This window comes from Zoogloea sp. JDB1 (assembly GCF_056724025.1).
Window position 1 is genome coordinate 1,012,501 of record NZ_CM161496.1, and the last position, 57,671, is coordinate 1,070,171.

Below are 57,671 nucleotides of genomic sequence, written 5' to 3' on the forward strand. Positions count from 1 at the left end.
AACTGAAACATCTAAGTACCCCGAGGAAAAGAAATCAACCGAGATTCCCCAAGTAGTGGCGAGCGAACGGGGATGAGCCTGCACGACTAAACCGGTTACTTAACAGAACAAGCTGGAAAGCTTGGCCATAGTGGGTGATAGCCCCGTATGTGAAAAGTAGCCGGCGGGTCTGAGCGTGCGACAAGTAGGGCGGGACACGTGAAATCCTGTCTGAAGATGGGGGGACCATCCTCCAAGGCTAAATACTCGTGATCGACCGATAGTGAACCAGTACCGTGAGGGAAAGGCGAAAAGAACCCCGGGAGGGGAGTGAAATAGATCCTGAAACCGCATGCATACAAACAGTGGGAGCCTCGCAAGGGGTGACTGCGTACCTTTTGTATAATGGGTCAGCGACTTACGTTCAGTAGCAAGCTTAACCGGATAGGGGAGGCGTAGCGAAAGCGAGTCTGATAAGGGCGATTCAGTTGCTGGGCGTAGACCCGAAACCAAGTGATCTATCCATGGCCAGGATGAAGGTGCGGTAACACGCACTGGAGGTCCGAACCCACTAATGTTGAAAAATTAGGGGATGAGCTGTGGATAGGGGTGAAAGGCTAAACAAACTTGGAAATAGCTGGTTCTCCCCGAAAACTATTTAGGTAGTGCCTCGTGCGGACACTTCCGGGGGTAGAGCACTGTAATCGTTGGGGGGGTCATTGCGATCTACCCCGCGATAGCAAACTCCGAATACCGGAAAGTGATACACGGGAGACAGACGGTGGGTGCTAACGTCCATCGTCAAGAGGGAAACAACCCAGACCGCCAGCTAAGGTCCCAAATACATGGCTAAGTGGAAAACGAGGTGGGAAGGCATAGACAGCTAGGAGGTTGGCTTAGAAGCAGCCACCCTTTAAAGAAAGCGTAATAGCTCACTAGTCGAGTCGTCCTGCGCGGAAGATGTAACGGGGCTCAAGCCATGAACCGAAGCTGCGGATCTCGTAAGAGATGGTAGGGGAGCGTTCTGTAAGTCTGTGAAGGTGTCTTGTAAAGGATGCTGGAGATATCAGAAGTGCGAATGCTGACATGAGTAGCGATAAAGGGTGTGAAAAGCACCCTCGCCGAAAGCCCAAGGTTTCCTGCGCAACGTTCATCGACGCAGGGTGAGTCGGCCCCTAAGGCGAGGCAGAAATGCGTAGTCGATGGGAAACAGGTCAATATTCCTGTACCGCTCTATGATGCGATGGGGGGACGGAGAAGGTTAGGTCAGCCGGGTGTTGGACGTCCCGGTTTAAGCGTGTAGGCGTGCTCTTTAGGCAAATCCGGAGAGCTTAGCTGAGGCGTGACGACGAGGTCTCTTTGAGACCGAAGTGATTGATACCCTGCTTCCAGGAAAAGCCTCTAAGCTTCAGTCATAGAGTGACCGTACCGCAAACCGACACAGGTGGGCAGGTAGAAGATACTAAGGCGCTTGAGAGAACTCAGGAGAAGGAACTCGGCAAATTGATACCGTAACTTCGGGAGAAGGTATGCCTCGGTAGCTTGTAGGAGTACATCCGAAGGGCGAAGAGGCCGCAGAGAATCGGTGGCTGCGACTGTTTATTAAAAACACAGCACTCTGCAAACACGAAAGTGGACGTATAGGGTGTGACGCCTGCCCGGTGCCGGAAGGTTAAGTGATGGGGTGCAAGCTCTTGATCGAAGCCCCGGTAAACGGCGGCCGTAACTATAACGGTCCTAAGGTAGCGAAATTCCTTGTCGGGTAAGTTCCGACCTGCACGAATGGCGTAACGATGGCCACACTGTCTCCTCCTGAGACTCAGCGAAGTTGAAGTGTTTGTGAAGATGCAATCTCCCCGCGGCTAGACGGAAAGACCCCATGAACCTTTACTGTAGCTTTGCATTGGACTTTGACGGGACTTGTGTAGGATAGGTGGGAGGCGATGAGACTGGGACGCTAGTTCCAGAGGAGCCGTCCTTGAAATACCACCCTGGTGTCGTTGAGGTTCTAACCTAGGTCTGTGAATCCAGATCGGGGACCGTGCATGGTAGGCAGTTTGACTGGGGCGGTCTCCTCCCAAAAGGTAACGGAGGAGTACGAAGGTCACCTAGGTACGGTCGGACATCGTACTGATAGTGCAATGGCAAAAGGTGGCTTGACTGCGAGACCGACAAGTCGAGCAGGTGCGAAAGCAGGTCATAGTGATCCGGTGGTTCTGTATGGAAGGGCCATCGCTCAACGGATAAAAGGTACTCTGGGGATAACAGGCTGATTCCGCCCAAGAGTTCACATCGACGGCGGAGTTTGGCACCTCGATGTCGGCTCATCACATCCTGGGGCTGTAGCCGGTCCCAAGGGTATGGCTGTTCGCCATTTAAAGTGGTACGTGAGCTGGGTTTAAAACGTCGTGAGACAGTTTGGTCCCTATCTGCCGTGGGCGCTGGATATTTGAGGGGGCCTGCTCCTAGTACGAGAGGACCGGAGTGGACGGATCTCTGGTGTACCGGTTGTGACGCCAGTCGCATCGCCGGGTAGCTAAATCCGGAAGAGATAACCGCTGAAAGCATCTAAGCGGGAAACTCGCCTCAAGATGAGATATCCCTGGGAACTCGATTCCCCTGAAGGGTCGTTGAAGACCACGACGTTGATAGGCTGGGTGTGGAAGCGCAGTAATGCGTTAAGCTAACCAGTACTAATTGCCCGTGAGGCTTGATCCTATAACCTTGCAAAATGCAAGGCGAACACCGCGCAAAGCGCAGTCACATACCCCAAAGAACACTTCTTCCCTTTGACGCTTCGACCGCGAAAACGCGGCAAGCGGTACAAGTTATAGTCTGACGACCATAGCGTCTTGGAACCACCCCTTCCCATCCCGAACAGGACCGTGAAACAAGACCGCGCCGATGATAGTGCACAACCGTGCGTGAAAGTAGGTCATCGTCAGACTTACCCATCAAAGCCCCCGCGCACTACTGCGCGGGGGCTTTATGTTTTTAAAGCTCCGAAACAAAGCACCCTCAAAGAAAAAACATCTCCTCCGTAAGCGTAAGCCCCCGGCCATCCCATCTTCCGCCAGACCCGTAGCTCGCTAAACACGTCATCAGCGGTTCACTTGCGTTCGTCTCCTTGAACCCTACCTGACGGAGTCTCGCTCCGCCGTTTCCAGCAACGCTCACCACGGGCGCTCTTAACGCCCGCAGCTTGTGGCGGTTTGAAGCCTGCTCCTGCAAGCCGACTTCGAGGGGCCTACCCTCATCTTTGGTAAAGCATCGCTTCCACCTCAACAACGGTGGTTGCGTTCGTAGCACACGATGATCCTGATACTTGGCCACCAGCACTTGGGCGAGCAGCCCGGTGGTGGGAATGCCTTTGTCGATCACATGGGCCGGCACCGGGGCCTGGATGAGTGTCTCGCAGTGGGTGCAGACCCACTTGCCACGGATGTGGCGGAGGGCGCTGAAGGTGCCGGGGGGTAGTCGAACTTCTCCGCCACGTCCTCGCCGATGCGTTTCACATCGGGCAGCCACAGGTGCAGAAGGTGGAGTCCGGTTCGTGATGGATCTCGGTGCGAGGCAGTTCGGGCGGCAGCGGCTTGCGCTTGGCCTGGCCCTTGGCCGCAGAGGGTTTGCCGGAGAGCTGCTCGAGCTCTTCGGTCATCGCGGTAAGGTCCCCTTCGACCGTCTCCTCGAACAGTTGGGCCTGCTCCGCTGACAGGCGCTCGGTCTTTACGCCGAAGCGCCAACGCTTGTGCAGCGCCAGTTCGTGCGTGAGCTGGTCGATCTTGCTCTGGCGCCAAGTGAGCTCCCGATCCTGCGCGATGAGCAGGCTGCGCAGGGCGTCGGCGTCCAGTTCGTGGAGATTGGTGGGGAGAGCCATGCGCAGATCATGCCGCCGGCGCAGCGCCACAGCCATCGGGGCAACTCCGGATGGTGGACCGTCAAATCATCCGAATTACGCCGTCATCCCCGAGCTGCTGCCAGGGCAGACCGAGCACCAGGGCGTCGAACTGGGCCTGGGATAGGGTTAGGGAACCTGATCCAGTCCGCACGCCTTAAGGAGACGCTGAAGAAATCCCCGCCCAGCCTCTCCCGAGCGAGTTTCCGGCCAAGTCCATTCAAACATGCTGACCGCCAGGCATCAAAAGACCGATTTTCGAGGAGCATGCCGCCGATTTCACCGCTCAGGACGCACCTCGGGCATGCATCGCCGGCATGCGCCTTTGGGCGAGCAGCAGATTGGCGAAGCCAAACAGCGAGAAGAGTTGCGCCTCGTTCTTCGCCAGCCCGCGGTAGCGGGTCTTGCGATGCCGGAAGAGGTTCTTGATCACGTGGAAGGGATGCTCCACCTTCGCCCGGATGCTCGCCTTGAGCTTCTCGAAGCGCTCCTGCAACCGACCCAACGCATCGGCGGGCAGGGCCTTGCGCACGCTGCACTTCATCGCCACCAGCCATTCAACGGTCTTGCCCTGGTTCTCGGGGCGTTTCTCGACGCCTTGGTAACCCGCATCGCCGAACACGGTGTGCTCCTTGCCGTGCAGCAGGGCATGGGCCTGGCTGATGTCGCTGGTGTTGGCGGCTGTCGTGACCAGCGTATGCACCAGTCCCGACTGTGCATCGACGCCGATGTGAGCCTTCATGCCGAAGTGCCAGTTGTTCCCCTTCTTTGTCTGGTGCATCTCCGGGTCGCGCGCCTTCGCTTTGTTCTTCGTCGATGGCGGGGCCGCGATCAGCGTGGCATCGACAATCGTTCCTTCACGCAGGATCAGGCCTTGTTCGGCCAGATGGGCATTGATGGCCTCGAATCCGCGCCAGGCCAATCGGAGGGCGCCCACGGCCTTCACCCTTCGGATAGAACGGCTCGATCTCGGCCTCCAGCGCCGCCCAAGGCGTCACCGTGTTAATCCCGGCAAGAAAGCGATCGCGCCGCGTCAGCTTCTTCTTCGCGGCGTACTCCAGGTCAGAAAAGCTCGATTGCATCGATCAAGGTCTCGTAAGGGAAGGCACTGCGGGATTATCTCGCGTGTGCTCGTGTGCCGGGGGGCGGGGAATAAATCAGTGGCTCCTTAATGGGTATGAGCCCTTCGCCTATCTGAAGGACGTCCTCACCCCACTGCCGACTCAGCCCCAAAGCCGGATTGGCGAGTTGTTGCCGCATCAGTGGAAGCGGGCTGACGCCGCTTCGATCTGAAGCTCACGAGAAGGATGAGTTTGCCGGGTGCTTACAGTCAAATTCTATCGTGCAGAGCGCTTGTGTCTGGCTTGCTCCTGGCCTTGCTTAACCAGTGCAATAGGCACTGGAATAAGGCGTCTGGATCTACGGGTTTGGGGATGAAATCGTCCATGCCGGCTTCCAGACAGTGGGCTCGATCTTCCGCGAAGGCATTGGCTGTCATGGCAATGATGGGAATGGAGTTGCCCTGAGGCTGGGCGCGGATGCGGCGAGTGGCTTCCAGACCATCCAGTTGTGGCATCTGCACGTCCATCAGAATCAGGTCATAGGACTGCTGTACAGCCATTTCGACGGCTTCCAGACCATTTGTCGCGACATCCACGGTCGGCCAGACGTCCTTCAGCAATTCCAGCGTTACTTCCCGATTGACCGGTTCGTCCTCTACCAGCAGGAGTCGCCGCTTTCCGTGTTCCTGCGCCAGCCTTGTTTCAGGCGCGTCGATGGCTTTTGTCTCTGGTATGGCGTCGCTTTCCTCGCGCCGTTTCTTGACGATGGCAGTGAACCAGAAGGTGGAGCCGTGCCCGGTTTGTGTAGACACGCCTGCATCACCTCCCATGAGTTGGGCCAGCCGGCGGGTGATGGCCAGCCCGAGCCCGGTGCCGCCATAGCTCCGGCGAATCGAGCTGTCGGCCTGTTCGAATGGGAAGAAAAGTTTGTTCACCTGCTCGGGGGAAATGCCAATTCCCGTATCTTCGACTTCGAAGCGTATCCGGATACGATCATCCCATTCTTCTTCGATTCGTGTGCGCAAGGTGACGGAACCGGTGGACGTGAATTTGATGGCATTGCTTCCATAGTTGAGCAGTGCCTGTTGCAGGCGTGCCGGATCGCCAAGCAGGGCCGCCGTTATCGGCGGCGAGTCGATGTTCAACTGAATATGTTTCTCTTGCGCGTTCTGGGCCAGTAGCGAGGCGACATTGGCAACGACCGCGCCTATGTGGAGCTTGCTTTCGTCGATGACGAACTTGCCTGCCTCGATCTTCGACAAGTCGAGGATGGTATTAATGATGTCGAGCAGGTGCTTGCTGGCCACATTGATCTTTTCCAGGCGGCTTACTTGTTCATGTGGCACGCCGGCGCGCTGGATCAGGTGCACCATTCCGGTGATGGCGTTGAGTGGCGTGCGTATTTCGTGGCTCATGTTGGCCAGGAAGCTGCTCTTGGCCTGGTTCGCCCGTTCGGCTTCTTCCTTGGCCTGCCGGAGTGCCGCATTGGCCTGGGTCAGGTCACGGGTGCGGTCGGCCAGCAACTCTTCAAGGTGATGCCGATGTTGCTCGAGTTCCCGGGCGGTTTGTTTCTTCTCGGTGATGTCGCGTGCCGAACAGTAGACATAGCGTTTCCCGTCGATCTCTATGCCTCCGCCGAAGATCTCCACGTCGCGCAGGCTACCGTCCTTGCGTCGGTGGCGCGTTTCAAAAGTGGCCGGTGCATGATGCATGTCATCGAGGAGTTGGTAGAGGGTCCCTTCGGGAAAGTTGGCATCCCAGTCCGAGACCTTCATCTGGCACAGCTCTTCGCGGGAATAGCCGAGGTGGGCCACGAAGGAATCGCTGAACTCCTGCAGTCGCCAGTCCTCGTTGAAGATATGCACGAGATCTGTCGCAGTGCGCAGGATCTGTTGGTAGCGCAGGCGCTCGTCGGCGAGTTCAGTGTTGCTTCGGGTCAGTTTTGCCGTCTGTTCTTCAACCCGCTGGGAGATGATCCGGTTGCGGCTATTCAGTGAGTGCAGGAGCATGCCCAGCATCAGGCTGACGGATAGTCCGCCGCCAAGTGTCATCCACCAGATGGCCGGCCTCGACGAGGGCGAAAAGCCTTCGGGTGCGGAGACTCCGATCTGCCAGACCTTGCCGTCCGGTAGCTGAATTTGTTCCCTGTAGCGGAAGTCTGCGTCCGCAGACGTTTCCTGGTGAAGGGTTTGAGCTGCGGGCCCGCTGATGTCCTCGATGCTGATGGCCAGTTCGTCGCTTTGTTTGCCCATGCGGTCACGGGCGGCCTGGACAAGATCCCCGATGCGGATGACCAGGGTCAGAAATCCGGTGATAGAGCGATGTGCCTGGTCGTGGATAGGAAAGAAGGCGATCACGCCCGTCGTCCCGCTGGTACGGGACAAGACCAGTTGGATCGGTCCGGTCGTGGCGGCCTCGCCGCTGGCAATAGCCCTGTGAACGGCTTCCGTCCGTTCGTTGGGTTGTGGACCGGGATGCTCGCCCGGGTTGGTCAGGCTGTCGAAGCCCCGTGCCGCGAGATTGTTCCCGAGGGGTTCGACACGGAGGAAGGGGTAATACTCGGCCCGCTCCCCGGCAGGGCCGAAGGTACCGATCCGGGTGGCTTCGTTGATCGTGAAGCCTGGAATCTCCTGCTGGATGCGGGCCTCGAAAGCGGCGCGCTCTTTCTGCACGACGCGGGGGTTGAGACCAATCGCCTGCAGGTAGGGATGGTTGCGCAGCAGAGGGGTGGTGATCCGGCGAAAGCCCAGTTCGCTGTCATCGCCGGTCATCTCGAAATGCTCGGTGAGCGTCTTGAGCAGGTCGTAGGTCACCAGCAATTCGCGGCGAATCGTGTTGATCTGCGTCGCGGCAAGTTGTTCGAAACGCAGTTGGGCAGCCGTGTGCTCTTCGCGTCCAACCAGGGACGCCAGATAGAAGGGCAGTGCTGCGAGCGTGGCATAGACGATGCCCGTGCGCAGCATGCCCAGCAGACCTTGCCGGCCTGCGGGCGCCGTTGCCATGAAATTCCCCCGGAGCTTGTAGTGGTGTTATCTCGTCCGGGCAATGGTAGCGCTGAATGCGCCGGTCCGTCGTCCATCCGCTATATATGACCGGCTACATCCCGCACTGGGGGATGGATCACGCGCCTTTCAGCATGGGTGCTTCCCATTCCTGAAAATCGTCGGCCTGGCGCATGCGCAGGGCGCGTTCGGCGGAGCGCAGGGTGTTCTCGATGAGCATGGTGACGGTCATCGGGCCGACGCCGCCGGGCACCGGGGTGATCCAGCTGGCCTTCTCCTTGACGCCGTCGAAATCCACGTCGCCGACGATCTTGCCGGCATTGGGCCCGTCCGTGAGGCGGTTGATGCCCACGTCGATGACGATGGCGCCCTGCTTGACCATCTGCGGGACGATCAGGCCCGGTTTGCCGGCAGCGACGATGAGGATGTCGGCGAGGATGGTGTGCTGGGCGAGGTCGCGGGTTTTCGCGTGGCAGATCGTCACGGTGGCCTCGCGCTGCAGGAGCATCAGGGCCATCGGCTTGCCGACGATGTTGCTGGCGCCGACGACGACGACGTTCTTGCCGGCCACGTCGGTGCCGGTGGTGTCGAGCAGGAGCTGTACGCCGTAGGGCGTGCAGGGCGGGAAGATGGTGTTGCCGACGACGAGTCCGCCGACGTTGTAGAGGTGGAAGCCGTCCACGTCCTTGTGCACCGAGATCGCTTCGAGCACGCTGCGCGGCTCGATGTGGGGCGGCAGCGGCAACTGGATCAGAATGCCATGCACGGCCGGATCGGCGTTGAGGCGGGCGATGGTGGCGAGCACCTCGGCCTGGGGCGTGTCGGCCGGCAGGGCGATGTGGAAGGAGCGTACGCCGCACTCCTCGCAGGCCTTGATCTTGTTGCCGACATAGACGCGGGAGGCCGGGTTGTCGCCGACGAGGATGACGGCCAGACCGGGCTGCACGCCCTGGTCGGCGAGGTGATCGACGCGCTCCCGGAAGCTCACGCGCAGCTGCTTCGAGAGGGCCTTGCCGTCGATGATCTGGGCGGTCATCGGAACACCACCGTCTTGTTGCCATGGACGAGGACGCGGTCCTCGAGGTGGTAGCGCAGTCCGCGTGCGAGTACGGCCTTCTCGATGTCCTTGCCGTAGCGGACGAGGTCGTCGGGTGCGTCGGAGTGATCGACGCGGATGACGTCCTGCTCGATGATGGGTCCCTGGTCGAGCTCGCTGGTGACGTAGTGGCAGGTTGCGCCGATGAGCTTGACGCCCTTGGCGTGGGCCTGGTGATAGGGCTTGGCGCCGACGAAGCTGGGCAGGAAGCTGTGGTGGATGTTGATGATCTGGCCGGGGTAGTTGGTGCACAGCTCCGGGGAGAGGATTTGCATGTAGCGGGCCAGCACCATCACGTCGCCGTCGGCTTCGCGGAAGAGTTCTTCGACCTTGGCGTAGGCGGCGGGCTTGTTGTCGGGGGTGACGGGGACGTGGTGGAAGGGGATGCCGTGCCACTCGACGAAGCCGCGGAAGGTTTCGTGGTTGGAGATGACGCAGGGGATGTCGATGTCCAGGTCGCCGGAGTGCCAGCGGGCGAAGAGGTCGTAGAGGCAGTGTTCTTGCTTGGAGACGAGGATGACGACGCGTTTCTTGCGTGCGCTGTCGGAGATGCGCCAGTCCATGCCGAACTCGGCGGCGATGGGGGCGAACTTGTCGCGCAGGGTGTCGATGCCGAAGGGCAGGGAGTCGGCGAGGATTTCCTGGCGCATGAAGAAGCGGCGGGCTTCGGGGTCGGCGTGGTGGTTTGCCTCGGTGATCCAGCCGTGGTTCTTGGCGAGGAAGGCGCTGACGGCGGCGACGATGCCGACCTTGTCGGGGCAGGACAGGGACAGGGTGTAACGTCGGGTGGGGGTGCTCATGGGCTGTTTCCTTTTGCTCGGCCTCTGGCGGGCCATTGGGGGTTGCGTGAGGCAACCCCGTGGGGGCGAATTTATTCGCCTGCGGACTTGATCAAGCGACGGAGGGCGAATGGCTTCGCCCCACGGATACCCGGGTGTTCAGCCCTTGGCGGTGCGCTTGGTCTTGTCCGGGTCGTCGAACGGCAGCGTGTGGGTCGTTGCGCCGCATTCGAGACTAGCGCCGCGCAGCTGCAGCTTGCGGCCGGCGACGGCGTAGGCCGGATCGAGGCGGGCGATGGCCATCGAACGCTCCACCAGTCGCGAATACATGCCACAGGTGACGAAGCCGACCTTGGTGTCGCCGTCGTAGAGGGCGTCGCCGGCCTGCGCGGCCTGCTTGCTGGCCAGCTCGACACCGAAGATCTTGAAGCGCTCCTTGCCCTGCAGACGGTAGTGCTCGGCGGCGCCGCGGAACTCTTTCTTGCCCGGCGACACGGTGAAGTCCAGGCCCAGTTCCCACAGGCTGTCGCCAATCGGCTCGCCCTCCATCGGGTACATGTCGGAGTTGTCGTAGGGGTAGAACAGCAGGTAGCTCTCCACGCGCAGCCAGTCGAGGGCCGTGAAGGAGCAGGGCATGATGCCCATTTCCTTGCCTTCGGCGACGATGGTGTCCCAGATCAGCGGGGCATCGGCGGCCTTGCAGAAGATCTCGTAGCCGCGTTCGCCGGTGTAGCCGGTGCGCGACAGCATCACCGGACGGCCGAAGAGGGTCGTCTGCATGTGGTGGAAGTAGGGCAGCTCACGGATGCCCGGCACGTGTCTGGCGAGGAAATCGACGGCCACCGGCCCTTGCAGGGACAGGTCGTGCAGGTCGTCGTCGAACAGCACCACGACATTGCGCCCGACCGCGGCGCGGGTCATGATCTCGTGGCCGGCGCCGGAACCATGCACCACCATGAAGGCGTTGGGGCCGTTACGGTAGATCACGCAGTCGTCGATGAACTTGCCGGCCTCGTTGAGCATGCAGGCATACACCGATTTGCCCGGGTAGAGCTTGCTGACGTTGCGGGTGGTGGCGAAGTTGATCAGCGCCTCGGCGTGGGGGCCGATGATGTGCATTTTCTTGAGGCCGGATACGTCCATCAGGCCGGCACGGGTGCGAATCGCCGCGTGCTCGTCGGCCAGATCGGTCCGGTAGGTCCAGGCGGTACCCATGCCGTTCCAGTCTTCCAGGCTGGAACCGAGGGCGCGGTGGCGGTCAGCGAGGACCGAGAGTCTCCATGAACTCATCTGCAACTCCTAGTCGAAAAGGGGATGAAGCTTGAGTTCATTAGGCCAGTCGGGCCGGCGCGGGAAAATACTACTCTGGTACTACTTCAAGGCGGAGGGCGGCGGGGGGCGTTGCAGGCAGTAGGCCGCGACTTGCGGGAGGCCACTCTTGGGGGCGAACTCATTCGCCCTCGGACCTCGCGGAATGGATCTGGCCGCTGGCCCAAGCGGTGAAGGGCGAATGAATTCGCCTCCACGATCAGGCTGATCGTTCCTCCTCCCGCAACTCCCGCAGCCACACGGCGGCTTCGAAGCGGTTGCGCAGGTTGAGTTTCTGCAACACGTGCTTCACGTGGACCTTCACGGTGCTCTCGGCGATGCCGAGCGAGCGGGCGACGATCTTGTTCGATGCACCCTTGGAGACCAGTTCGAGGGTCTCCTGCTCCCGTGCAGTGAGGGAGGCCCAGCCGGCGTCGATGCTCTCCCGGCTCGGCGGCTGGGGCTTGGCGAGGATGCCGCCGATCTCGGCCGACAGCACGGTGCCGCCCGCGGCCACCTGGCGCAGCTTCAGGCAGAACTCGTCGGGCTCCATGTCCTTCAGCAGATAGCCGCTGGCGCCTGCCTTGAGGGCCTCCATCACGTCGAAGCTTGAGTCGGACACCGTGAGCATTACCAGCCGGGTTGCGGAGCCGGCGGTCTTCAGTGCGCGGACCACCGAGATGCCGTCGAGGCCTTTCATGTGCAGGTCTACCAGGGCCACGTCGGGCTGGTGGGTCAGGACGGCCTCGATGCCTTCGGCGCCGGACGCAGCCTCGGCGACCACGTGGAGATCACCGTACATCGAGAGCAGCTGGCCGATGCCCTTGCGGAAGAGGGCGTGGTCGTCCACCACCACCAGGCGGATCGGTGGCGTGTCGTCAGTGGGGCTGTGCATGGGCATTGTCCCTGTCGGGTTCGAATGGGGGAGAGGATGGAGAAGGCCCGGCTCGAGGGCGGAAGCGCAGTTCCACGCGGGTGCCGCGCCCGCCGGGGCCGGGGTGCAGCTCCAGGTTGCCGGCCAGCTGCCGGGCCCGGTCGTGCATGATCGAGACGCCGTGATGGCCTTCACCGCCGTTGCCGGCCGCTATCCCACGGCCATCGTCGTCCACCTGCACGACCACCACGCCGGCTTCGCAGTCCAGGCGGATCAGCGCGTGCCCGGCGCGGGCATGGCGGATCACGTTGGTCAGCGCCTCGCGGACGATCTGCAGCAGGTGGAATTCTTCGTTGACCGACAGCGGCGTGTCGCCGAGCCGGTAGTCGAGGCCGATCTCGGTACCGGCGCGGGCGGACAGTTCTTCCACCACCTCGCGGATGGCCTGCTGCAGGCCGCCGGGCGGCATGCTGGTGCGGAAGGCCGACAGCAGCTCGCGCAGATGGCGGTAGGCGCTGTCGAGGCCGGTCTTGATGTCGCCGGAGATCTCCAGCACCTTGCCGCCGGGCGCGCAGGCGCCGCAGCTGCGCCCGATCTCCAGTTGCAGGCGGGCGATCTGCAACTTCATGTAGGACAGGGCCTGGGCCAGCGAGTCGTGCAGTTCGCCGGCGATCGCATTGCGCTCGTCCATCAGGGCCAGCCGGCGGCGGCGCTGGGTGCGCTGCAGGCTGCCTAGGGACAGCGCGAACAGGCTGGCCACCGCATCCACCAGCCGGCTATAGCGGCTTTCAAAGAGCGTGTCGCTGCGTGCCTCCACCACCAGGATGCCGTAGATGCCGTCGGCGTCGCGCACCGGCACCGCCAGCTCGACCCGTTCGCCATCCGCGTGGGTCGCCTGGCGGCGCAGTCCGCCTTTGCGGGCCAGCGTTTCCGTGTCGAACTCGTCGAGCAGGCTGGCCAGCCGCGGTGCACCCAGGCGGGTCGGCACCCCCAGGCTTTCGGCGAGGGGGGTCAGCAGGCCCAGCGAGCAGCTGCGGGCGCGCAGGCAGTCGGCCATGTCCTCCAGCAAGGCGGTCAACCATTGGGCGCTGGCATTGTTTTCGGCCAGGCAGGTACAGGCGCGGTAGATGAATTCCAGCGAGCGGGTGGCGAAGCGTTCCTGCTCGTGGGCGTGGCGGGACAGGCGTTCGCTGTCGGCCACGCGGCAGGCCAGCTGGGCCGACACACCGTCCAGCGCGCCTATCAGCCGGTCGATCTCGTCGTTGCCGCCGGCCGGCGCGTCCGCACCGCTGGTGTGCGCAGCCAGGCGGGCCAGCGCACAGTCGGTGCGTTGCGCCAGGGTCCGGTGGGCGATGCGCAGGGTGATCGCGCAGCCGATCGCAAAGGCCAACGCCAGCACGATCTCCATCAGTTCGATGCCTGCCAGCCTGCTCGCCGCCAGGCTGCCGGGGGCTGCCCGGGCCGCTTCTTCCAGGCGGCCGGCGGCCCCGGCGCTGACGAACAAGGCCGCGCACAGGCTGGCCAGGCAGCTCAGCATGAGGCTCAGGCGGGACAGGAGCGGGTAGCGTTTCAGCACGTAAGCGTCGTTGGCGATGAGGAAGGTCGGTCGATAGGCCGTTCTCTTGAAGCAACTTTTGCGCCTTGTGGGAAACGCTTGTTTCCGTCCCCGATCAGAGCCGTGCCATGGCGGATGGAGTGAATCCTGCTTGATGCGGACGCTGTGCCGCGAAGGTACGGCGCTCAAGCTCACGGATTCACGCCATGACTCTCTATCTATTTGCGACCCTGCTGGTTTCGGTGCTGGCCGTCATCGTCTGTGGCGATGCCGGGCGGCCGACGCCGCTTCTTACGCTCGTGCCGTTGATCCCCGGGCTGGCCTGGACGGCCCTGCGCTTCGGTGGCCGCCGCCTGGCCGTCGCACGTCCGAACGGTTCGGTAGTGGCGGATCCGTCCCTCCGCCAGTTCGCCCAGCACAGCGGCCAGCCGGCGGTGCTCGCCGAGAACGGGCGCATCGCTCACGCCAATCGGGCGCTGCTCAAGGCGCTCGGTCTGGAAGAGCGCGGCGACGAGCTGATCGGCATGCCCCTCGACAACATCGTGCATCCCAAGCATCAGGGACGGCTGGCCGAACTGCTGGCCGCCGACACCCCGGCCTGTGACGGCGTGATCACCCTGCTGCGGGCAGATGGGGTGTCCTGGCCGGCGCGGGTCAGCCTGTTCCGGGCCGACCGCTCACCGATGGCGCTGCTGCATTTTTCCCTGCCGGAAGACGATGGCGGCACGGCCGATCACCAGTGGGGCAACCGTTTTGCCCACGGTGCCGCGGAAATCCTGTTCACACTGGATAGCCAGCTGCATGTGGCCTATCTCAACTCCCGCTGGGAGCGGACCACCGGCCGGGCGGCGGCGGACAACCTCGGCACCCCCTTCCTGCAGCTCTTTCCGGTGGAAGACCGCGCCGCGCTGACCAAGGGCCTACGCCAGCTGCAGGCCGGTGAACGGGACGGGCTGACGCTGGAAGTCCGCCTGCTCGCTGCCCGTACGTCCGGACCGCGCTGGGTGGAACTGCGTGCCTGGCCGGTGGAACTGCCGCCCGGCGGTGAGGCCGGCATCGCCGGCATGCTCCTCGACATCGACCAGCGTCGGCGCAGCGAGGAAGCCTTGCGCGCCCAGCGACGCAGCCTGCACACCATGCTCGACAACCTGCCGGGGATGATCTATCGCGGCCAGAACGACCAGGAGTGGACGATGGAATTCGTCAGCGAGGGCTGTTTCGAGCTGACCGGCTACACGCCGCTGGAGCTGGTGGACAACCGCTCTGCCAGCTTCGCCGACCTGATCCACCCGGAGGACCGGGACTTCGTCTGGAACTACGTGCAGATGCGCCTGGCCCGGCGGGAGCGCTACGAGCTCAGCTACCGCATCATCGATCGGGACGGCCAGACCCGCTGGGTGTGGGAGCAGGGGCGCGGCATTCATTCGAGCCGCGGCGAGTTCCTCGGCCTGGAAGGTTTCATCACCGATGTCAGCAGCAGCCGCGAAGCCCAGGAGGAAGCCCGCCGCCGCCTGTTCTTCGACAACGCCACCGGCCTGCTCGGCTTCAGCCTGTTCCTCGACCGCCTGCAGCATGTCTTCGTCCACTCGGCCATCGCCGGCTATCCCTTCATGGTGGTGCATCTGGCCATCGTGTCCCTGGAGCGGACCGCCGCCGAGCATGGCGCGGCGATGGCCGAGCGGGTTCTGGTGGAAAGCGGCAAGCGCCTGCGCGTGCTGCACAGTGACTGCAACTGCGTGAGTCGCCACGGCAGTGGCTTCGCAGTGCTGATCTCAGACTTCCGCCCGGCGGCGCTGGCCTGGGCCGGGGTACTGCCCGACGAGCCTGCCTCGCCGCCGGGGCGGGCTCGCCTGACAGCCGCCCTCGTTGCGCTGCTGGGCCATCCGCTGCGCATCGACGGCCATGCCATCGGCCTCGACATCGCGGTCGGCGAGGCGTCCGGCCAGGCTAGCTGTGCCGACGCCCAGGCGCTGCTGATCGAGGCCGCACGGAGCGCACAAACGCCCGTCTGAAGGGGCTGTTTACGTATCCTTTATATGTTGACCACTTAAAAAGAGCCACAAAACAAGGCTTTGTCGTTTGTTGTCTTTATACGTGCGACAAACAGGGCCGTGTAGCGTCTCCTCCACAAAACGTACCTCTCCGTTCGCCCGCCAAACGCCCCAAAAGACTGTAAAACACTGCAATTCCGGGCCTTCCGGCGCATCCGCGAGTCATTGGCACAAGACCTGCTAAATCAGGGCAAACCCCCTCATTTTCGACAGATCATGAACGCCACGCACGATTCGCCGATTGCTTCGGTCGCCATCAAGCCGAAACCCTACATCCACGGGGTGATCCTGTTTGCCTTCTGTCTTGGCTTCGGTCTGGTGATGGCGCTGACCAACGATGTCACCCTCGACGACATCGCTGCCCGCGCCCTCGAGGACAAGCAGAACTCCCTCAGCCAGGTTCTGCCCGACAACATCCATGACAACAACCCGGTCCTGGATACCGTCACCGTCAAGAACGAGGAGGGCAAGGAGACCACCGTCTATCGCGCCCGCAAGGACAAGCAGGTGACCGGCGTGGCCTATGAGATCTTCGGTACCGGCTACGCCGGCGAGATCCGCCTGATGATGGGCATCGATGCCAGTGGCAAGTTGCTCGGCGTGCGTGTGCTGGCCCACAAGGAAACCCCGGGCCTGGGCGACAAGATCGAGGCCAAGAAGTCGCCGTGGATCGAGCGCTTTACCGGCCTCTCGCTGGGCAACCCGTCCGTCGAGCGCTGGAAGGTCAAGAAGGATGGTGGGGATTTCGACCAGTTCGCCGGCGCGACGATCACGCCGCGCGGTGTGGTGGCCGCCATACGGCGCGGGCAGGAGTTCTATGCCGCGAACAAGGACAAGCTGACCGGGAGCAATTGAAATGTCGAACGCCGAAAACTCGAACCAGTATTCCACCATCGTCAAGGATGGTCTGTGGGACAACAACGGGGTCTTCAGCATGCTGCTCGGCATGTGCCCGACGATGGCCATGACGACCAGCGCCACCAACGGCTTCGGCATGGGGCTCGCCACCGCCGTCGTGATGGGCGCCTCGAGCTACCTGGTGGCGGTGTTTCGCAACCAGATCTCCACCGAAGTGCGGATCCCGGTGTACATCCTGATCGTGGCCGCCATGGTGACCCTCGTCGATCTGGCGATGAACGCCTGGATGCATGAGCTCTACAAGGTGCTTGGCCTGTTCATTCCCCTGATCGTTTCCAACTGCCTGCCGCTGGCCCGGCTGGAGGCTTTTGCCGCCAAGCAGCCGTCCTTCCCGGCCCTGCTCGACGGCCTGTTCATGGGCCTCGGCTTCACCATTGCGCTGACCGCGATCGGCGCGGTGCGGGAAATCATCGGCTCCGGCACCCTGTTCGCTGACGCCTCGCTGCTGCTCGGCAATTCCTTCAAGGTCATCGAGATGCGCCTGCTGCCCGCCGACATGGGCGTGCTGATGATGATCCTGCCGCCGGGCGGCTTCATCGTCACCGGCCTGCTGGTGGTGGTCAAGCGCGTGCTCGACCTGCGTGCCGGCAAGGAAATCCAGATGGCCGGCGCCCACGCGGTCTGAGTCGCCAACTGACATCCATCCCGATCATGAACGCCACCCGCGAGATCGCCAGCATGAGCCAGGACTACAGCACCCCGATGGTGGAAGGTATCGCCCGCGTCGTCCGCGTCGAGCCGGGTTGGGCCTGGCTTGAGCCGGAGCAGACCACCAGCTGCGGCAGCTGCGCTTCCAGCGCCAGTTGCGGCAGCCACAGTGCGGCCGGCATCGGCTCGGTCGCCAGCCGCCTCCAGTCGCGCCGCTTTCGCCTCGACAACCCGGCTGGCCCGGGCGAGCTGCGGGAGGGCGAGCGCGTAGTGGTCGGTGTTCAAAACAGCGCGCTGTTGAAGGCTGCAGTGCTGGCTTACGGCTTCCCGCTTGCGGCAGCGCTGTGCGGCGGCGGAATTGCCCAGTCCGCCTACGAGAGCGACCCGCTGTCCATGCTCGGCGTGGCTGCCGGCCTGGCCTTCGGGCTGCTGGTGGCACGCTTCGGCGCCCACCGCCTGGCCGTGCGCGGCGAGGCGACCCCCCGTTTTCTGCGTCGGGCGCGTCCCGACGAAACCTGCAAATAGGCTTGGGACAAGACCATGAAAGAATTTGCCATGATCATGATCAGCGCCGCGCTGGTCAATAACGTGATCCTCGCCCGCTTCCTCGGGCTGTGCTCCTTCATGGGGGTGACCACGCGCATCGACACCGCGGCGGGGATGGGCTTCGCGACGACCTTCGTGATCACCGTCTCGTCGATGGCCGATTGGGCCGTCCAGACCTACCTGCTCGATGCCTACGGGCTGGGTTTCCTGCGTACCGTGACCTTCATCCTGGTGATCGCCTCGGCAGTGCAATTCACCGAGATGACGATCAAGAAGGTCTCGCCCGAGCTGTTCCAGATGCTCGGCATCTATCTGCCGCTGATTACCACCAACTGTGCGGTGCTGGGCGTCGCCCTGCTGCTGGTCGAAGGGCACATGAGCTTCATTAACGCGACCCTGTTCGCCTTCGCCTCCTCCCTCGGCTACAGCCTGGTGATGGTGATCTTCGCCGGCCTGCGGGAGCGCCTGGCGCTGGTCCAGGTGCCGCGCCTGTTTGCCGGCCCGCCGATCGCATTCATCGTTGCCGGGATGCTGGCCATGGCCTTCATGGGGTTCTCGGGCATCGCCGCGAGCTAATCAGAAACCAGAGAAACGAGGACGATCATCATGTTGGTATCAGTCGGAAGCCTTTCCTTGATGGGTCTCGCCCTGGGTAGCATGCTCGGTACAGCGTCGCGCTACCTGGCGGTCGAGGAGAACCCGATCGAAGCCGAGATCCAGGCCATGCTGCCGGGCTCCCAGTGCGGCCAGTGCGGCTACGTGGGTTGCGCCCAGGCCGCCGCGGCGCTGGCCAAGGGCGAAGCGCCGGTGACCCTCTGCCCGCCGGGCGGCAAGGCCACCGCCGAGGCTCTGGCCGCCAAGCTGGGCATCAAGGTGGACCTTTCTGCGGTGGTCGATTCCGGCCCGCAGATCGCCGACGTGACCGAGGAGATCTGCATCGGCTGCAGCCGATGCCTGAAGGTCTGCCCGACCGATGCCATCATCGGCGCCGCCAAGCAGGTCCATAACGTGATCCGCGAGGCCTGCACCGGCTGCTCGTCCTGCGTGAGTGTGTGTCCCACCGAAGCACTGAGCCTGATGCCCATTCCGGTGACCCTGCAGCACTGGGTCTGGCCGCAACCCGCTTCTTCCGCCAGCTGAGTACGCCATCATGGGATTCCTCGACCGCTTCTTCAAAGAGCCCAGCTGGGGCGTACATCCGGACGACCACAAGCGTCCGGCCGCCGATGCCCCCCTGCGCATCCTGCCGACGCCCGAGCGCGTCTACATGCCCCTCAGTCAGCACGTCGGAGGCGCCGCGCGCCCGATCGTGGTGGTCGGCCAGAAGGTCCTCAAGGGCCAGCTGCTGGCCGACGCCCAGGGCAACATCTCGGCGCCGATCCATGCGCCGGTGTCGGGCACCGTGTTCTCCATTGGCGACGTGACCGCGCCGCACGCCTCGGGCCTGCCTTTCCGCGCGATCACCATCGAGTCGGACGGCCAGGACCGCTGGATCGACACCGAACTGGTCGCCGATCCCTTCTCGCTGGCGCCGGAAGATATCGCCCGCAAGGCTGCCGCCGCCGGCGTCGTCGGCCTCGGCGGCGCGACCTTCCCGTCTGCGGTCAAGTTCGCCCTCGGCAAGCGCCTCAAGGTGGAGACGCTGATCGTCAATGGCGGCGAGTGTGAGCCCTACCTGTCCAGCGACGACCGCATCATGCGCGACTTCGCCGACCAGGTCGTTGATGGCGTCCGTCTCGTCATGCACGCCATCGGTGCCAAGGAGGCGCTGGTCGGCATCGAGGACAACAAGCCGGAGGCCATCGCTGCGATGCGCAAGGCCGCCGCGTCCTTCTCCGAGGTCAAGATCTGCCCGGTGCCGACCCGCTACCCGATGGGCTCCGACAAGCAGCTGATCCAGACCCTCACCGGCAAGGAAGTGCCTTCCAACGCCCGCGCGGCGGAAGTCGGCGTGCTGGTCCATAACGTATCCACCTGCGCCGCCGTGCATAAGGCCGTGCGCCTCGGCCAGCCGCTGGTGGAGCGCATCGTCACCCTCAACGGCGGGGCGATCGCCACGCCGGGCAACATCTATGCGCCACTCGGCACGCTGGTCACCGACCTGCTGGCCTTCGTTGGTCTGAAGGGCGAGCCGGCCCGCCTGATCCTTGGCGGACCGATGATGGGCACGCCGCTGGCCCATGACCGCATTCCACTGGTCAAGGGCGCCTCCGGCATCCTGGCCTTCAACGCCGCCGAAGCGGCCACGCCGGAAGCCGGCCCGTGCATCCGCTGCGGCACCTGCGCCGACGCCTGTCCGATGGGCCTGCTGCCGATGGAGATGGCCGCGCATATCCGCGTCGAGGACTTCGAAGGGGCGGAGAGCTACGCCCTCGGCGACTGCATCTCCTGCGGCTGCTGCGCCTACGTGTGCCCGTCGCACATCCCGCTGGTGCAGTACTTCAGCTACGCCAAGGGCGAGATGATGGCCGCCGAGCGCGTCAAGCTGCGCACCGATGCCACCAAGCGCCTGGCCGAGGCCCGCACTGCGCGCATCGAACGGGAGAAACAGGAGAAGGCCGAAGCCGCCGCGCGCCGGAAGGCCGAGAAGGAGGCAGCCGCGGCAGCCAAGGCGGCCGCCGCCAAGGCACCGGCCAAGGACAGCGGTCAGGCTCAAGGAGAAACGGTATGAACGACAATCTCGGCAGTCCGGTCGCCGCACCGTACACCACCACCTCCAACAATCCCGGCCGCATCATGGCTACCGTGATGGTCGCGCTGGCGCCCTCTACGCTGTACGGCTTCTGGCTTTACGGCTGGCCGTCGATCTACCTGTGGCTGATCACCATCGCTTCGGCGATGCTCGGCGAGGCCTTCTTCCTGCGCGCGATGGACCGCCCGGCGAGCAAGGCGCTCACCGACGGCTCGGCGATCCTTACCGGCTGGCTGCTGGCGGTGTCCCTGCCGCCGTGGGCGCCGTGGTGGATCGGCGCCTTCGGTGGCCTGTTCGGCATCGTCCTTGGCAAGCACGTCTTCGGTGGCCTCGGGCAGAACCTCTTCAATCCCGCGATGGTGGCCCGCGTTGCGTTGCTGATCTCCTTCCCGGTTCAGATGACCTCCTGGGTCGGCGCCGCGCCGCTCTTCGCCGAAGGCTCGCCGGGTCCGCTCGACGGTCTGGTAATCCTCTTCAAGGGCATCCCGGCGGCCTTCGATGCGATGACCAGCGCCACCACGCTGGGCTTCTCGAAGACCGAGATGTCCCGCGGCGTCGATCTGCTGCAGTCGGCGGCCCACGCTCCGGCGCTGTCGATGATCGGCGAGCGCGCCGGCAGCATGGGCGAGACCGCGGCGTGGCTGATCATCGCTGGTGGCCTGATGCTGATCATCAAGCGTGTGATCAGCTGGCACATTCCGGTTGCCATGCTGGCGGGCGTTGCGTTGCCCGCCGCTGCGCTGAGCGCCTACGATCCGGCCCACTTCCTCGACGCACAGACCCACCTGATGTCCGGCGGCGTGATGCTCGGCGCCTTCTTCATCGCCACCGACTACGTCACGTCCCCCAACTCGCCGGTGGGCCGCCTGGTGTTCGGTTTCGGCTGCGGCCTGCTGACCTACGTGATCCGCACCTGGGCCGGCTATCCGGAAGGCGTGGCCTTTGCGGTGATGCTGATGAATGCGCTGACGCCGATCATCGACAGCCACTTCCGTCCCCGCATCTACGGCCGCAACCGCAAGGGGCTGCCGCTGCAGGTCGCGGATTGAGGCACCCATGCCGGGCTTCCTCCGAACGCCATGAGGATCCCGGCCGCCGCCCTTCCGTCCAGCCCGCAGCCCACCCGGCTGCGGGCTGTTTTCTTGGGGGGCGGGCTGGCCGCGACCTGGTCGCTCGTGCTGATCGTCTTCGTCCTGACCCCGATCCATGGCCCGGACATGACCGCTACGCCTTACTTCCTGCCCGCCGTGCTGATGCTGGCAGTCGCGCTGACCGTCGGCCATACCACGGTCCGCCTGCGCCGCCATGCCGACATTGCCGAGCGCAAGTCACTGCTCAGCAAGACGCTCTACGAGTTCTCGCGGGAGCTGTCCGGCGCGTTGACGGCCGCCGACGTGGCCGACACCACCTTCGCCTTCCTGGCCAGCGCGGTCGGCGCGCGCAACGCTCGCCTGATCCCGCCGGCGGAGTTCGCCACGCCGCCTTTCCCGCTTGTCGCCAGCCGTCTCGAGGCCTGCGTCGAGCGCAAGCGGCTGAGCTGGGAGCCGCTGCCGGACGGGGCGCTGCACGCCCTGCTGCCGCTCGCTGCGGCCAGCGGCACCCAGGGCGTGCTGGCCTTCGAGGCGATGCCGGCGGTGGTGTCCCATCCGGATTTCGTCGAATACATCGAGACCGTCGCGTCCCTCGTCGCGGTGGCGCTGGAGCGTTCGCGCTTCGCCGAGATGGCGCGGGAGACCGAAGTCCGCCACGCCTCTGAGGTGCTGCGCAGCTCCATCCTCGGCGCTCTGTCTCACGACCTGCGCACGCCGCTGGCGGCGCTGGTCAGCATGGCTGACACGGCAGCCCTCGGCAAAGCCTCGCCGGAGCGCCAGAAGCGCTTGCTCGAAGCGATCAGCAGGCAGGCCATGACCATCTGCCAGCAGATGATGAACCTCCTCGACATGGCCAAGCTGAGTTCCGGCAGCGTCGAGCTGAACCGCGCCTGGCAGCCGGTCGATGAAGTTGTGGGCGTGGTGCTGACGCAGATCCGTGGCCAGTGGCGTGACCGGGAGATCAGTGTTGACCTGCCGCGCAACCTGCCGCCGGTGTGCATCGACGCGGTGCTGATCGAGCGGGTGCTGTGGAACCTGCTGGAGAACGCCATCAAGTACGCGCCGGAGGATGCGCCCATCGAACTGGCCGTGCGACAGCTCGGCGATCGCCTAGAGATCAGCGTCAGCGATTCCGGCCCGGGACTGCCGGACGGCGACGCCGGCCGCCTGTTCAACCTGTTCCAGCGCGGCCGGCAGGAGTCGGACGTAACTGGCGTCGGACTTGGGTTGGCCATCTCGCGCAGCATCGTCGAGGCCCACGAGGGCGAGATCGGCGCGTCCAACCGCCTCGGCGGCGGGGCCTGCTTCCGTTTCACGCTGCCGATCGGCAACCCGCCGGACGTGCTGGCCCTGGGGTGACGGCGATGAGCGACAGCAAGACCATTCTGCTGGTGGAGGACGAACGCCAGATGCGCGAGGCGGTGGTCACTGCGCTGGAGTGCGAGGGCTTCGCCGTCTGCGAGGCGGTCAGTGCCAGCCAGGCGGCGGTGGAGGCGGCCGCGCGGCGCCCGGACGCGGTGATCCTCGACCTCGGCCTGCCGGACCGGGACGGCATCGATTTCATCCGCGACTACCGGGCCTGGTCGCCGACGCCGATCCTGGTGCTGTCGGCGCGCACCCAGGAGAAGAGCAAGGTCGACGCCCTCGACGCCGGCGCCGACGACTACCTCACCAAGCCTTTCGGCATCGCCGAGCTGCTGGCCCGCGTGCGCGTGCTGCTGCGCCGCGGCCAGGCCATGCCCGCCGCGCCGGAGCCGAAGATCCGCTTCGGCGACTACGAAATCAACTGCGTCACGCGGGTCGTCGAGCGGGCCGGCGAGGCACTGCACCTGACGCAGATCGAATACCGCCTGCTGGTTTTCCTGGCCGCCAATCCGGGGCGGGTGATGACCCACCACCACCTGCTGACCCACATCTGGGGCGCCCAGGCCGCCGACAACCACCAGTACCTGCGGGTCTATGTCGGCCACCTGCGCCAGAAGATCGAAACCAGCCCGGCCTGCCCGCGCCACATCCTGACCGAGATCGGCGTCGGCTACCGTTTCGAGCCCTGAACGCCACCGGGTGACACATCCGTCACGGATCGGGGCGGATCCTCACGCTTTCAGCCGCGACTTGTGCAGGCCCTTTTTCTACAATAGTGCGACATTCAGTGTGCCTAAATTGGTTTGACGCATGCATCCCTCCATGGCTATCGAAATGAAGAGACTTTTTGCCGCTGTGGGGTGTGTCTTGTTGTGCGGGACGCCAGCACTCGCCGAGAACGGGCATCTCGAACGGATCAAGGCGGCTGGTGAGGTCCGGGTCTGCATCTGGCCCGACTACTACGGCATCTCCTACCGCAACCCGAAAACCCAGGCCCTCGACGGCATCGACGTGGACATGGCCAGGGCGCTCGGCCAGGAACTGGGCGTGCGTGTGAATTTCATCGACAGCTCCTTCGCCCGGCTGATCGACGATGTCACGCAGGACCGCTGCGACATCGCCATGTTCGCCATCGGGGTGACGCCCTCACGGGCCGACAAGCTGCGCTTCACGCAGCCGCACTTGGTCAGCGACATCTACGCGATCACCACCAGGAGCAACCGGCGTATCAAGACCTGGGATGACATCGACAAGCCGGGTGTCGTTGTCGCCGTTGCCAAGGGCACGCTGCATGAGCCGATCATGCGCGACAAGCTCCGCCACGCCACCCTGCTGGTCACCGATACGACCCAAGGCCGTGAGCAGGAGGTCGAATCGGGGCGCGCCGACGTGTTCATGACGGATTTCCCGTTCAGCCGCCGCATGCTCGAGACCACCGACTGGGCGCGCCTGGTGGCGCCGTCGTCCACCTACCACCTGACGCCCTACGCCTATGCGATGCAGAAGGGGGATGAGCGTTGGTATGCGCGGGTGGAACAGTTCCTCGACCGGGTTAAGCAGAACGGCCAGCTGATGGCTGCGATCAAGCGTCACCGGCTCGAACCCATCGCCATTCGCGCCCAGACAGGCAACTAGTTTCCCCGCTCTCCATGTCAGCCCAGGCCGGCTTCAGCCGGCGTTTCATCTTTTGCCTCATCGTGCTGGTGGTGGTCCTCAGCGCCTGTAGCGCCACCGCCTACGGCCTGTGGCGCCTGCGCGCCGAGCGCATCGACCACCAGCTGGAGGCGGCCGCGATGACGGCCCGCGCCTTCGAGAACCACCTGACCCAGAGCCTGAACGTCATCGAGGGCAGCCTCATGTCCCTGGCCGTCGAGGGGGCGAGTCCGGCCAGCCTGCCCCAGGCGCTGCGCCATGCGCCCTACCTGCGCTCCGTCGCGGTGCTGGATGCGCAGGAGCGGATCGCGCGCAGTACCGATCCGCGTAACCTGGGCATCCGCCTGCCGCGCTCCGATTTCCGGCCGGAGGGCGCCCTCCCGCTCGATGTGCTGCGCGCCGGCCCGGTCGTCAGCGGACGGGACTTCTACGATGCCGGCCCGGTGGGGGCGGGCGGGCCGGTGGTCAGCTTCATCCCGGTCGCTCGCGATGTCCGCCTGGACGACACCCGCTGGATAACCGTCGTCGCGTCGGTGAACACGGACTACTTCCTGAATTTCTACGGCGCCCACATCAGCCCGGAGCAGGGCGTGGTCGAATTGCACGGCTACGATGGGCGCCTGCTACTGAGCACCGACGAGAACGCACTGCCCGGCAGCCTGCGCCCCGGCGACGATCTGGCGAGCCGCCTCGCCGCTACGGAAGTCGGCCAGTTCGAGGAGCGAGGCGCCGACGGCCGGGCCATGCTCACCGCCTATCGCGCCTCGCGGGCCTATCCTTTCGTGCTCAGCGTCCGTTTCGACAAGGAACGGGGCCTGGAGGTCTGGCGCCAGGAGGCCCTGCGTACCGGCGCCACCGTTGCCGCGGTACTGCTGGCTGCCATGACGCTGGCGGGCCTCTATTTCATGCGCTTCGAGCGCCTTGCCCGGGAGCGCGAGGTCGAGCGGGCACGGTTGCGCATTGCTGCCATTGCCTTCGAGTCCCAGGAGGGCATGGTCGTCACCAACGCAGATATCGAGGTCCTGCAGGTCAACAAGGCCTTCACCGCCATCACCGGCTTCAGCGCGGAGGAAGTCGTCGGCCAGTACATGAACTTCATGCGCTCGGGGATGCACGACGCCGATTTCTACGAGGCCATGCGGACGACACTGGTGAGCACCGGGGCCTGGTCGGGAGAGATCCTCAACAAGCACCGGGATGGCTCGATCCATCCGCATTTCCTGACCATCACCGCGGTGTACGGCGATGACGGACGGACCACCCATTACGTGGGGACGCTGACCGACATCACCGAACGCAAGCGCGCCGAGATCGACCTGCGCATTGCGGCCATCGCCTTCGAGTCCCAGGAAGGCATGTTCATCGCCGATGCCGACTGCGTCATCCTGAAGGTCAACCGCGCCTTCACCGAGATCACCGGCTATGGCGAGGACGAAGCCATCGGGCAGACGCCGCGCCTGCTCCGTTCCGGCCGCCACGACAACGAGTTCTACGCCGGCATGTACGCCAGCCTCGAAACAACCGGCGCCTGGCAGGGCGAGATCTGGAACCGGCGCAAGAGCGGCGAGATCTTTCCGGAATGGCTGACCATCACTGTCGTCCGCGATACGGCTGGCCGAATCAGCCACTACGTGTCGGCGCTCACCGATATCACCCTGCGCAAGGAAGCGGAATACGAGATCCAGAACCTCGCCTTCTACGATCCGCTGACCCGCCTGCCCAACCGCCGCCTCCTGCTCGACCGCCTCAAGCACGTGCTGGCCACGTTGGGCCGCAGCCAGCGGCAGGGAGCCCTGTTGTTCATCGACCTGGACAACTTCAAGACGCTCAACGATTCCTTCGGCCACGATATGGGCGACTTGTTGCTCCAGCACGTGGCCCAGCGCCTGAGCGCTTGCGTCCGGGAAAGCGACACCGTGGCCCGCCTGGGCGGCGACGAGTTCGTGGTGCTGCTGGACGATCTCCGCCCGGGCCGCCAGGATGCGGCTACCCAGGCGCGCGTCGTCGCCGACAAGATCCAGCGGAATCTCGACGAGCCCTATGACCTGGCCGGCCATGACTACCGCTGCACGCCGAGCATCGGCATCACGCTGATCGTCGATTCAGACAGCAGCTGCGAGGAGCTGATGAAGCGGGCCGATCTGGCGCTGTACGGCGCCAAGGCCGCCGGCCGCGACACCATCCGTTTCTTCGACCCGGAGATGCAGGAGGCCGTCAGTTCGCGCGCTGCCCTCGAGAAGGATTTGCGCATCGGGCTGCAGGAACGGCAGTTTCTGCTGTACTACCAGCCGCAGGTGGATGACCAGGGCAGGGTCATCGGCGCCGAGGCTCTGGTCCGCTGGCGGCACCCCAGCCTCGGCCTGGTGGCCCCCGGCACCTTCATCCCGCTGGCCGAAGAAACTGGCCTGATCCTGCCCCTCGGCCAGTGGGTCCTGGAGACGGCCTGCCGCCAGTTGGCGTGCTGGGCTGTCGTGCCGGGTCGGGAACAGATCGAGATCGCCGTGAATGTCAGCGTGCGGCAGTTCCACCAGCCGGATTTCGTGGCCCAGGTCGAGGATGTGCTGACCCGCACCGGCGCCGATCCGCGCCGGCTCAAGCTGGAGCTGACCGAGAGCCTGATGCTCGACGACCTGGAAGAGGTCGTCGCCAAGATGGTAGCCCTGCGCAGCCGCGGCATCCGTTTTTCCCTCGACGATTTCGGTACCGGGTATTCTTCGCTGGCCTACCTCCGGCGCCTGCCGCTGGACCAGCTGAAGATCGACAAGGCCTTCGTTCATGATGTGCAGGCCAATGCCAACGACGCGGTGATTGCCTGCAGCATCGTCGCCCTGGCCCGCAACCTGGGCCTGAACGTCATCGCCGAGGGGGTGGAGACCCATGAGCAACACCAGTTCCTGGCCCGTCAGGGGTGCCCGGCCTACCAGGGCTATCTCTTCAGCCGGCCCTTGCCCATCGACGAATTCGAGCGCTTCCTGGGCGGCTGGAACGTCGCCAGCATCATCCGGCAGCGGGCCTGAGCCCGGGGGCCGGCCGGGCGGCTAGGTGAGGCTTGCCGCGTGCAGGCGCGCGACCAGTTCCGGGATGCGCTGCACGTCGGCCACGCCGTAGCCGAGGACCAGCCCGTTGCCGGCCGCCGCGCCATCGGCGTAATAGCTGCTCAAGGGACGGGCGATCACGCCCAGTTCTCGCGCGGCCCGGGCCACCGCCACGTCGGCCGGCCCGTTCGGCAGACGCAGCACCAGGTGCAGCCCGGCCTGGCCGCCGAGGATGTGCTCCGGTGCGCCGAACGTGGCACCCAGCGTGTCGCGCAGGGCCTGCTGGCGGGCGCGATAGACCGGCGCCATGCGGCGCAGGTGGCGCGTCAGCTCGCCGCTGTCGAGGAAGCGGGCGAGGGCCCGCTGCTCCACGGACCGCCCGCTGCGGTACAGCGTGCCGACGGCTTCGCCGAGGGCCGCCACCGCCCAGCGCGGCACGACCATGTAGCCGATGCGCAGGCCGGGGTAGAGCAGCTTGCTGAAGGTCCCCACGTAGATCACCGGCGCGTCCGGCCGCAGGCCCTGGATGGCCGGTAGCGGGCGGGCACCGGGTTGGGCGTGGTTGAAGTCGCTGTCATAGTCGTCTTCGATCAGCCAGCTGCCGGGCGCCAGCCGGTTCAGAAACGCCAGCCGCCGTTCCAGGCTCAACACGCTGCCCAGGGGATACTGGTGGGACGGGGTCAGGAAGAGGAGGCGCGGCGGGTCGGCCTGCCACAGGGCGTCGTCCGGTGCCATGCCGTCCCGGTCCACCGGCACCGACCGCACGCGCAGGCCGGCCGCCAGCATTGCGTTGCGGGCGTGGGGATAGCCCGGCTCCTCCATCCACACCGTGTCGCCCTCGTCGGCCAGCAGGTGGGCGCAGGCATCCAGCGCCACCTGCCCACCGGCGACTATGAAGACCTGCTCCGGCGCGCATGCGACGCCGCGCCTGGCCGACAGGAAGGCTGCCACCGCGCGGCGCAGGACCGGCTCGCCGCCCGGTTCGGTGTAGGCCAGCTGACGGGCGCTGACCTCACCCCAAGCCTGTTGTAGCAGCTTCGCCCAGCGCTGCCACGGAAAGGCGTTGAGATCGGCGATGCCGGGCGCAAAGGGTAGCGACGCATCGCCCCGGTCAATGCGCGGCAGCTGCCGTCCGCGCCGGGACAGGATCTCCTGCCCGACAAGGGTTGCCGGCGCCGGTCCGGCCGCCAGCGGCAGCGCCGCTACCCGCGTGCCCTGGCGGTCGGCCTCCAGGAAGCCCTCGGCGAGCAGTTGTTGGTAGGCGAACAGCACGCCGTTGCGGGCCATGCGGAAGTCCGCGGCGAGCTGGCGGCTGGCGGGCAGGCGCGTGCCCGGTGTCAGGCGGCCGTCGAGGATGGACGCCTTGAGCAGGCGATACAGCCGCGACTGGCGCGGCTCGCCGGCATCCGCCGCGTCGCGCAGCGGACCGAGGATCAGTTCCAGGTCGAGGGACATCGTGGCTCCATGAAGGCGGGTGGGCGTGGTTCCATGGATGGTGCCACGCTGCGGCTATGCTGGCCGCACATTTCAAGGAGCCCAGCATGTCCCACCCAGCCCCCAGCCCGCGTACCGAGATCCACCGCAAAGCCCAGCGCGCCCACTACGATCTCGCCACCGTGCGCGCCATCGTCGACCAGGCCCTGGTCTGCCACATCGCCTTCAAGGAAGGCGGCAGCGTGCACTGCCTGCCCACTGCTTGCTGGCGGGACGGGGATTTCCTGTACGTCCACGGCGCCAACAACTCGCGCCTGGTGAACACCCTGCTCGAGAGCGAATGCGCGGTCTGCATCACCCACCTGGACGGCCTGGTGCTGGCCCGTTCGGCCTTCCACCATTCGATGAACTACCGCTCGGTGGCGATCTACGGCCGCTTCCAGCCGGTGGATGAGGTGGATGCCAAGGAAGCCGCCTTCAAGGCCTTCGTCGAGCACGTCAGCCCGGGGCGGGCCGCGCAGGTGCGCCTGCCGTCCCACGCCGAACTGGCTGGCACCCGCCTGCTGCGCCTGCCGCTGGCCGAAGCTGCCGCCAAGATCCGCAACTGGGGTGTCGAGGATTCCGAGGAGGATATGGCGATCCCGGTATGGGCCGGCGTGATCCCGCTCGCGCTGCGGGCGGAAGCGCCGGTGCCGGAAGCAGGTTGCGACGCGCACAGCCTGCCGGTCCGCCCCGCCTTCATCGACGGGGCGGGCTGAGAGCGTGCGTCAGTCGCCGACGCGGATCACGATCTTGCCGAAGTGCCCACCGTTCTCCATGTGTTTGAGGGCGGCAGGGGCTTCCTCGAAGGGGAACTCCCGGTCGATCACCGGCTTGATGCCGTGGGCGGCGATGGCGGCCAGCATGTCTGCGAACATCGCCCGGCTGCCCACGAAGATGCCCTGGATGCTCGAAGCCTTCGGGATCAGCATCACCGGGCTGGCGGCGCCGGCCAGGCCGGTCAGCACGCCGATGTAGGCGATCCGGCCGCCGACGCCGACGCTCAGCAGCGAGCGCTCCAGCGTGCCCGGTCCACCCACTTCCAGCACCACGTCCACGCCCTGGCCGCCGGTCAGGCGCAGCACTTCCTCGTGCCACTCCGGGTGGGTCTTGTAGTTGATGCCGTGGTCGGCGCCGAGGGCCTTGGCGCGCTCCAGCTTGGCGTCGTCGCTGGAGGTGATGATCACCTTCGCACCGGCTGCCTTGGCGAACTGCAGCGCGAAGATCGACACGCCGCCGGTGCCCAGCAGCAGCACTGTCTGGCCCGGCTTCAGGTCGCCCGCCTCGAAGAGGGAATTCCACGCCGTGACCGCCGCGCAGGGCAGGGTGGCGGCTTCCGCGTAGCTCAGGCTGTCGGGCAGCTTGATCAGGCCGCTCTCGTCGGTGATGAAACGCTCGGTGAAAGCCCCGGTGGATTCCGCACCGCGCGCATCCGACAGCGCCCGTGCGTCGGCCTTGCCGCTGTACCAGTGGGGGAAGAACAGCGTCGCGACCCGGTCGCCGACCGCCAGCCCCGTCACGTCCTTGCCGACCGCCACCACCTCGCCGGCCCCGTCGGAGCACGGCACCAGGCCGTCGACGATGTTGGCGAAATAGGTGCTGCGGGTGACCAGGATGTCGCGGAAGTTCAGTGACACGGCCTTGATGGCCACCGCGACCTCCGTGTCGCCCAGCGGGGCGGGCTCGAACTCGGCGATCTGCAGTGGCGAAACCGGGTGATTGGGGAAGACTTCGTAGCGTTTCATGGATGGTTTGTCTCTGTAGTTGGTTGGTATGGGGGCTTGCGCAGGCATTCTGGCATGAATGCCAAGCGGAAGATGTCCGATTGCCAACCCCCCAGGATTTCATTGCGTGGAGTCCTTATCTGACCTATTAGTCATAAAAGCCCGGGTCAACTGGCGTTGCTCCACCGCAAGCCCCGCCGTGGTAGGGTTTCCAGTCGTTCAGGTTCGCTCGGAGGGCGAAAAAACGCCCCACAGGGCCCGCGGGGCCGATTTAGCTCACATCGAGCGTGAGGCTTTCCCTGCGGACACAGATATAGAAGGGCCTGAGGTATTGCGTCGCAGCGTAATATTCGCCCCTGACTCGTGGTCATCGAATGGAGCTTTGAAGCATGGTGGAACGACCCCCTCAGCGCACGATGCCTATCGCTGACGGTAGTCTTTTGTCCGCCATGGACATGAGCACTTTCCTGGTTGCGTCGGCACACGACATGAAGAACTCGGTTTGTGTCATGACCGCTTATCTCGAGTGCGCACTGGCCGACTTACCGGTCGAGGCATCCTCCCGGGCCATGACCTGTCAGGCCCTCTACGAGGCGCAGCGCATCAACCATCACCTGATCCAGCTGCTGGCCCTCTACAAGATCAATCACAACATGTACCCCTTCGATCCGGTGGAGGTGGAACTGGACTCCTTCGAAAGGGAAGTCGTCGCCCGCGTTCTCCCCTTCGCCACCGCCAAGGGCATCGTCCTCGAGGTCATCTCGGAACAGACCGAACGTAGCTGGTACTTCGATTATGAGCTGATCGTCAGCCTCATCACCCAGTCGCTGCACAATGCGGTCAAGTACACCCGCAGCCGCGTTCTGCTCTCGATCCAGGTTGTGGACGCACGCCTGGAGATCCGTGTTCACGATGACGGCGAAGGTTTTCCGGCGTTCATGCTGGAATCGAGCGAGGAAGCCGCGTACGGCGTCAATTCGATGACCGGCAGCACCGGGCTTGGTCTCTATTTCGCCGCCAAGGTTGCGCAAATGCATGGCAACCGCGCCTTGCGCGGCAGTACCCGCCTGGAGAACGGCGGTGCCTTGGGCGGCGCCATCTTCATCCTGAGCCTGCCCTAGAGACACATCGCAATGGTAGTCGTAGATCCGAGCAGGGCCAATTTCGCAGACCGCTCCTTCCTTCTCGTCGAAGATTTCGAGGCCATGCGCGGGATTCTGCGCGAGCTGCTGCGGCGCTGCGGGGCCCGCCACATCGAAGTTGCGGCCAATGGCATCGAGGCCTTGAACGTTTTGCGGCGCGGCAAGTGTGACGTGATCCTGTGTGACTATCACCTCGGTGCGGGCAAGAACGGCCAGCAGATCCTGGAAGAGGCCCGGCATGACGGGCTGGTGAGCGCCTCCACGATCTGGATCATGGTGACCGCCGAAAAGACCGCGGACATGGTCATGGGCGCCGTCGAGCACCAGCCCGACGACTACCTGCTCAAGCCGGTGAGCGAAGCCACGCTGCAGAGCCGGCTGGCCAAGCTGATCGGGCGCAAGGCGGCCCTGGCCGGCATTGCCGCCGCGATGCGCGCCAAGGAATACCAGAAGGCCATCGACCTGTGCAAAGCGCGCCTGGAACAGGACCCGACCAGCTCCATGGAGATCTTGCGCATCCAGGCCGACCTCTATCTGAACCTCGGCCAGCCCGAAAAGGCCGGCAGCCTGTTCGATGCCGTCCTGGCGCGGCGGGATGTGCCCTGGGCGCGGGTCGGCATGGCAAAGCTGCATATCCACCGCGGCCACTTTTCCCGCGCCCGCGAAACCCTGGAGCAACTCGTCGGCGACTACCCGAATTATCTGGAAGCCTACGACGTGCTGGCGCACACCTACCAGCGCCAGGGCGCCTGGAGCGATGCCCAGCGGGTGTTGCACCACGCGGTGATGGTGTCGCCCAATTCGTCCCAACGCCAGTCGGCCCTGGGGGAAAGCGCCCTGCACTGCGATGACCTCGATATCGCCGTGTCGGCCTACCAGAAAGCTCTCAAGCTCGCCGCCAAGACCACCTACAAGACGCCCGAGCCCTACCTCGGTCTGGCCCGGGTCTATACCGCGCAGAACAAGCCGGGCGAAGCCCTCAAGCTGCTGTCCCAGCTGAGCATCGACATCGACAACGACGAAGCCAGGCTGCAGGGCAAGGCGGCCGAAGTCCGCGTGCATCATGCCTCGGGCAACACGCAACTCGCGGAAGCGGCGGCCCGTGACGTCGCCGCCCGCATCCAGAGTGGCACGCAGAACCTTTCGCCCGCCGCCACGCTGAATCTGGCGGAAACCTTCATGCTCATGGGCAACAAGGAAACGGCCAGCAAGCTCCTGCAATTCGTCGTGCTCAACAACCACGAGGACGAGGAACTGGCGTCCCGCGTCCTGGACGTCTTCGAAAAGGGCGGCATGGGTGACGAAGGCCGCGCACTGATCAAGACCACCCGCCAGCAGGCGACCGAATCCATGAACCAGGGCGCGCGCCTGGCCAGTCAGGGCAAGCTGAGCGAAGCCCTTGAATTCCTCAACGAAGCCAAGTCACTGATGCCGCGCAACCCGCGCCTGCTCCTCAACCACGCCTATGTGGTCATTGCGCTGATGCAGAAGAGTGGCTGGCGGCACGACATGGACAACGACGCTCGCCGCTCCATCCTCACCGCCCGTCAGATCTCGCCGGGCGAAAAGCGCTGCGGCGAATTGCTGGCCAAGCTGGAAACCCTGCGCTGAAAGCCGGTCTGCCAAGATGCATGCCAGCATGTCAGTCTTGGTTGCGTACGGTACCGAGTTCCCTGCACTACGGCCTGTACGGGTCGTCCCCAGTCTCGCAGGTGCAGGCGATTCGCCCGGTGCGCATAGCATTTCCGGTACTACACTGTTTGCAATACCCTGCCGCATTCCAATCCAATAAAAATGATCCACGCAAAGGAGGCGACCCGTGTCACAACCCAGCTATAGCAGTGCAAACGGCTACATCAGCGAGCAATTCTTTACGATCTATTTCGACGTGGATCTGGATGCCGCCAATCCGCCGCCGCTCAACTCCTTTGGAGCCCAGATAAATGGTACGGACGCGACCCTCTCGGCGGTGGCCGTCGACAGCGCTGCCAAAACCGTCAAGCTGACCTTCGCTTCTGCCACGCTGCTGGCCGGCGACATCATCGACTTCACCTACACCGACCCCACCGTCGGTAACGATGTCAACGCCGTCCAGGGGCTGGACGGCACTGACGCGGCGAGCTTCAGCCACAGCATCGTCGTCGCCATCGGCCGCCCGGGCCCGTCCGCGCCACCGCTGCCGACGCTCGACAGCGCTTCCGATAGTGGCACCCTCGGCGATTTCGTCACCAACGACAATACGCCGACGATAAACGGTACGGCCGATGCCAACGCCACCGTCAAGCTGTACGACACCGATGGCAGCACCCTGCTGGGCACGACCACGGCGGACGGCAAGGGCAACTGGAGCGTCACCAGCAGCTTACTGAGCGATGGTAGCCATACGCTGAAAGTCACCCAGACCGATGGCAGCGCCAACACATCCCCGCTCAGCAATGGGCTGACATTGGACATCGACACCGTGGTCAACGCGCCCACCTCCCTGGCGGTGGCTGCCGGCAGCGACAGCGGCACGCTGGGTGACGGGATCAGCAACGTCGGCACCCCAGTCATCACCGGCAAGGGCGAAGCCAATGCCAGCGTCACGCTGTACGACACCGACGGCACCACCTTGCTGGGCACGACCACCGCGGATGGCTCCGGCAAATGGAGCATTACCAGCAGTACACTGGTCGAAGGCTCCCACACGCTGACCGCCAAGCAGACCGATGTCGCCGGCAACGTCTCGGCGGCGTCCAGCACCTTCACCTACATCCATGACACGGTCGGGCCGGTCGGCATGGCGCTGAGCACCAAGAGCGTGCAACTGGCCAATGCCACCAAGGATTCCACCGTGGCGACGCTGTCCTCCACCGACCTGACATCCGTTACCTACGACTTTGCTGTCGGCAACGGCGTCATTGATGCTGACAACGGCAAATTCTCCATCTCGGGCACTTCGCTGAAGGCTGCGCAGAGCCTTAGCGCCGGCACCTACCATATCTACCTGAGCGGCACCGATGCGGCCGGCAACGGTGCGTACAATTTCTTCACGATCACCGTGACCGATGCGCCCGGCGTGAGCACCATCGTGCGCGCGGCCAGCGCGTCCTCCACGGTGTTGGCGACTGCGACGTCGGTCGATTACACGGTCACCTTCGACCAGTCCGTGACCGGCGTCGATGCCTCCGATTTCACCGTGACAGCCGGTGGCAGCGCGTCGGGTAGCGTTTCCTCCGTTACTGGAAGTGGCTCCACCTACACGGTCACTGTCGATAGCCTGGGCGGCGACGGCACCCTGCGCCTGGACCTGAACAGCAGCGCTACCGGCATCAAGAGCGGCAGTTCGGTGGACATCTCGGGCGGCTATACCACCGGCGAGACCTACACGCTCGATCACTCCGCGCCGACGGCGCCATCCACGCCGGCGATGACGGCCGGTACCGATACCGGTGCTTCCAGCAGCGACGCCATTACCAAGAACACCACGCCGGTCTTCACCGGCACGGGCGAAGCCAACGCGACCGTCACGCTGTACGACACCGACGGCACGACCGTGCTGGGCACGGGCACGGCCGATGGTTCCGGCAAATGGAGCATTACCAGCAGCACGCTGAGTGAAGGCGCGCATACCGTTACCGTCAAGCAGAGCGATGCGGCGGGCAATGTCTCGAGCGCCAGCAGCAGCCTGGCGGTGAGCATCGACACGACCAGCCCGACAGCGCCGGCTACGCCGGCGCTGTCGGCCGGCAGCGACAGCGGCACGCTGGGCGACTTCCTGACCAATGTCAGCACCCCGGTGATCACCGGCACGGCCGAGGCCAATGCGAGCATCAAGCTGTACGACACCGACGGCACGACCCTGCTAGGTACGACCAAGGCCGACGGCTCCGGCAAGTGGAGCATCACCAGCAGCACGCTGGTCGACGGATCGCACAGCCTGACCGTCAAGCAGACCGACGTGGCGGGCAACGTCTCGAGCGCCAGCAGCACCCTGACACTGGACATCGATACCAGCGTCCCGTCGACGCCGGGTACGCCGTCGCTGGCGGCCAAGAGTGACAGCGGCACGCTGGGCGACAGCGTGACCAAGGTCACCACGCCGGTGATCACCGGCACCGGCACGGTGGGTGACACGGTTTCCCTGTACGACACCGACGGGACCACCGTACTGGGCACGGCCGTCGTGGACGGCTCGGGCAACTGGAGCATCACCAGCAGCACCTTGAGCGATGGCGTGCATACCTTCACCGTCAAGCAGAGCAACGCGGCGGGGACCGCCTCGTCGGCCAGCAAGGCCCTGGCGCTGACCATCGACGCGACCGCGCCGACGGCGCCATCCACGCCGGCGATGACGGCCGGTACCGATACCGGTGCTTCCAGCAGCGACGCCATTACCAAGAACACCACGCCGGTCTTCACCGGCACGGGTGAAGCCAACGCGACCGTCACGCTGTACGACACCGATGGCACGACCGTGCTGGGCACGGGCACGGCCGATGGTTCCGGCAAATGGAGCATCACCAGCAGCACGCTGAGTGAAGGCGCGCATACCGTTACCGTCAAGCAGAGCGATGCGGCGGGCAACGTCTCGAGCGCCAGCAGCAGCCTGGCGGTGAGCATCGACACGACCAGCCCGTCGGCGCCGGCCACGCCGGTGCTGTCGGCCGGCAGCGACAGCGGCACGCTGGGCGACTTCCTGACCAATGTCAGCACCCCGGTGATCACCGGCACGGCCGAGGCCAATGCGAGCATCAAGCTGTACGACACCGACGGCACGACCCTGCTGGGCACGACCAAGGCCGACGGCTCCGGCAAGTGGAGCATCACCAGCAGCACGCTGGTCGACGGATCGCACAGCCTGACCGTCAAGCAGACCGACGTGGCGGGCAACGTCTCGAGCGCCAGCAGCACCCTGACACTGGACATCGACACCAGCGTCCCGTCGACGCCGGGTACGCCGTCGCTGGCGGCCAAGAGTGACAGCGGCACGCTGGGCGATAGCCTGACCAAGGTCACCACGCCGGTGATCACCGGCACCGGCACGGTGGGTGACACGGTTTCCCTGTACGACACTGACGGGACCACCGTACTGGGCACGGCCGTCGTGGATGGCTCGGGCAACTGGAGCATCACCAGCAGCACGCTGAGCGATGGCGTGCATACCTTCACCGTCAAGCAGAGCAACGCGGCGGGGACCGCCTCGTCGGCCAGCAAGGCCCTGGCGCTGACCATCGACGCGACCGCACCGACGGCGCCGGGCCGGCCGGTGCTGTCGGCCGGCAGCGACAGCGGCACGCTGGGCGACAACGTGACCAAGGTCACCACGCCGGTGCTTACCGGCACGGGTGAGGCCAACGCGATCATCAAGCTGTACGACACCGATGGCACCACCCTGCTGGGTACCACCACGGCCGACGGCTCGGGCAACTGGAGCATCACCAGCAGCACGCTGAGCGACGGCGTGCACACCGTCACCGTCAAGCAGACCGATGCGGCGGGCAACGTCTCGGTGGCCAGCAGCGGCCTGGTGCTGACCATCGACTCGACCTCGCCGTGGGCGCCGGGCACGCCGGCGCTGTCGGCCGGCAGCGACAGCGGCACGCTGGGCGACTTCCTCACCAATGCCACCACGCCGGTGCTTACCGGCACGGCCGAGGCCAACGCGATCGTCAGGCTGTACGATACCGACGGCACCACCTTGCTGGGCGCGACCAAGGCTGACAGTTCCGGGAGGTGGAGCATCACCAGCAGCACGCTGGCCGACGGATCACACAGCCTGACCGTCAAGCAGACCGACGCGGCGGGCAACGTCTCGGTAGCCAGCAGCCCCCTGACGCTGGACATCGACACCAGCGCCCCGTCGGCGCCGGGCACGCCGGTGCTGTCGGCTGGCAGCGACAGCGGTACGCTGGGCGATGGCAAGACCAAGATCGCCACACCGGTGATCACCGGTACCGGCGAGGCCAACGCAACCATCAAGCTGTACGACACCGATGGCACCACCCTGCTCGGCACCACCACCGCCGACGGTTCGGGCAAGTGGAGCATCACCAGCAGCACGCTGAGCGATGGCGTGCATACCCTCAGCGTCAAGCAGAGCGATGCGGCGGGCAATGTCTCGGTGGCCAGCAGCGGTCTGGCGCTGACCATCGACGCGACCGCACCGACGGCGCCGGGCCGGCCGGTGCTGTCGGCCGGCAGCGACAGCGGCACGCTGGGCGACAACGTGACCAAGGTCGCCACGCCGGTGCTTACCGGCACGGGTGAGGCCAACGCGACCGTCACGCTGTACGACACCGACGGTACGACCGTGCTGGGTACCACCACCGCCGACGGTTCCGGCAAGTGGAGCATTGCCAGCAGCACGCTGAGCGATGGCGTGCATACCCTCACCGTCAAGCAGACCGACGCGACAGGCAACGTCTCCAGTGCCAGCAGCAGCCTGGCCTTGACCATCGATTCGACCGCACCGTCGGCGCCGGGTCTGCCGGTGCTGGCGGCCGGCAGCGACAGCGGCACGCTGGGCGACAACAGGACCAACGCCACCACGCCGGTGATTACCGGCACGGCCGAGGCCAATGCGACCATCAAGCTGTACGACACCGACGGCACGACCGTGCTGGGTACGACGACCGCCGACGGTTCCGGCAAGTGGAGCATCACCAGCAGCACGCTGGGTGACGGATCGCACAGCCTGACCGTCAAGCAGACCGACGCGGCGGGTAATGTCTCGAGCGCTAGCAGCCCTCTGACGCTGGACATCGACACCAGCGTCCCGTCGGCGCCGGGCGCGCCGGTGCTGGCGGCTGGCAGTGACAGCGGCACGCTGGGCGATGGCACGACCAAGGTCACCACGCCGGTGATCACCGGCACCGGCGCGGTGGGTGACACGGTTGCCCTGTATGACACAGACGGGACCTCCGTGCTCGGCACGGCTGTCGTGGACGGTTCGGGCAACTGGAGTGTCACCAGCAGTACGCTGAGCGATGGTGTGCATAGCCTGACCGTCAAGCAGACCAATGCAGCGGGGACGGCCTCGACGGCCAGCAAAGCGCTGGCCTTGACCATCGACGCCACCGCACCGTCGGCGCCGGGCCTGCCGGTGCTGTCGGCCGGCAGCGACAGCGGCACGCTGGGCGACAACAAGACCAAGGTCACCACGCCGGTCTTCACCGGCACGGGCGAGGCCAACGCGACCATCAAGCTGTACGACACCGCTGGCACCACCCTGCTGGGTACCGCCGCCGCCGATGGTTCGGGCAAGTGGAGCATTACCAGCAGCACGCTGAGTGAAGGCGCGCATACCGTTACCGTCAAGCAGAGCGATGCGGCGGGCAACGTCTCGGTAGCCAGCAGCGGCCTGGCCCTGACCATCGATTCGACCGCACCGTCGGCGCCGGCCATGCCCGTGCTGTCGGCCGGGAGCGACAGCGGCACGCTGGGCGACAACAAGACCAAGGTCACCACGCCGGTCTTCACCGGCACGGGCGAGGCCAACGCGACCATCAAGCTGTACGACACCGATGGCATCACCCTGCTGGGTACCACCACCGCCGACGGTTCTGGCAAGTGGAGCATCACCAGCAGCATGCTGAGTGACGGCCTGCATACTGTCACCGTCAAGCAGAGCGATGCGGCGGGCAATGTCTCGGTGGCCAGCAGCGGTCTGGCGCTGACCATCGACGCGACCGCGCCGACGGCGCCGGCCATGCCCGTGCTGTCGGCTAGCAGCGACACCGGCACGCTGGGCGACAACAAGACCTACTTCACTACGCCGATCCTCACCGGCACGGGCGAGGCCAACGCGACCATCAAGCTGTACGACACCGACGGCACGACCGTGTTGGGCACCACCGCCGCCGACGGTTCGGGCAACTGGAGCATCACCAGCAGCACGCTGGGCGAAGGGGTGCATACCCTGAGCGTCAAGCAGACTGATGGGGCGGGCAACACCTCGGTGGCCAGCAGCAGCCTGGCGCTGACCATCGATGCGCCTCCTGGCACCATCATCGACGGCGTGGTGGTCGAGCAGACACCGACCACACTGCCTGGCGGTGGCTCCGGCACCCAGGTCAGCATTCCGGTCGTCACCAGCGACCGCGTGGACGACACCGGCAGCGTGGGCCTCGCCGACATTCCGCTGGTCACCCAGGACACCAGCACCCTCCTGTCGGCCCATGTGCCGCTGGGTTTCGGCCTGAGCGCCACTGGAGGCGACAGCCAGCCCGCCGGTAATTCGCTGGAACATCTGATCGCAGCCATCATCGCGGCAACGCCGAACAATGCGCCGAGTGACCAGACCCACCTGACCGGCAATGGCCAGAGCTTCCTGAACCTGCTGCCTGCCACGGTACCGCTGCTGGTGCAGACCGTTGCGCCGACCGTCGGTAGCACGGCCCCCACCCAGGCCCTGACGCTGACCGGCACCAGTTCCGACTCGCAACACACCGCCCTGGTGATCGACGCCAGCCAGTTGCCGTCCGGCTCCAGCATCAGCCTTCAGCAGGTGGACTTTGCGGCGATCATTGGCTCGGCCAGCGTGACCGGCAATACCAGTGGCCAGATCCTGACCGGCGATGCAGCCAACCAGCATTTCACCATTGCGAACAGCAGCAGTCAGGTGTTCGCGGGTGGCGGTGACGATGTCCTGCAGTTCGGCGCATCGCTGGCGCCGCAAAGTGCGACCATCGGGGCCACACAGGTCACCGCCACCGTGCTGCATGGCGGACAGGGCAGCGATACCGCCGTCTTTTCCGGTGCCCGTGCCAACTACACGATCGAGAACCACGATGGTTACGTGATGGTCACCTCCGGCGCGCAGCCCGATCAGCAGACGCTGGTGATCAACGTGGAAAGCCTGACATTCAGCGATGCCACGGTTGCGGTGCAAACCCGCTCGGTGCTCGATACCATCGACGGCCTGTACCAGAGTGTTCTGGGCCGTCAGGCAGACTACCTGGGCATGGATTACTGGGGCACGGAGGAAAAGAACGGCGTCAGCCTGGGCAGGATGGTGCTGGATCTGATCAACTCTGCGGAAGCGCAGGCCAAGCATCCGATGGTCTTCAACGGCGACGCCGCGCATGACGTCGAACTGCTGTACCAGGGTGTCTTCAACCGGAGCGGCGACAGCGGCGGCCTGGCCTATTGGGTGGATGCGATGGCCCATGGCACGACGCTGGAGCAGGTGGCCCAGAACTTCGCCACCGCGCAGGAAATGGAGGTCCACAAGGTCGGCGTGCAGAACTGGGATTTCCTGGTGTAAGCACAGGCATGAGGCGGCTGCGAAGCATGGCTCGCGACCGCCTCATGTGGAAGGAAGGCAGCAGAACTTTCCAATCCCGAGCATTTCCCGAAAGCCGCGTTCATCGCGGCTTTTTCTTGGTGTCTTGCTCCCATACGCCATGTTTCATGCACAGGGCCTGCAGGCGTCGAGGCGGTCGTTACTCCGGAGCATGGGGTCGCGAGGAGCTTTGAGCTCCTCGCGAGGAGTCTCCGGATAGGGCGGGAGTATCGGCGGGATAGGGGTGGTCTGTCCCGGAGGGGCTCGCGAGAGATTCGCGGATAGGCGTGTCGCAGGAGGGCTGCGGAGAGTGGGCCGACTGGCTGGCGGAAGGGAGGCCGGGCTTCCGGTTCGATTATGCTGTTCGGGATCTTCCGTAGTTGAGTGTGGCAAGACCGCGTCTATTGGGACGGGCTGATAAATGGTCTGTCACGTCAGGTTGTTGCTAGGCCTTTGCTGCCGTTCAGTTTGAAGTAAAGTTCAGTCAGCAATTCGCCGAAGATCTGCCATTCAGGCGCTGAAGCTGATCAATAGCTGCTTACCCGTATGACCAACAACCGGACCCGACCCGAAGCGGCCTATCGAATGGCTGGCCGGCATACGTGACGACCGTCCGCTTCTGGTCGACATTAATCAGCCATTACGCAGTTTCTACCATTTTCCTTGGCACGATAAAGTGCCTTATCGGCTCGGATAAGCCAGGTATCGATCGATTCGTTGGCCTTTAATTGTGCAACGCCGAATGAGGCAGTAATCGTCAAAGGTCGAGGATGCTCTAGCAGAGGCGTACTCGCCAAATGGCCACGTATGCGCTCGGCGAGACTCAGTGCTGAGGGTAATTCTGTCATCGGCAATACCAGTAAGAACTCTTCGCCTCCATAGCGTCCGAAAGTATCGCCTAATCGTATTTGCGACTCGGTCTGCCGGCTGAAGGCAACCAGTACCTCATCGCCCGAGGCATGCCCAAACTGGTCGTTGACCTGTTTGAATCGATCGATATCAATCAAAACGATGCTGCATGGATTTCCATGGCGCCTAAAAAGATTTAGTTGCTGCTTCAATTGATCAACGATGAAATGCCGGTTGTACAGGTCAGTCAAACTGTCGTGAGTGGCAGTCACACTGAGCTGTCTATTCAGTTCATCAAGCTCATTGTTCCGCATTTCCAGTTGTAGGGCGATTCGTCGATTCAACACTAACTGTTTCGCACCATCGACGAACTGTTGGTAAGCATCCCACCCAAATTGGAGTGTGACCAGCAGCAGTATGGTGGAGCCAGTAGCCAGCTTGATATAGATCGGGTCGCCCAACCAGAAGTAATAGCAGATCGGGACTATTAGTAAGCAGAAGGTAAAACCGAACGAGGTTCGAAATGAAGGCGCCGTATTGACAATGCCTGCGGCGGAGACGGCAACCAACACCAACAAGATGGTCATGTCGTGAACCAAGGAAACAGGCCACGCCACATGGAAGAAGATCACAGCGGATCCCCAGCACAATCCCTGCAAGGAGCGAAGGGCGATCTGCAAGTTGTGCCAATAGGTTATCTGCTGGTTGGGGAGTGGGCGCTTTATAAGACGCGAAGTCAGAACGAAGGTAATGGTATCTGGCAAGGTATTGATGATGATCCAGGCCAGCACGAGCTTCGCCGCCACGATCTCGTGTACCAGCCAGAACATGAATCCTGTGCCTATCGGCGACAACATCGTCGCCTTGCGTGCACGCTCAAACAGAGCAGTCACGCAAATAGTGTCAACCTCCAATTGATCTTCCTGGGTGAGGCTGACCGCTGGTTCCTTGTCCATTTTTATCGATTCTTGCGATAACAGTCAGGAGTCTAATCGGTTATTCTCGTCCGGTACCAACACAAATCAACTAGGTAGCTGGGCTCCGTGAAGCTAACCGGGTGTTTTAGTCGTCCTAACCGAACCGGCGCAAAGACAGCTCCTGTTCTGGGATCGACTCACACCAAGTCAGCGAAAATGGCCACTGCGGTCAAAGATGGGGCGGTCAGACGCAGCAATTGGCTTACGGCCACGAATGGCAGCTTTGTCTTCTCAAGTTTCTTTGGAATGGCTGCAGTAAGAAGCCGTGACTCCCGGAAAGTGGGGAAGGGTGAGTGCGTCAGACTGGGAAGCTGACTCTCAAAGCCAATATGCCCCCAAGGTCTGCTGAGCGCTGGAGACCGGCCGTTCGTTCGGTGCAGCTCGTATGGTCGGAATGGCCGAGGTCCAACTGCTGATCCGCGGGGCTTTGCCCCGGCCAAAGCCGACCTTGGGCCAGCGATCTGATTCGGGTGGCAATGTGCAGGTAACCTGCCATTCAGCCAAGGAAGGCTCTGAAGGGCAGCTTTCTCATCCGACAAACGCGAACTTCCGACCCATAACTGCCTGTCGTTGCGCTGGGAAACGGACATTCAAGGTTACGAACCAGCAGCCCCGCAAGGTGTTCCACGGAACTAGTTGCTAGCCGCGTTAAAGCTCATGTCCATAGTCACGCGGTCGTAATTAAGGAGCAGTGAGTTGAACTGTACATAGAGTTCGGTTAGAAGCTCGACGTTCGGTCCAACAATATCCATTCCTCTATCATCGTATGGATGCGCCAATATTCGCTGCTCAATGTCCATAACATACACAGAACAATGCGGATTTGGGCGCAAGGAAGGAAAGTCGGTTGCCGCAGCACACCAAATTAGTGCCTGAAGCTGCGTAACTGGTAATTCGAATGCAATGCATGCGAACCACGCGACCGGATCCTCGTCCCGGTCTTCCTCGGGGGCGACGGGGTCCAACCAATACTCACGATTCGCAGGAATCGAAATGCCGGCGAGCGCTAATTCCCGAATAGCCGAGCGAAGCGAATATGAGTTCGTACCCATAAACTTTCGCAAGCAAATTAAAGCCACGCCGCTTTTCGAGAAAGTGAACTCGAAGATTGCCATTGCTTTCCGGAGTGCTGTCAGAACCTGCTCCAGTGGAGTGCCGCCCTCGGACAATTCAAAGCGTAAGCCTCCAGGAAAGCGATAGAACAGCGCGTCTCCACATGCATCAAGGCCGAATATTTGGTCAATCTGATTTTTGAGGTGCATTTAGGACCAAAAGGTTGTGCAGGCGCAGAAATGCCCATGTAATTGCTGATTTGTCGACCGACTGCTTTCCGGTCCCCCCGCGTCAGAATAGTTGTCGCCTCGATAGAATCCTAAATTCGGGGGCGATGATGAGAGAACGACGTGGCGCGATACGGACAGGAATTCAAGGATAGGGCGGTGGCGAGATTGTTGCCGCCGGAGAGCGCGACGGTGGAGGCCGTTGCGCGTGAGATCGGCGTGGGCGTAGCGACGCTGGAGCGTTGGCGCAGTGATGCGCTGTCCAGGCCCGCTCGCGAGCGGGCCTGGACAGCGGCGGCCCGGTTCGAGGCGGTGCTCACCACCGCGGCCCTCGATGAGACGGCCCGGAATGCCTGGTGCCGGGAGCACGGGGTTTATCCGCAGGATCTGGCCCAATGGCGTCAGGCAGCCACGCAAGCCTTGGCAACACCCGAGGAGGCCCGTGCCAGTCCCTTGCAGACCAAGCAGGATCGGCGTCGCATCAAGGAGCTCGAGCGGGAATTGCGCCGCAAGGAGAAGGCCCTGGCGGAGGCGGCAGCGCTGCTGGTGCTTTCAAAAAAGCTCGAGGCGATCTTTCCGAAGGACAGGGACGAGGACGCATGATCGGCCTGGAAGATCGCCGGATGAAGGTCCGGAACATTGAAGCCGCCCAGCACGCCGGGGCGCGTCTTGACGCGGCCTGCAAGGTGGCGGGCATCACGCTGCGTACGCTGCAGCGCTGGAAACGTGAGGACGGCCTCGTGCGCGGGGACCTCAGACCGGCAACGCTGCGCCCCCGGCCTGCCCACGCCCTCACCGAGGCGGAGCGGCATGCGCTCTTGCAGGTAGCCAACGACGCCCGCTTTGCCGACCTGCCGCCAGCGCGCATCGTTCCGATGCTGGCCGACGAAGGCGTCTATCTGGCCAGCGAATCGACCTTCCACCGCCTCCTGCGCGAAGCGGGCCAGACGACGCATCGGGGGCGTGCCAAAGCCCCCGCAGCCTCTCGCCCACCGAGCACCCACATCGCCACCGCACCGCGCCAGGTGTGGTGCTGGGACATGACCTATCTGCCGGCCACGGTAGCCGGGCGCTGGTTCCATCTGTATCTGATCCTGGATCTCTACAGCCGCAAGATCGTCGGCTGGGAAGTGCACGGCACCGACGCCGCCGAACATGCCGCCCATTTGGTGCGTCGCACGGCGCTGGCTGAAGGGATCGCCGCCCTGGCGGACAAGCCCATCCTGCACGGCGACAACGGCGCGACGCTCAAGGCCACCACGGTGCTGGCGATGCTCCACTGGCTGGGTATCAAGCCTTCCTACTCGCGGCCCCGGGTCAGCGATGACAATGCTTACGCCGAAGCGCTGTTCCGCACGGCCAAGTACCGACCCGAGTTTCCGGCAAGGGGATTCGAGGATCTGGAAGCCGCCCGATCCTGGGCCAGCGGTTTCGTGCAGTGGTACAACGTCGAGCATCGCCACAGCGGCATCCGCTACGTGAGCCCGGCCCAGCGCCATGCGGGCGAGGATCACGCGATCCTGGCGGCGCGTCACGCACTCTATGCCCAGGCCCGAGCGCGCCATCCTGCGCGCTGGACGGGCAACACCCGGGACTGGTCACCCATCACCGTGGTGACTCTCAATCCCGAGCGAGACGTAGTTGTTGCCATGGGGAATAAACAGCAAAGAGCTGCATGAATCAGGCGACAACTAGCTTGACGCGCGCCGCGGTCGCGCGGGTAGTGAGCAGCCGCAAGGTGCTGGCTAGATTTCAGTCTGTTCCGATATTTCCAGCGCGTCGTCCACCTCGATGCCGAGATGCCTGACTGTGCTTTCTAACTTGGCATGACCAGGCAGCAACTGAACTGCCCGCAGGTTCTTTGTGCGCTTGTAGATCAGGGTGGCGACTCTCGAGACCGTTCCTTTAGACGGGCCATCGCCCCATAATTGCCATGCAATTTGAATTGAAGCAAGATGCGCGCATGCACTGCAGCTATCGTCCGATAAACATTCAGACAATTCGAGGGATTTTGCCATGGGACAATTTACGTGGGCGTGGATGAAGACTGGTGCCGTTGTCTCTGCGCTCGCTGCACCGGTGGCTTGCCTCGGGGCCGAACTCGCAGCCCCGATCACGGCTGTAGCCCTTTACCCTGGCAGCGCAACGGTAGTGCGCACAGCGCAGGTCGCACCGGGCACGACGCAGCTTGTAGTCGCCGGCCTCTCCGCACAACTTGACCGTCAGACGCTGAGAGTGGAAGCCGGATCTGGTATTCAGATCGGTGAAATCGTCGTGCAGGAGATCGCGACGCTCCAAGCGGCCAATCCGGCCGAGGCGGACCTGGAAGGCAAGATACAGATGCTCCAGGATCAGGTGGCTACTCTCGATGCCGAGGCCAAATCGGCGGGAATCGTGACGGGTTACCTGGAGCGATTCGGCAGCAACGGAACGGCGAGCGATCACCCGACCGCATCCATCGACGGCAAGACGCTGGGCGCCATCATCGATACCTTGGGACGGGGCGCTCAGGAGGCATTTGCTAAGATGCAGCGCATCGCAGTGCAAAAGCGCGAACTCACCAAAAGGATCGATGCACTGCAACGAGACTTGGCGCGGCTTCGTACAGGCGCCAAGGACACGCGGATGGTCACGGTCAACCTGGTGGCGGATCGACCAGGCACCCTGAAAATCTCCTATCAGGTCAATAACGCTGGATGGAAGCCCGCATATCGTGCAGGGCTGGATTCCGCATCATCCAAGGTTGAACTGGAACGCTTGGCAACCATTTCTCAAAAGACAGGTGAGGACTGGCGCAACGTCAAACTCTCTCTATCGACGGCCCAGCCCGGACTCTCGCCACAAGGCATCACACCCCAGCCTTGGCTGCTGTCCTATTCGTTACCGCAGAAGCTTTCAGAATATCGGGTTGCTCCCGCCGCCGTTGCGGCCGCTGCACCGATGGCGGCAAAACAAAAAGAGGAGGATCAGGAAGAAGGCTATCGCCCGCCGACCTTCGAGACCAACAGCACCTTTGCGACCGAATTTGAAGTGCCGGCGCTGGTGACTCTAGGGAGACGCTGAACAAATCCCCGCCCAGCCTCTCCCGAGCGAGTTTCCGGCCAAGTCCATTCAAACATGCTGACCGCCAGGCATCAAAAGACCGATTTTCGAGGAGCATGCCTCCGATTTCACCGCTCAGGACGCACCTCGGGCATGCATCGCCGGCATGCGCCTTTGGGCGAGCAGCAGATTGGCGAAGCCAAACAGCGAGAAGAGTTGCGCCTCGTTCTTCGCCAGCCCGCGGTAGCGGGTCTTGCGATGCCGGAAGAGGTTCTTGATCACGTGGAAGGGATGCTCCACCTTCGCCCGGATGCTCGCCTTGAGCTTCTCGAAGCGCTCCTGCAACCGACCCAACGCATCGGCGGGCAGGGCCTTGCGCACGCTGCGCTTCATCGCCACCAGCCATTCAACGGTCTTGCCCTGGTTCTCGGGGCGTTTCTCGACGCCTTGGTAACCCGCATCACCGAACACGGTGTGCTCCTTGCCGTGCAGCAGGGCATGGGCCTGGCTGATGTCGCTGGTGTTGGCGGCTGTCGTGACCAGCGTATGCACCAGTCCCGACTGTGCATCGACGCCGATGTGAGCCTTCATGCCGAAGTGCCAGTTGTTCCCCTTCTTTGTCTGGTGCATCTCCGGGTCGCGCGCCTTCGCTTTGTTCTTCGTCGATGGCGGGGCCGCGATCAGCGTGGCATCGACAATCGTTCCTTCACGCAGGATCAGGCCTTGTTCGGCCAGATGGGCATTGATGGCCTCGAAGATCTTGCGCGTGAGCCCGTGGGTTTCGAGCAGCCGTCTGAACTTCAGCAGCGTCGTTGCGTCCGGCGCCGACTCCCGCGACAGATCAATCCCCACGAAGCCCCGGATCGCCTGGCTGTCGTAGAGCGCATCCTCCATCCCCTCGTCGGAGAGCCCGAAGCACTGCTGGGCCACATACATGCGCAGCATCCGCGCCTGGCCAATCGGAGGGCGCCCACGGCCTTCACCCTTCGGATAGAACGGCTCGATCTCGGCCTCCAGCGCCGCCCAAGGCGTCACCGTGTTGATCCCGGCAAGAAAGCGATCGCGCCGCGTCAGCTTCTTCTTCGCGGCGTACTCCAGGTCAGAAAAGCTCGATTGCATCGATCAAGGTCTCGTAAAGGGAAGGCACTGCGGGATTATCTCGCGTGTGCTCGTGTGCCGGGGGGCGGGGAATAAATCAGTGGCTCCCTAGCGGCTGATGGGCGCGAAACCTCCGTCGTTTTGTCAAAGCAAACCTTGCCGGTTCGGCAGGAAGTGCGGGTGGTGCCGCGGTTCGACCGCGCTGGCTTTGTCAGCGCCGAAACGGAGCGGCCACCAGGCGTTTGGTTGCCTGGCAACATGCAACTTTACCGGGATGGCAGCTATGTCGGATCGAGCGATTGGGATCCCAAGGCAGCGGAGCGCTTTGTAATTCCTTTTGGTCGAGACGAACTGCTGCGGGTGACGGTTAATCCGGTGAAAAGCATCTCCGGGGCAACGGGAATATTGGAAAAGCACAACGAGCGTCGTATTGGCGATGTTTTTGCGCTCAGCAGCGCCCATAAGACACCAGTGGATGTGCTGGTCCTGGAGTCGTCCCCGGTGAGTACGGCGGACGAGATCAAAGTGAAAGCAATGTTTGATCCGAAACCGACCGTGGAAGCTTGGGAGCAGCGACAGGGGGTGGTCGCCTGGAAGAAGACTCTGGCCCCATCTGAAACCGCAACCTTTAAGGTCGAGTACAACATCGAATACCCGAGGGAGGGCAGTATCTATGGGTTGCGCTAGCCCTCATGCTTTGGATGTCAGCTCACGGGGAAATTGAGGGATCTTAATGGGCGTCTGCCGACTTCTGAATTCGGCCACAACCGGTCATTGCCAATCTGTCCCAACAGCAGCCGTCCCTGCCGCCTTCGTGGCTTCCGCGTGGCATAACATAAAGTTGTGTCGGACCACGAAATGAGTGGCGCGGAGCCTGTGATGGCTCCAGTATTCCGAAAGCAAAGTGCAATTCATATTGCATTTTCGACCCTCATGCTATGCTATAGATATAGCCCATGGATGGAGGTGGATGATGCCCTTGACCCCGACCCGGAATATCCAAACTGGCAGCGACACACTCGATAGTTACGTGGCAGCTGTGCGCGCAGTTACAGCTCAGCTCGGTCGCATTGCGGCCGGCAAGCAGGCGATAAGCGGTAATCTAAGCCGTGCCGCAGCTGCGCTCCGGTCGATGGCTACGCCACATTCGTCGCCAGCCGCCCCCCCCCAGCACGCACCGTATGCGCTGACGCTTGCAGGTTGCACAACCCCCCGGATATTCCAGGTTTGAATCGGGTCATCCCGATATTGGGCGCTGCCGCCGTACGGCGGCAAAGAAAGCAGCCCTTCATCGCTGAGCCGATTCCAATGACTGCTGACCAGCCGATACCAGCCGCTGATGCGGCACTGAGCTCCGCGAGTTCATCTTTTCGTTGAACAAGTTCAATCCGGACTTGAACTTGTTTAAATCCGGGTATCGAAAGTTCAAGTCCGGACAGCAATGGTTCAATTCGGCGCATCAAACGCCTTCCCCGCCGCCTCCGAGGTAGCGGCGTGCATAGCGGCGTCCCAGGCTGGTCAGGATCTTGTAGCCGATGGTGCCGGCCCGGGCGGCGATGGCATCCACGCCATTCAGCGGGTCGGCGAGGTCGAGCAGTTCGCCTTCCGCGATGCGTCCTTCCGGTAGGTCGGTGATGTCGACAATGAGGGTGTCCATGGAGATGTTGCCGATGAGGGGTAGCGGGACGCCGTCGCAACTGACGGTGCCGCGGTTACTCAGGCTGCGCAGGTAGCCGTCGGCATAGCCGACTGCCACGGTGGCGATGCGCGAGGGGCGTTGTGCGGTCCAGGTGTGGGAATAGCCGACCGCTGTGCCGGTTGCGATGGTGCGTGTCTGCAGGACCTTGCCCTGCAGGCGGATGACGGGGCGCATCGGGTTGGCTTGCCCGGCCACCGGGGCAACGCCATAGAGTGCGGCCCCCGGGCGGACCAGGTTGAAGTGGTAGTTGTCGCCGAGAAAGATCCCGGAGGAATTGGCGAGGCTGCCGCGCACGCCGGGCAAGCGTGCCATGGCCTTCCTCGGCAAGCAGTGCTTTGACATCTGTCATGACAAATTCCTTTCAGTCCGGCCCCGCCGGATCAGACGATGGGACGCGCCGTCAGCCCAGGCGGGCAATGGCTTCGATCTCGACCTTGACGTCGCGGGGCAGGCGCGCCACTTCGACCGTTGAACGGGCTGGCTTATGGGTGCCGAAGCGGCGCTCATAGACGGCGTTGAGGCGCGCGAAGTTATTCAGATCCTTGACGAAGACGGTGCATTTGACGACCTGGGCGAGGGACGCGCCGGCCGCCTCCAGCACGGCGCTGAGGTTGTCGAACACTTGTTCGGTCTGGGCTTCGATATCGGTGGCGAGCAGCTCGCCGGCGGCCGTCAGCGGGATTTGCCCCGAGCTGAACAGCCAGCCGTCGACAACGATGGCCTGGGCGTAGGGACCGATGGCCTGGGGGGCTCCGGATGTGGCGATGACGTGCATGGTGGTGTCTCCCCGGTTATGGATTGGTGTGGGGTCGTGCAGGGGGGTGGATCAGGCGTAGCGCGCGATGCTGAGGTCGGCCACGGGGATCTCGGGTTTGTGACCGCTGAGCATGTCCGCCACCACGCGGCCGGTGCCGGCGGCCATCGTCCAGCCCAGCGTGCCGTGGCCGGTGCTGAGGGTCAGGTTGTCGAAGCGGGTCTTGCCGATGATGGGCGTGCCGTCCGGCGTCATCGGACGCAGGCCGGTCCAGAACTCGGCCCGGGAGAGGTCGCCGCCGTGGGGAAATAGGTCGGACACCACGAACTCCAGGGTCTTGCGCCGTCCCGCTTCGAGGCCCAGATCAAAGCCCGACAGCTGCGCGGTGCCGCCGACCCGGATCCGGTCGCCCAGGCGGGTGACGGCAACCTTGTGGGTTTCGTCCATGATGGTGGACTCCGGCGCCATGGCCTGGTCGGTGATGGGCACGGTGATGGAGAAGCCCTTCACCGGATAGACCGGAACGTCGATACCTACCTGCTTGAGGAGCCGGGTCGAGTAGCTGCCGAGGGCGAGCACATACTGGTCGGCCGCCAGCGTACCGGCGCTGGTGTGGACGCCGGTGATGCGCTGCCCATCCTGTTCGATGTCGGTGATGGTGGTTCCGAAGCGGAACGTCACGCCCAGTGACTCGGCCATGCCGGCCAGATTGCGGGTGAACTTGTAGCAGTCGCCGGTCTCGTCCCCTGGCAGGCGCAGGGCCCCGACGAACTTGTGCTTGACCGGGGACAGGGCGGGCTCGTAGGCCAGGTAGCCGTCCCGGTCGAGCACCTGGAAGGGCACGCCGGATTGGCGCAGGATCTCCACGTCCTTGCCGATGCCGTCGAACTGCTTCTGGGTGCGGAACAGCTGCAGCGTGCCCTGGGTGCGCTCGTCGTAGGCAATGCCGGTGTCGGCGCGCAGCTGTTTCAGGCAGTCGCGGCTGTACTCGGCGATGCGTACCATCCGGCTCTTGTTGACCTGGTAGGCCGATTCCGTGCAGTTGCGAAGCATGGCCATGGTCCAACGCCACATGGCGGGGTCGAGCATGGGCTTGATGACCAGCGGGCTGTGGTGCATCAGCATCCACTTGATCGCCTTGACTGGAACGCCTGGCCCCGCCCACGGTGCGGAATAGCCGGGTGACACCTCCCCGGCGTTGGCAAAACTGGTCTCGAGTGCCGGTCCGGGCTGGCGGTCCACCACCGTGACCTGGTGCCCAGCCTTGGCCAGGTAGTAGGCGGTGGTGGTCCCAATGACGCCACTGCCGAGGACGAGGACATGCATGGAAGTTCTCCTTGATGAAACGGGTTGCCATTCGATGAATGCCATTTAGCGATTCCCGTGCCATCAAGAAAAATTCATCAAAAACAATTGGTTGTGTAAATCCTTGGTTGTTCTTCAGAAAATTCCGTATTGATATCGTTACGAATTGATTGGCGCAGGCTTGTTTTCCTGCTGATTACCCTTATTACTCAGTGACTTGGATGGTCCGTATCATTATCGATACGCTGTATCGAATTCATTACGGGCTCCTTCATGCGCATCGATGTGTTCTTTTCCGATCGGGTCGGGATCGCCCAGGAAGTGCTGGCAGAGCTGGCCCGGCGCAGCTTCAACGTGACGGCGGTGGAGGTGGACCCGCCGCATATCTTCATCGAGGCCCCGGCCGTCGATCAGGCCAGCCTCGACGAGTTGCGCGCCCAGTTGATGGGGGTTGCAGGGGTGCGCAGCGTGGAGCCCGTGCAGATGCTGCCGGGCGCCCAGCGGCGTCTCTACCTTGACGCCCTGCTTGCCTCCCAGCCCGACCCGATCTTCGCAGTCGATGAAGCGGGCTGCATCGTGGTCGCCAACGGCGCGGCAATCGGCGCCTGCAGCCTGGACGAGGCAAGCCTGATCGGCACCTCCATGCAGGAACTGATCGGCAACCCCGAACTGCTGCGCGAGCTGGTCAACGGGGGCTACCACCTGCCGGTGTGCGAGGTCGTCATGAACGGCGAGCCCTACTTGCTGGAAACGATGCCGCTGCATGAAGCCGGCGGCCGCGTCGCCGGTGCGGTGATGACCTTGCACGCCCCGAGCCGCATGGGCGAGCGCATGAGCGCCCTGCAAAACTACGATGCTGGCGGTTTCGAGGCCGTCCTCGGCAGCTCACCCGCCATGGAGCAGCTCAAGCAGCGTGCCGCCCGCATGGCCACGGTGGATGCGCCGCTGCTGATCACCGGTGAAACCGGCACCGGTAAGGAGCTGCTGGCTCACGCCTGCCACGCCGGCAGCAGCCGCAGTGGCCAGCCCTTCTTCGCCCTCAACTGCGCGGCCCTGCCGGAAAGCCTGGCCGAAAGCGAACTCTTCGGTTACGCCGCGGGCGCCTTCACCGGCGGCCTGCGCGGCGGCAAGCCCGGCCTGCTCGAACTGGCGCACGGCGGCACGGTGTTCCTCGACGAAATCGGGGAGATGTCACCGTATCTGCAGGCCAAGCTGCTGCGTTTCCTCAACGATGGCAGCTTCAGGCGGGTCGGCGGCGAGCGGGAGGTGAGGATGAACGTACGCATCATCAGCGCCACCCACCGCAAGCTCGAGGACATGGTGAGCAGCGGCCATTTCCGCCAGGATCTGCTGTTCCGCCTGAACGTGCTCCACCTGCACGTTCCGCCGCTGCGCGAGCGCCCCGGCGATATCCTGCCGATCGCCCACGCCTTCCTCGGTCGCGCCTGCACCCAGGCGTCGCGGCCACCCATGCGCCTGTCCCAGGGCGCATGCGCCGCCATGCTGGCCAACCCGTGGGTGGGCAACGTACGCCAGTTGCAGAACGTGATCTTCCGGGCGGTGACGATGACGGAGTGCAATGTCATCAACGTGGAAGACCTGGAGCTTGCCCAGGTCGCCGCGCCTGCGCCGGCCGGCGATGAGCGAGAGGTTGCGACCCTGGAGCAGGCCGTTGCCGATTTCGAGAAAAGCCTGCTGCAGCGCCTGTACCGCGAGTTTCCATCGAGCCGCCGCCTTGCCAAGCGCCTTGGTACCTCCCACTCCGCCATCGCCAACCGGCTGAGGCGCTATGGCATCGATTAGGGCCTGCGTCCCAGCCACGCCCTCCACCCGCCGTACTCGGTGATGTCCTCGGCGCCTGCCAGGCCGCCGCTTTCGCAGATGAAGCCGCAGACGTGGCTGCCGTCTTCCAGCTTCACCTTGCCGATGCCCAGCGGGGCGGGGATGGCGGCGACGAAGCTGCCGAAGTGGTGGGCGGGGAGTTCCCAGATTTCCATTTCGATGCGGGCGCCGCCTTCGGCGACGCGGACCATGCCGGGGCGCTGGGGCGGGCCGCCGGCCAGCGCGTAGAAGCGGTATTCCGGCGCGGAGCGCACGCTGCGCAGCAGGCGGCCGCCGCGCTGCGTGAGCTGCCAATTGAGGGGCAGGCCCGACAGGTGGGCGCCGCAGACGGCGACCTGCACCATGCCGTCGGCGCCGGGCGTGGCCGGGAAGGCTTGTTCCGGCAGCGGCTGGCCGGTGGCACCGAGGGGCAGGCCGGTGTCGGCCTGCCAGCGGGCGGCCAGTTCGAGCAGAGGCAGATCCTGGTGGGCGGGGGCGAAGAGGGTCACGCCGAAGGGCAGGCCGTCGGGCCGGAAGGCGGCCGGCACGGCCACAGCGGCGTAGTCCAGCAGGTTCATGAAGTTGGTGTAGCGGCCCAGCTCCGTGTTGATGCGGATCGGCTCGCTCTCAACGGCGGCGACGGTCGGGTGGTAGCCGGCGGTGGGGGTGAGGATCAGGTCCACCTGCTGCCAGGCGGCGTCGCAGCGGCGCTTGAGGGCGCGCAGCCGGTACTGGGCGTCGAAGGCCTCCACGGCGCTGGGTTTGGCGCCGCTGAGAGTGATCGCCCGTGTCACCGGGAAGACGGATTCCGGCTGGCGCTCGATGAAGTCCTGGATGGCGTGGTAGCGCTCGGCGACCCACGGGCCACCATAGAGCAGGCGGGCGGTTTCCAGGAAGGGCTCGAAGTCCAGCTCCACCGGTGTGCCGCCGAGGCTTTGCAGGCGGGCTACGGCAGCGGCGAACAGGCCCGCGTTGTGGGCATCGCCGAAGAAGGCCAGTTGGTCCGCGCACGGTACGCCGAAGCGGAAGGGCTGGCCGGCCTGGAAGCGCCGGCTGTGGGCTTCCGCCGGGCGGCTGTAGGCGTCGGTTGCGTCGAAGCCGCGGGCGATGCCGAACAGCGTGGCGGCATTGGCGGCGGTGAGGGCGAAGATCGAGATGGTGTCGAGGCTGCGGCAGGCCGGCACCACACCGGTGGACGACAGCAGGCCGCAGCTCGGCTTGAGGCCGACCAGATTGTTGAAGGCGGCCGGCACGCGGCCGGAGCCGGCGGTGTCGGTGCCCAGTGAAAAGCTCACCTGCCCGGCCGCCACGGCGACCGCCGAGCCGGAGCTGGAGCCACCTGAGATGTAGTCGGGCTGGAAGGCATTGCGGCAGGCGCCGTAGGGGCTGCGGGTGCCGTTGAGGCCGGTGGCGAACTGGTCCAGGTTGGTCTTGCCGAGGGGGATCGCGCCGGCGGCGATCAGGCGCGCCACCACCGCCGCGTCGGTTTGCGGCGCGTAGGCGAAGTCCGGGCAGCCGGCGGTGGTCGGCAGGCCGGCCAGGTCGATGTTGTCCTTCACCGCGAAGGGCACGCCGTACAGCGGCAGGCTGGCCGGGTTCTGTCCGTCCAGTGCGCGGGCGCGGGCCAGCAGTTCGGCCTCCGGCATGAGGCTGATCCAGGCGTGGTGGGTGTCGGCGGCGGCCCGGGCGTGGAGGTGGGCGAGCAGGGCGCTGGGCTTGAGGCCGGCGCGGTAGGCGACGGACAGCGTGGTGAGGTCGAGGCTGGTGGGCAGCATGGTCATCTCTCCGGAATCAGTGGGTGGCGGTGCGCAGGATCAGCAGATCCTGGCCGGCGGCGACGGGGCTGGCTTCACGGCATAGCAGCTGGAGCACTTCGCCGTCGGCGGGGGCGGTCACGGTGAATTCCATCTTCATGGATTCGACGACCGCCAGCGGGTCACCGGCCTTCACGTGCTGGCCAGCCTCGACGAGCAACTTCCAGATGTTGCCGGGCACGTAGCTGGCCACGAGCTGGGCGCCTTCCGGCAGGTCCAGTTCGGAATCGGCCGCCGCCGCGGCGATGTCGGCCTCGCTGATGTACTCAGCCTGGCCGGCGGCCTTCCAGCGTTCCCGCTCGGCTTCGAAGGCGGCCTGCTGATGGGCCTTGAAGGCGCCGATGGGGGCGGCGTTGTCGGCCAGGAAGCGCCGGTAGTCGGCCAGGCGGAACACGCCGTCCTCGATGCGCAGGCGGGCGCGGCCGGCGGCGAAGTCCTTGCGCAGCTGCAGCAGCTCCTCCTCGCCCACCGGCACGAAGCGCACCTGGTCGAAGAAGCGCAGCAGCCAGGGCTTGTCGAACTGCTCGGTGCCGCGGGCGCCGTGGTTCCAGCGGTTCCACATCTGCACCGTGCGGCCGACGAACTGGTAGCCGCCGGGGCCTTCCATGCCATACACGCACATGTAGGCGCCGCCGATGCCCACCGCGTTCTCCGGCGTCCAGGTGCGGGCCGGGTTGTACTTGGTGGTGACGAGGCGATGGCGCGGGTCCATCGGCGTGGCCACCGGCGCGCCGAGGTACACGTCGCCGAGGCCCAGCACCAGGTAGCTGGCGTCGAAGACGGTGCGGTACACGTCGTCGATGGAGTCCAGGCCGTTGATGCGGCGGATGAACTCGATGTTGGACGGGCACCACGGGGCGTCCTTCCGCACCGACTGCATGTACTTGTCGATGGCCAGCTTGGTGGCCGGGTCGTCCCACGACAGCGGCAGATACACCGTGCGGCTCGGCACTTCCATGTCGTCGATGGCGGGCAGCGCGTCCTCGGCGGCCTGCAGCGCGGCGAGCAGCGCGGCGCGGTCGGTGCGGCGGGCGTCGAAATGGACTTGCAGGGAGCGGATGCCGGGGGTCAGGTTGACGATGCCGGGCTGGGGATGGGCCTTCAGCCAGTCCATCAGCGCATGCACGCGGAAGCGCAGCTCCAGGTCGAGCACCAGCGGGCCGTATTCGATCAGCAGGTAGGCGTCGCCGGCCTGGCGATAGATCACACGGGGGCGCTCGCCGGCGGCCGGCAGCTCGGCCAGCACCGGCGTGGTGACGGTGTCCGGCTCGGCGATCACCGGTAGCGCGAGGGGCCCGTCGGCATGGGCCAAAGCCGCGTCGGCGGCGGCCAGGCGTCGTGCCGCTGTGGCGGCGCTGACCGGCACGAAGCGCAGGGTGTCGCCGGGGCGCAGTTGGCCGAGCTTCCACAGGTCGGCCTGGATCACCACCGCCGGGCACACGAAGCCGCCCAGGCTGGGGCCGTCCGGGCCGAGGATCACCGGCATGTCGCCGGTGAAGTCGATGGCGCCGATGGCGTAGGCGTTGTCGTGGATGTTGGACGGGTGCAGGCCGGCCTCGCCGCCGTCGGTCCGCGCCCACTGGGGCTTGGGCCCGATCAGGCGCACGCCGGTGCGGCTGGAGTTGTAATGGATCTCCCAGTCGGTGGCGAAGAAGCCGGCGATGTCCGGATCGGTGAAGAAGTCCGGCGCGCCGTGGGGGCCGTAGAGCACCGCCACTTCCCAATGGTGGCTGTAGGCCGGCGGCTGCAGCTCGAGCGGTGCGGGCAGGGCGCTGGCGGGCTGGATCGCCAGCACGTCGCCGAGGCGCAGGCAGCGGCCGGCGTGGCCGCCGAACTGGCCGAGGGTGAAGGTGGATTTGCTGCCCAGGTAGTCGGGCACG

The 57,671-nt window shown here is 64.4% G+C and carries 38 protein-coding genes, 2 rRNA genes and 2 pseudogenes (2 of these 42 only partly in view); 23 read left to right on the forward strand and 19 right to left on the reverse strand.

The window, feature by feature from the left end; all coding sequences use genetic code 11:
* Nucleotides 1–2,697 (forward strand): 23S ribosomal RNA (locus tag AC1PPK_RS04520) (it extends 186 nt beyond the left edge of the window).
* A 116-nt stretch (nt 2,698–2,813) separates the two neighbouring features.
* Nucleotides 2,814–2,926 (forward strand): 5S ribosomal RNA (gene rrf, locus AC1PPK_RS04525).
* Nucleotides 2,927–3,490: 564 nt separating this feature from the next.
* On the opposite strand, the gene AC1PPK_RS04530 is transcribed toward rrf, so the two are convergent.
* Together AC1PPK_RS04530 and AC1PPK_RS04535 are read right to left on the reverse strand one after the other, a co-directional pair.
* Entirely contained in the window at nt 3,491–3,892 is a 402-nt protein-coding gene (locus AC1PPK_RS04530) for a transposase domain-containing protein (protein WP_481114961.1), read from the reverse strand.
* Nucleotides 3,893–4,160: 268 nt separating this feature from the next.
* A pseudogene (locus AC1PPK_RS04535) lies at nt 4,161–4,956 on the reverse strand (IS5 family transposase).
* A gap of 85 nt (nt 4,957–5,041) precedes the next feature.
* On the opposite strand from AC1PPK_RS04535, the pseudogene AC1PPK_RS04540 reads away from it, so the two are divergent.
* A pseudogene (locus AC1PPK_RS04540) lies at nt 5,042–5,167 on the forward strand (transposase domain-containing protein); the annotation flags it as partial.
* A 37-nt stretch (nt 5,168–5,204) separates the two neighbouring features.
* Here the strand turns inward: AC1PPK_RS04540 and AC1PPK_RS04545 are convergent.
* The 6 genes from AC1PPK_RS04545 to AC1PPK_RS04570 all read right to left on the reverse strand — a co-directional run bounded on the left by AC1PPK_RS04545 (nt 5,205) and on the right by AC1PPK_RS04570 (nt 13,570).
* Nucleotides 5,205–7,937: a CHASE domain-containing protein gene (locus AC1PPK_RS04545; RefSeq protein WP_481116657.1), complete on the reverse strand. Its 2,733-nt coding sequence runs from the start codon at nt 7,935–7,937 to the stop codon at nt 5,205–5,207.
* Nucleotides 7,938–8,055: 118 nt separating this feature from the next.
* Nucleotides 8,056–8,973: a bifunctional methylenetetrahydrofolate dehydrogenase/methenyltetrahydrofolate cyclohydrolase FolD gene (gene folD / locus AC1PPK_RS04550; RefSeq protein ID WP_481116658.1), complete on the reverse strand. Its 918-nt coding sequence runs from the start codon at nt 8,971–8,973 to the stop codon at nt 8,056–8,058.
* Nucleotides 8,970–9,833 carry a formyltetrahydrofolate deformylase gene (gene purU / locus AC1PPK_RS04555; RefSeq protein ID WP_481116659.1) on the reverse strand — a complete coding sequence of 288 codons (864 nt, stop codon included), beginning with the start codon at nt 9,831–9,833 and terminating at the stop codon, nt 8,970–8,972. Before purU ends, folD begins: the two co-directional genes overlap by 4 nt.
* A 138-nt stretch (nt 9,834–9,971) precedes the next feature.
* Complete coding sequence (locus AC1PPK_RS04560) at nt 9,972–11,102, reverse strand: aminomethyl transferase family protein (RefSeq protein WP_481116660.1); 1,131 nt, start codon at nt 11,100–11,102, stop codon at nt 9,972–9,974.
* 238 nt (nt 11,103–11,340) lie between these two features.
* Nucleotides 11,341–12,015, reverse strand: a complete 675-nt coding sequence (locus AC1PPK_RS04565; RefSeq protein WP_481116661.1) for a response regulator — start codon at nt 12,013–12,015, stop codon at nt 11,341–11,343.
* Nucleotides 11,999–13,570, reverse strand: coding sequence for an ATP-binding protein (locus tag AC1PPK_RS04570; RefSeq protein ID WP_481116662.1), 1,572 nt, complete (start codon nt 13,568–13,570; stop codon nt 11,999–12,001). The genes AC1PPK_RS04565 and AC1PPK_RS04570 overlap by 17 nt, the downstream gene beginning before the upstream one ends.
* 185 nt (nt 13,571–13,755) lie before the next feature.
* On the opposite strand from AC1PPK_RS04570, the gene AC1PPK_RS04575 reads away from it, so the two are divergent.
* From AC1PPK_RS04575 to AC1PPK_RS04630, 12 genes are all read left to right on the forward strand, one after another.
* On the forward strand, nt 13,756–15,561 hold the full coding sequence (locus tag AC1PPK_RS04575) for a sensor domain-containing diguanylate cyclase (protein WP_481116663.1): 1,806 nt from the start codon (nt 13,756–13,758) through the stop codon (nt 15,559–15,561).
* Between the two features lie 255 nt (nt 15,562–15,816).
* A complete protein-coding gene (rsxG, locus tag AC1PPK_RS04580) occupies nt 15,817–16,455 on the forward strand; it encodes an electron transport complex subunit RsxG (protein WP_481116664.1) in 639 nt (212 codons plus the stop codon).
* Nucleotide 16,456: 1 nt separating this feature from the next.
* On the forward strand, nt 16,457–17,143 hold the full coding sequence (locus AC1PPK_RS04585; RefSeq protein WP_481116665.1) for an electron transport complex subunit E: 687 nt from the start codon (nt 16,457–16,459) through the stop codon (nt 17,141–17,143).
* A gap of 26 nt (nt 17,144–17,169) precedes the next feature.
* Nucleotides 17,170–17,691 (forward strand): SoxR reducing system RseC family protein, encoded by a 522-nt coding sequence (locus tag AC1PPK_RS04590; protein ID WP_481116666.1) that lies wholly within the window; start codon nt 17,170–17,172, stop codon nt 17,689–17,691.
* A 15-nt stretch (nt 17,692–17,706) separates the two neighbouring features.
* The gene (gene rsxA, locus AC1PPK_RS04595; RefSeq protein WP_079436470.1) at nt 17,707–18,288 is read left to right on the forward strand and encodes an electron transport complex subunit RsxA; all 582 of its coding nucleotides are present in this window, start codon (nt 17,707–17,709) and stop codon (nt 18,286–18,288) included.
* 30 nt (nt 18,289–18,318) lie between these two features.
* Complete coding sequence (locus AC1PPK_RS04600) at nt 18,319–18,852, forward strand: RnfABCDGE type electron transport complex subunit B (RefSeq protein ID WP_481116667.1); 534 nt, start codon at nt 18,319–18,321, stop codon at nt 18,850–18,852.
* Between the two features lie 10 nt (nt 18,853–18,862).
* Nucleotides 18,863–20,383 (forward strand): electron transport complex subunit RsxC, encoded by a 1,521-nt coding sequence (gene rsxC, locus AC1PPK_RS04605; protein ID WP_481116668.1) that lies wholly within the window; start codon nt 18,863–18,865, stop codon nt 20,381–20,383.
* Nucleotides 20,380–21,453 carry an RnfABCDGE type electron transport complex subunit D gene (locus AC1PPK_RS04610; RefSeq protein WP_481116669.1) on the forward strand — a complete coding sequence of 358 codons (1,074 nt, stop codon included), beginning with the start codon at nt 20,380–20,382 and terminating at the stop codon, nt 21,451–21,453. Before rsxC ends, AC1PPK_RS04610 begins: the two co-directional genes overlap by 4 nt.
* Before the next feature lie 30 nt (nt 21,454–21,483).
* Entirely contained in the window at nt 21,484–22,854 is a 1,371-nt protein-coding gene (locus AC1PPK_RS04615; RefSeq protein WP_481116670.1) for an ATP-binding protein, read from the forward strand.
* A 5-nt stretch (nt 22,855–22,859) separates the two neighbouring features.
* Nucleotides 22,860–23,549, forward strand: coding sequence for a response regulator (locus AC1PPK_RS04620; protein WP_481116671.1), 690 nt, complete (start codon nt 22,860–22,862; stop codon nt 23,547–23,549).
* A gap of 145 nt (nt 23,550–23,694) precedes the next feature.
* Entirely contained in the window at nt 23,695–24,495 is an 801-nt protein-coding gene (locus AC1PPK_RS04625; RefSeq protein WP_481116672.1) for a substrate-binding periplasmic protein, read from the forward strand.
* A gap of 14 nt (nt 24,496–24,509) precedes the next feature.
* Nucleotides 24,510–27,530, forward strand: coding sequence for a bifunctional diguanylate cyclase/phosphodiesterase (locus tag AC1PPK_RS04630; RefSeq protein ID WP_481116673.1), 3,021 nt, complete (start codon nt 24,510–24,512; stop codon nt 27,528–27,530).
* A 21-nt stretch (nt 27,531–27,551) separates the two neighbouring features.
* Here the strand turns inward: AC1PPK_RS04630 and pdxR are convergent, their stop codons facing one another.
* Nucleotides 27,552–29,003: a MocR-like pyridoxine biosynthesis transcription factor PdxR gene (pdxR, locus tag AC1PPK_RS04635; RefSeq protein ID WP_481116674.1), complete on the reverse strand. Its 1,452-nt coding sequence runs from the start codon at nt 29,001–29,003 to the stop codon at nt 27,552–27,554.
* A gap of 86 nt (nt 29,004–29,089) precedes the next feature.
* On the opposite strand from pdxR, the gene AC1PPK_RS04640 reads away from it, so the two are divergent.
* Nucleotides 29,090–29,740 (forward strand): pyridoxamine 5'-phosphate oxidase family protein, encoded by a 651-nt coding sequence (locus AC1PPK_RS04640; protein ID WP_481116675.1) that lies wholly within the window; start codon nt 29,090–29,092, stop codon nt 29,738–29,740.
* 9 nt (nt 29,741–29,749) lie between these two features.
* On the opposite strand, the gene AC1PPK_RS04645 is transcribed toward AC1PPK_RS04640, so the two are convergent.
* Nucleotides 29,750–30,766: a zinc-dependent alcohol dehydrogenase family protein gene (locus AC1PPK_RS04645; RefSeq protein ID WP_481116676.1), complete on the reverse strand. Its 1,017-nt coding sequence runs from the start codon at nt 30,764–30,766 to the stop codon at nt 29,750–29,752.
* 488 nt (nt 30,767–31,254) lie between these two features.
* Here AC1PPK_RS04645 and AC1PPK_RS04650 point away from each other — a divergent pair, with 488 nt between their 5' ends.
* The 3 genes from AC1PPK_RS04650 to AC1PPK_RS04660 all read left to right on the forward strand — a co-directional run bounded on the left by AC1PPK_RS04650 (nt 31,255) and on the right by AC1PPK_RS04660 (nt 41,134).
* On the forward strand, nt 31,255–31,866 hold the full coding sequence (locus AC1PPK_RS04650) for a sensor histidine kinase (RefSeq protein ID WP_481116677.1): 612 nt from the start codon (nt 31,255–31,257) through the stop codon (nt 31,864–31,866).
* Nucleotides 31,867–31,878: 12 nt separating this feature from the next.
* Complete coding sequence (locus AC1PPK_RS04655; protein WP_481116678.1) at nt 31,879–33,498, forward strand: response regulator; 1,620 nt, start codon at nt 31,879–31,881, stop codon at nt 33,496–33,498.
* Nucleotides 33,499–33,706: 208 nt separating this feature from the next.
* Complete coding sequence (locus AC1PPK_RS04660; RefSeq protein WP_481116679.1) at nt 33,707–41,134, forward strand: Ig-like domain-containing protein; 7,428 nt, start codon at nt 33,707–33,709, stop codon at nt 41,132–41,134.
* A 647-nt stretch (nt 41,135–41,781) separates the two neighbouring features.
* Here the strand turns inward: AC1PPK_RS04660 and AC1PPK_RS04665 are convergent.
* Nucleotides 41,782–42,957: a GGDEF domain-containing protein gene (locus AC1PPK_RS04665; RefSeq protein ID WP_481116680.1), complete on the reverse strand. Its 1,176-nt coding sequence runs from the start codon at nt 42,955–42,957 to the stop codon at nt 41,782–41,784.
* Between the two features lie 653 nt (nt 42,958–43,610).
* Entirely contained in the window at nt 43,611–44,240 is a 630-nt protein-coding gene (locus AC1PPK_RS04670) for a DUF3885 domain-containing protein (RefSeq protein WP_481116681.1), read from the reverse strand.
* A gap of 141 nt (nt 44,241–44,381) precedes the next feature.
* Here AC1PPK_RS04670 and AC1PPK_RS04675 point away from each other — a divergent pair.
* Nucleotides 44,382–45,937, forward strand: a protein-coding gene (locus tag AC1PPK_RS04675) for an IS3 family transposase (protein ID WP_481113585.1) whose coding sequence is annotated in 2 segments (ribosomal slippage) — nt 44,382–44,811 and nt 44,811–45,937 — 1,557 coding nt in all. Because the reading frame shifts where the segments join, the coding sequence is not laid out codon by codon here.
* Between the two features lie 66 nt (nt 45,938–46,003).
* On the opposite strand, the gene AC1PPK_RS04680 is transcribed toward AC1PPK_RS04675, so the two are convergent.
* A complete protein-coding gene (locus tag AC1PPK_RS04680; RefSeq protein WP_481116682.1) occupies nt 46,004–46,276 on the reverse strand; it encodes a hypothetical protein in 273 nt (90 codons plus the stop codon).
* 22 nt (nt 46,277–46,298) lie between these two features.
* Between AC1PPK_RS04680 and AC1PPK_RS04685 the strand changes: the two genes are divergently transcribed.
* Nucleotides 46,299–47,321: a mucoidy inhibitor MuiA family protein gene (locus AC1PPK_RS04685; RefSeq protein ID WP_481116683.1), complete on the forward strand. Its 1,023-nt coding sequence runs from the start codon at nt 46,299–46,301 to the stop codon at nt 47,319–47,321.
* 114 nt (nt 47,322–47,435) lie between these two features.
* Here the strand turns inward: AC1PPK_RS04685 and AC1PPK_RS04690 are convergent, their stop codons facing one another.
* Nucleotides 47,436–48,419 carry an IS5 family transposase gene (locus AC1PPK_RS04690; protein ID WP_481114283.1) on the reverse strand — a complete coding sequence of 328 codons (984 nt, stop codon included), beginning with the start codon at nt 48,417–48,419 and terminating at the stop codon, nt 47,436–47,438.
* A gap of 135 nt (nt 48,420–48,554) precedes the next feature.
* Here AC1PPK_RS04690 and AC1PPK_RS04695 point away from each other — a divergent pair, with 135 nt between their 5' ends.
* Nucleotides 48,555–49,085: a DUF4139 domain-containing protein gene (locus tag AC1PPK_RS04695; RefSeq protein ID WP_481118183.1), complete on the forward strand. Its 531-nt coding sequence runs from the start codon at nt 48,555–48,557 to the stop codon at nt 49,083–49,085.
* 772 nt (nt 49,086–49,857) lie between these two features.
* Here the strand turns inward: AC1PPK_RS04695 and AC1PPK_RS04700 are convergent.
* From AC1PPK_RS04700 to AC1PPK_RS04710, 3 genes are all read right to left on the reverse strand, one after another.
* On the reverse strand, nt 49,858–50,409 hold the full coding sequence (locus AC1PPK_RS04700) for an alanine racemase (RefSeq protein WP_481116684.1): 552 nt from the start codon (nt 50,407–50,409) through the stop codon (nt 49,858–49,860).
* An 88-nt stretch (nt 50,410–50,497) separates the two neighbouring features.
* Nucleotides 50,498–50,872 carry a RidA family protein gene (locus tag AC1PPK_RS04705; RefSeq protein ID WP_481116685.1) on the reverse strand — a complete coding sequence of 125 codons (375 nt, stop codon included), beginning with the start codon at nt 50,870–50,872 and terminating at the stop codon, nt 50,498–50,500.
* 51 nt (nt 50,873–50,923) lie between these two features.
* Complete coding sequence (locus AC1PPK_RS04710; RefSeq protein WP_481116686.1) at nt 50,924–52,177, reverse strand: D-amino acid dehydrogenase; 1,254 nt, start codon at nt 52,175–52,177, stop codon at nt 50,924–50,926.
* A gap of 252 nt (nt 52,178–52,429) precedes the next feature.
* Between AC1PPK_RS04710 and AC1PPK_RS04715 the strand changes: the two genes are divergently transcribed.
* The gene (locus AC1PPK_RS04715) at nt 52,430–53,959 is read left to right on the forward strand and encodes a sigma-54-dependent transcriptional regulator (RefSeq protein ID WP_481116687.1); all 1,530 of its coding nucleotides are present in this window, start codon (nt 52,430–52,432) and stop codon (nt 53,957–53,959) included.
* Here the strand turns inward: AC1PPK_RS04715 and atzF are convergent.
* Both atzF and uca read right to left on the reverse strand, forming a co-directional pair.
* Complete coding sequence (gene atzF / locus AC1PPK_RS04720) at nt 53,956–55,752, reverse strand: allophanate hydrolase (RefSeq protein WP_481116688.1); 1,797 nt, start codon at nt 55,750–55,752, stop codon at nt 53,956–53,958. The genes AC1PPK_RS04715 and atzF overlap by 4 nt on opposite strands.
* 16 nt (nt 55,753–55,768) lie before the next feature.
* Nucleotides 55,769–57,671, reverse strand: the 3' portion of a protein-coding gene (uca, locus tag AC1PPK_RS04725; RefSeq protein ID WP_481116689.1) for an urea carboxylase. 1,703 nt of this gene lie beyond the right edge of the window; 1,903 of the gene's 3,606 nt are visible here — the last part of the coding sequence; the start codon falls outside the window, past its right edge; it ends in the stop codon at nt 55,769–55,771.

Coding starts and splice junctions, on each gene's coding strand:
- AC1PPK_RS04530 (WP_481114961.1), bottom strand. CDS start 3,892: ATGGCTGTGGCGCTGCGCCGGCGGCATGATCTGCGCATGGCTCTCCCC.
- AC1PPK_RS04545 (WP_481116657.1), bottom strand. CDS start 7,937: ATGGCAACGGCGCCCGCAGGCCGGCAAGGTCTGCTGGGCATGCTGCGC.
- folD (WP_481116658.1), bottom strand. CDS start 8,973: ATGACCGCCCAGATCATCGACGGCAAGGCCCTCTCGAAGCAGCTGCGC.
- purU (WP_481116659.1), bottom strand. CDS start 9,833: ATGAGCACCCCCACCCGACGTTACACCCTGTCCCTGTCCTGCCCCGAC.
- AC1PPK_RS04560 (WP_481116660.1), bottom strand. CDS start 11,102: ATGAGTTCATGGAGACTCTCGGTCCTCGCTGACCGCCACCGCGCCCTC.
- AC1PPK_RS04565 (WP_481116661.1), bottom strand. CDS start 12,015: ATGCACAGCCCCACTGACGACACGCCACCGATCCGCCTGGTGGTGGTG.
- AC1PPK_RS04575 (WP_481116663.1), top strand. CDS start 13,756: ATGACTCTCTATCTATTTGCGACCCTGCTGGTTTCGGTGCTGGCCGTC.
- rsxG (WP_481116664.1), top strand. CDS start 15,817: ATGAACGCCACGCACGATTCGCCGATTGCTTCGGTCGCCATCAAGCCG.
- AC1PPK_RS04585 (WP_481116665.1), top strand. CDS start 16,457: ATGTCGAACGCCGAAAACTCGAACCAGTATTCCACCATCGTCAAGGAT.
- AC1PPK_RS04590 (WP_481116666.1), top strand. CDS start 17,170: ATGAACGCCACCCGCGAGATCGCCAGCATGAGCCAGGACTACAGCACC.
- rsxA (WP_079436470.1), top strand. CDS start 17,707: ATGAAAGAATTTGCCATGATCATGATCAGCGCCGCGCTGGTCAATAAC.
- AC1PPK_RS04600 (WP_481116667.1), top strand. CDS start 18,319: ATGTTGGTATCAGTCGGAAGCCTTTCCTTGATGGGTCTCGCCCTGGGT.
- rsxC (WP_481116668.1), top strand. CDS start 18,863: ATGGGATTCCTCGACCGCTTCTTCAAAGAGCCCAGCTGGGGCGTACAT.
- AC1PPK_RS04610 (WP_481116669.1), top strand. CDS start 20,380: ATGAACGACAATCTCGGCAGTCCGGTCGCCGCACCGTACACCACCACC.
- AC1PPK_RS04615 (WP_481116670.1), top strand. CDS start 21,484: ATGAGGATCCCGGCCGCCGCCCTTCCGTCCAGCCCGCAGCCCACCCGG.
- AC1PPK_RS04620 (WP_481116671.1), top strand. CDS start 22,860: ATGAGCGACAGCAAGACCATTCTGCTGGTGGAGGACGAACGCCAGATG.
- AC1PPK_RS04625 (WP_481116672.1), top strand. CDS start 23,695: ATGAAGAGACTTTTTGCCGCTGTGGGGTGTGTCTTGTTGTGCGGGACG.
- AC1PPK_RS04630 (WP_481116673.1), top strand. CDS start 24,510: ATGTCAGCCCAGGCCGGCTTCAGCCGGCGTTTCATCTTTTGCCTCATC.
- pdxR (WP_481116674.1), bottom strand. CDS start 29,003: ATGTCCCTCGACCTGGAACTGATCCTCGGTCCGCTGCGCGACGCGGCG.
- AC1PPK_RS04640 (WP_481116675.1), top strand. CDS start 29,090: ATGTCCCACCCAGCCCCCAGCCCGCGTACCGAGATCCACCGCAAAGCC.
- AC1PPK_RS04645 (WP_481116676.1), bottom strand. CDS start 30,766: ATGAAACGCTACGAAGTCTTCCCCAATCACCCGGTTTCGCCACTGCAG.
- AC1PPK_RS04650 (WP_481116677.1), top strand. CDS start 31,255: ATGACCGCTTATCTCGAGTGCGCACTGGCCGACTTACCGGTCGAGGCA.
- AC1PPK_RS04655 (WP_481116678.1), top strand. CDS start 31,879: ATGGTAGTCGTAGATCCGAGCAGGGCCAATTTCGCAGACCGCTCCTTC.
- AC1PPK_RS04665 (WP_481116680.1), bottom strand. CDS start 42,957: ATGGACAAGGAACCAGCGGTCAGCCTCACCCAGGAAGATCAATTGGAG.
- AC1PPK_RS04670 (WP_481116681.1), bottom strand. CDS start 44,240: ATGCACCTCAAAAATCAGATTGACCAAATATTCGGCCTTGATGCATGT.
- AC1PPK_RS04680 (WP_481116682.1), bottom strand. CDS start 46,276: ATGGCAAAATCCCTCGAATTGTCTGAATGTTTATCGGACGATAGCTGC.
- AC1PPK_RS04685 (WP_481116683.1), top strand. CDS start 46,299: ATGAAGACTGGTGCCGTTGTCTCTGCGCTCGCTGCACCGGTGGCTTGC.
- AC1PPK_RS04690 (WP_481114283.1), bottom strand. CDS start 48,419: ATGCAATCGAGCTTTTCTGACCTGGAGTACGCCGCGAAGAAGAAGCTG.
- AC1PPK_RS04700 (WP_481116684.1), bottom strand. CDS start 50,409: ATGGCACGCTTGCCCGGCGTGCGCGGCAGCCTCGCCAATTCCTCCGGG.
- AC1PPK_RS04705 (WP_481116685.1), bottom strand. CDS start 50,872: ATGCACGTCATCGCCACATCCGGAGCCCCCCAGGCCATCGGTCCCTAC.
- AC1PPK_RS04710 (WP_481116686.1), bottom strand. CDS start 52,177: ATGCATGTCCTCGTCCTCGGCAGTGGCGTCATTGGGACCACCACCGCC.
- AC1PPK_RS04715 (WP_481116687.1), top strand. CDS start 52,430: ATGCGCATCGATGTGTTCTTTTCCGATCGGGTCGGGATCGCCCAGGAA.
- atzF (WP_481116688.1), bottom strand. CDS start 55,752: ATGCTGCCCACCAGCCTCGACCTCACCACGCTGTCCGTCGCCTACCGC.